Genomic DNA, 56578 nt, shown 5'->3' with positions numbered 1-56578 from the left:
TCAGCGCGGAGTAGCCGAGCGTGATCTGGAAGTAGAAACTCAGGAACAGGAACATCGCGAACATCGCGATCGGGATGAGCAGCGCGGCGAGGAAGGCGCCGCCGCGGTTGATCTCACCCGGGATGTGCAGTGGCAGCAGCGGGTTCGAGGAGCGCCGTTCGATCGCCACGAAGGCGATGAGCAGAGCCAGTCCGGCGACGAGCAGCCCCAGGGTGCTGCCTGCCAGCCAGCCGTCGTCCGCGGCGCGGCTGAAGCCGTAGACGATGGCGATCAGGCCGAGCGTCACCGTGACGGCACCGGGCACGTCATATCCCCCGCTGCGCGGCGCAGGCACGTCCTTCGCCACCCATGCCAGCGCCCCGACCAGCGCGAGCAGCGCGATCGGCGTGTTGACCAGCAGGCACCAGCGCCACGACGCGTACTCGGTGAGCGCGCCGCCCGCGATCAGGCCGAGCGCCGCGCCGCCCGCGGAGATGCCCGCGAACACGCCGAACGCGGTGGCCCGCTCTCCGGGCTCGGTGAAGGTCACCGACAGCAGCGAGAGCGCGGCCGGGGCCAGCAGCGCGGCGAACGCGCCCTGCAACGCGCGCCCGGCGAACAGTTCCGCGCCGGTTTGAGCGAGTCCGGCCAGCGCCGAGGCGCCCGCGAAGCCGATCAGGCCGACGATGAAGATCCGGCGGCGGCCGAGGTAGTCGGCCAGCCTGCCGCCCAGCAGCAGCAAGCCGCCGAAGATCAGCGTGTAGGCGGTGAGCATCCATTGCCGGTTGCCGTCGCTGATGTCGAGATCACGCTGCGCGAACGGCAGCGAGATGGTCACGATGGTGGCGTCCAGCACCACCATGAGCTGGGCCAATGCGATCACTGTCAGCGCGAGCCAGCGCGCTGAAGCAGCCGATTTCCGCGGCGCGTGCGCCGCTGTCCCGGATTCCGTCACGGTCGTCTCCTCGTCCCTCGATGTCGGAAGCCATCCTGTCATCGAGCGACATTTGTCGTCAAGAGAAAAGTGTCGTACTACGACATTTGACCGTTAAGGACAGGAAAACAACAGGTTGCGTTACCATGGGGTCATGCTCGAGTCATCGACGCCGATGGGCGCGAGCGCTGCGGCCGACCGCGCCGCGAGCGCCCCCGCGACCCCAGGGCTGCGCGAACGCAAGAAGCAGCAGACGCGGTTGCGCATCATCGCGGCCGCCCTGGATCTGTGCGACACGCAGGGCTTCGACGCGACCACGATCGAGCAGATCGCCAACGTGGCGGACGTCTCGCCGCGCACGATCAACCGCTATTTCGAGAGCAAAGAGGACATCGTCCTCGGGCCGGTCCAGGATTTCGGGCGCACGATCGCCGAGACGCTGCGCGAGCAGCCACGCACGGGCAACGAACTACAGGCGCTGCTCGCGGCCTTCCTGCACGTGGTCGATCAAGCCGCCGAGGGTGGCGAGGCCGACCCGTTGTCGTTCCGGCAGTTCCAGAAGATGCAACGGATCCTGCGCAGCAGCCCTTCGGTCAGCGCGCGCAGCATGGAACTCGCCGACGACAAGAACACGGCGATCGCCGCGGTGGTCGCCGAGCGCCTCGGCACCGAACCGGACGCGCGCGCGGTGCGGCTCCTCGTCGGTACCTGGCAACTGATCGGCCACATCGGCATGGAGTGCTCCGACGACGCGTTCCTGGACGAGGACCTCGCGACCGCGACCAGGGCGGGGCGCACCGCGTTCACCGAGGCGTACGACGAATTCGTACGCACCTGCTGCGGGGCGGCGACCGTCGCGGACCAGTGAGTTCGGCGGAGGATTTCGGACGCCGACCGCCCGCCGGTTATGATGCCGGGCAGGTTATGAGTACCAGCGCCAAGCCCCGGCTCGCTGGTCGGCAACCCTCCAACCGCGGTGGGGTGCTCCGGGTGATGACCTGGCTCCCGAGAGTCGGGAGCAAGCGCGTAACAGGAGGTCGCCGGCATGTGTTGTTGTTCGTTACCCACACACCGCTAACCCTTGCTGTACCGGCGAACACCTTTTGGGAGCAAACCATGAGTGAATTCACCGCGCCCGGGACCGAGCAGGACCCGGCAGCGCCGTACAGCCGCGTGGCCGCCACCGTGGACATTCCGGGCGATCTACGCGCCGGCTTCGCGACGGCGGCGACGTGACCGTGAGCACCGAACCGAGCACGCGGACCTCCGGCAACGTCCTGCCGCCCCCGGATGGACAGCTCGGCACCATCGCCATCGGGGACGTGCGACTGGAGAACGGCGCGGTCATCCCGGACGTCCACCTCGCGGTACAGCGCTGGGGTGAACTCTCCCCCGGACTGGACAACATCGTGCTGGTCGAACACGCGCTGACCGGCGACTCGCACGTCGTCGGCAAGCCCGACGACGTGCACGAGATGCCCGGCTGGTGGGACGGCATGGTCGGCCCGGGTGCTCCGCTGGACACCGACGAATGGTGTGTGATCGCGACGAACGTGCTCGGCGGCTGCAAGGGCAGCACCGGGCCGTCGAGTCCCGCGCCGGACGGGAAGCCTTGGGGCGCAAGGTTTCCCGAGATCTCCATTCGCGATCAGGTGACCGCCGAGGCCGCTCTGCTCGACCTGCTCGGTGTCGAGCGGCTCGCCGCCGTGGTCGGCGGGTCGATGGGCGGCATGCGGGTGCTGGAGTGGATGGTCGGCGCACCGGAGCGGGTCGCGGCGGCGCTGGTGCTCGCGGTCGGAGCCCGCGCCACCGCCGACCAGATCGGTACCCAGACCACCCAGATCGCGGCGATCAAGGCCGATCCGGACTGGCAGGGCGGCGACTATCACGGCACCGGCCGCGCCCCGCTGACGGGCATGGCCCTGGCCCGGCGGATCGCACACCTGACCTACCGCACCGAATTCGAGCTCGACCACCGGTTCGAGAACAAGCCCCAGGGCGACGAGGACCCGTGGCAGGGCGGCCGTTACGCGGTGCAGAGCTACCTGGACCACCAGGCCGAAAAGCTGTGCAAGCGCTTCGATCCCGCCACCTATGTGCTGCTGACCGAGGCGATGAACCGGCACGACGTCGGCCGCGGCCGGGGCGGCATCGAGGCGGCGCTCGCGGCGACGCCGGTGCCGTGCGTGGTCGGCGGCGTCGACTCCGACCGGCTGTACCCGCTGCGGACCCAGCAGGAACTCGCCGATCTGCTGCCCGGTTGCGACGGATTGGAAGTCGTGCACTCCCGCGACGGGCACGACGGATTCCTCACCGAGGCGGCGGCGGTCTCGAAGCTGCTGACCGAGACGATGCGACTAGCCCGGGCGGGTGTGCGACCGGAGCGCTGAAGGTCCGCCGCGCCGAAGCGTCCGCGCGCGACGTAACGAGCACTGTTTGCCCCGCGCTCAGAGCGCCGCGCCTCGTCGCGCCGCCTCGATCCGGTTGATGTTGCTTTCGATCCAGTCCCGCAACGCCGCGATCGGCGTGCGCAGGCTGTGGCCGAGATCGGTGAGGGTGTAGTCGACGCGGGGCGGGACCGTCGGATGCACTGTGCGCGTGACGAATCCGTCCGCCTCCAATTGCCGCAGAGTTTGCGTCAGCATCTTCTGGGAGATGCCCTCGATGCGGTTGCGCAGATCGGTGTAGCGCATGGTGCCGTCCGCGAGCGCGTCGATGATCAGCACCGTCCATTTGCCCGCGATGTGGTCGAGAACCTCCCGCGTAGGGCACTTCGCGGAGTACACGTCCGCAGGGAGACCGGAGCCTTCGAGGTATGTGGGCACCTTTCGGAGTGTAGCGCACTATTTAGTGCCTTCTTCCTATTCGAGTGTCACTCTCCGATAGTAAGAATTATGAAAACGCAGACACTTTCGGTTGCCGACGTCATTCGAACCCGCCGCACCGTCCGGCATTACCGGCCCGATCCGGTAGCGCCGGAGCTGCTCGAAGAACTCCTCGACCTGACCATGCAGGCCCCGAGTGCCTGGAACATGCAGGACCGGTCGGTCGTCGTGGTGACCGGCGAAGCCGGCCGCCGCGCCCTGCACGAAGCCGCGTTCGGTCAGCCCCAACCGCTCGAGGCGCCGGTGGTGCTGGTCTTCCTCGCCGATGTCGACGCCTGGCGAGCGGGCAATGCCGATATCGCCGAACTCGCCGGCCGCAGCGGCGCGTGGAACGCCGACTTCACCGCCATGTTCGACACCCGCGCGGAGTATCACGCGCTCGAACGGCACGGCCTGCTGCGGGAGAACGCGGTGAAGAACGCGATGATCGCGGCCACCTACGCGATGCTGGCGGCCACCGGTCTCGGCCTGGCCTCGGCCCCGATGAACGGGTGGGACGCCGAACTGGTGAAGCAGGCCGTCGGTGTCGGCGATCGTGTCGATCTGGCCGTCGCGGTCCTGGTCACAGTCGGTTACAGCGACACCGTTCCACCCCATCCCGGCCGCCGGCCGCGCGAGCGGACGGTTTTCGCCGAGCGATACGCCCTCTGATCGATGGGCGACTCAGCCGGGGCGCCCTTCCGGAGCGGTCAGCCGACGCCGAGCGTGTTGATCGTGGCCGCCAGGAACAGGATGCTCGAACCGAGCAGCGTCAGCGCGCCCACATCGAAGGGCTTGCTGCGCACCGCGAGCAGCCCGACCCGCGCGGTCGGCAGGCACAGCCGGAACGCCGCCGCCAGCAGCGTCGCCCCACCGAAGAAGAACGCCCCGCGCCGCCACCGATCGGACGCGACGAACACCACCGCCACCACGATGACCAGCGTCACAACCACCATCGGCAGATGGGAGCGCAGAAACTGCGCCCCCGCACTGCGGCGCCCGGACACAGGCGCGTCGGCATCGGTCACCCCCCGATTCTTGCAGACCACCCCCGTCGGTCCGCCGGAGGTCACCGAGCCCGATCGGAACCAGCCCGATTCCTGGCGGCGAGTGGCACACGGCTGCGGCGTCTTCTCCCGGAGTGTCCGGCGGCAGGCACGGGTAGTGCGTAGTCAACGCTATAGCGTGCAGTCCTCACTACAATCGAACCCATGACCGCAGCGTTCGAGTACGAAGATCTACATCGTCTGGTCGATCGGCTCACCCCGGACCAGGCGCATGCGCTGCGGGCTGTCGCGTTGCAGTTGGTCGTCACCGATACCGCTGAGCGAAGCTCCGCCATCGAGCCGCCAGGTGAGCGGCGTCGACGCCTCTCGTTTGCCGGCGTGATGCAGCCAGAGCCAGATCTGGCGGCAAGGTCGGAAGACCTGCTCCGCGAGGAACGTGGTAGGCAAGCCGAGTGATCGTCTGCGACACAGGTCCGCTCGTCGCTGTGCTCAACAAGAACGACGCGGATCATCGCCGCTGCCTCGATCTCCTCGAGACACACCCGGGGCCGCTACTGGTTCCAAGTCCAGTTCTGGCAGAAGTTTGCTATTTCTTGGAAACGCGAGTGGGACCTTCTACCGAGGCGACGTTTCTGGAATCCATCGCCAACGACGAAATCGAGCTCATCGATCTCACCCGGACAGATCTGTTGCGGATGGCCGAGCTGGTGCGAAAGTATGCCGACTTCCCGCTCGGTGCTGTAGATGCCGCCGTCCTGGCCGTCGCCGAACGACTTGACGTGAAGCAAGTGGCAACCCTGGATCGGTGACACTTCAGCGCGGTCCGGACCCGTCACCCGGTGCCGCTCCGACTGCTGCCCGACTGATCGTCGGTCGCTCTTGCCCACCTGATTGACTGGCACCCGTGTTCCATCTGATGTTCCACGAGCCGTGCATTCCGCCGAATACCGGCAACGCGATCCGGTTGGTCGCGGGGACCGGGTGCCATCTGCATCTGATCGAGCCGTTGGGGTTCGATCTGTCGGAGCCGAAGTTGCGCCGGGCCGGGTTGGATTACCACGATCTGGCGTCGGTGACGGTGCATGCGAATCTGGCGGCGGCGTGGGAGGCGTTGCGGCCGGAGCGAGTCTTCGCGTTCACGACGCAGGCCACCACTCGGTTCACGGAGGTGGCCTACCGCGAGAACGACGTGCTGCTGTTCGGCACCGAGCCCACCGGCCTGCCCGCGGAGGTGCTGGCGGACCCGCACGTCACCGACCGGCTGCGCATCCCGATGGTGCCCGGCCGTCGCTCCATGAACCTCTCCAATGCTGCCGCCGTGACCGTCTACGAAGCCTGGCGTCAACTCGGATTCCCCGGCGGTGTCTGATCCGCTCCGTCCATCTTCTGTGCGGAACCCACAGCGAGACAGCGTGTCAGGGTAGGTCGATCTCGAATCGTTTGAAGCGCGATGTCGCGCCCGCCGCCAGCCGGACGGCGGACTTGGCGACTCCGAAGTGTTCGGCGAGCAACTCGATGGCCGCCTTGTTGGCTTTGCCCTCGACGGCCGGAGCCCGCACGTACAGTTGCAGGCTGCCGTCGTCGAGGGTTTCCACCAGCGGGCCCTTACGGCTGTTCGGTTTGATCGTCGCCCTGACCACCGTCGGCACGCTTGCCTCCTGCGCTGGTTTCCGCGCCATCGGCGGCGCTGCTCGCGGACTTCGCGGGCGCTGATTCTCCCGCACCCGAGGCGGGCTTGCGACGGCGGCGCACCAGGCGCACGATGCCCCACAGCACGGCGGCCGCCACCGCCAGGAAGCCGAGCCACGGGATGGCCTTGCCGCTGAACACGACCGCGTCCCGCAGCCAGTCCACCAGGGAGTTCCAGCCGGAGACGATGCCGTCCCAGAAGCTGTCGGGGTCGTCGCCGGGCTTCTTCTGATCGGTGGTGATCTCGATGGTCAGCGTGGACAGGGCGACCTGGTCGTCGAGCCGCCGCTTCTGCGCGGTGAGGCTGTCCAGTTCGCCCTGGCGGCTGGACAGCGCCTGTTCGGCGGCGAGCAGGTCGGAGGTGCTGGTGGCGCCCGCGATGAGTGCGCGCAGCCGCTCGACCGAGGCTTGCAGCGCCTTGATCCGCGCGTCCAGGTCCTCCCACTGCATGGTGACGTCGTCGCGGTTGGTGGTGACCCGGGTGACCTGCCCGACCCCGCCGAGGCCCGCGATGAACGCGTCGGTCTTGTCCGCGGGCAGCCGGACGACGAGCGTGGCGCTGGGCTCGGTGTCGTCGGTTCCGGGTTGCTCGGTGCGGCTGTCGACCCGGCCACCGGCGGCGCGCACCTGGTCGATGATCGTGCCCGCGGCGGCGACGGGCGCGCCCGCGGTGATCTCGACGCTGCCGGTGACCACTTCCTTGCGCAGGGACACGGGCTCGCCGCCGGAGTTGTTGTCCCGCTTCGGGGGCGCCAGTTCGTGTGCTCCCGGCGGCACGAGCGCGGGGGCGGCGGGCCCGGTGATCGCCGTCGACGTCCGGTCTCGAGCGGGCTGGGGGTTATCGGCACCGCAGCCGGCGAGCAGACTCAACCCCAGCACGCCGACACACAGCACAGCAAGCTTCCTCATGCCTGGCACAGTAGCCTTTTGCGCTGCGCGAACAGCCCCGCATAACCGTTTCCTAGAACGCTTCTAATACTTCTTTAATGCACCGGCTCAACGGAAGTCGCGCGACTTGGACGCCATCCGCAGATCCATGCGCTGTAGATGTTCGGCGACCACGCTCACCACGCCCTCGGCATTCTGCACCCGGCCGCGGATGAGCAGTGCGGCAGCGCCCTGGGCGAGACGCCGGTACCGCCGCCACAGCCCCAGCGAGCAGACGATGTTCACCATGCCGGTTTCGTCTTCCAGATTGAGGAAGGTGACGCCCTCGGCGGTGGCGGGACGCTGCCGGTGCGTCACCGCGCCGCCCACCAGCACCCGCGAGCCGTCGGGCACGGCGAGCAGGCCGGAAGCCGGTATCACGCCGAGCGTGTCGAGGTGCGGGCGCAGGAACTCCGTCGGATAACTGCCCGGCGAGACGCCCGTGGCCCACACGTCGGCGGCGGCCAGTTCCACATCGCTCATCCCGGGCAGGGCGGGCGCGGTGGTGGCCGCGCCGGTACCGGGCAACCGGTCCGGGCGCTCGCCCGCCGCGGCGCCCGCCGCCCAGAGCGCTTCGCGGCGGGTGCTGCCGAGGCTGCCGAGCGCGCCCGCCGTGGCGAGCGATTCCGCCTGGGCGACAGTGAGTTCCACCCGCCCGGTCAGGTCGAGGAAGGAGGTGTAGGGCCGCTCGCCCCTGGCGGTGACGATGCGTTCGGCGAGGTCGTCGCCGATCTGGCGGATCGCGGCGAGACCGAGGCGCACCTCGGTGCCCTTCGCCTCGAGGGTCGGCTCGGCCCTGCTGGCGTTGACGTCGGGGCCGTGCACCGCGACCGCGTGCCTGCGCGCATCGGCGACCAGCGACTGCGGCGAGTAGAACCCCATCGGCTGGGCGCGCAGCAGACCCGCGCAGAAGGCGGCGGGATGATGCAGTTTGAACCAGGCCGAGTAGTACACGATCGCGGCGAAACTCTGCGAATGACTCTCGGGGAAACCGAAATTCGCGAAGGCGTAGAGCTTCTCGTAGATGCGGTCGGCGACTTCGCCGGTGATGCCGTGACGCTCGCGCATGCCCTGGTAGAGCCGCGCCTCGAGACGCTTCATGCGTTCCGGTGACCGCTTGGAGCCCATGGCGCGGCGCAGTTGATCGGCTTCGACGGCGGTGAATCCGGCGACGTCGACGGCCATCTGCATGAGCTGCTCCTGGAACAGCGGCACACCGAGCGTGCGTTCCAGCGCGTTCTTCAGCGCCGGATGGTCATAGACGACGTCCTCCACACCGTTGCGCCTGCGGATGTAGGGATGCACCGAACCGCCCTGGATCGGGCCGGGACGGATCAGCGCCACCTCCACCACCAGGTCGTAGAAGCTGCGCGGCCGCAGCCGGGGCAGGGTGGCCATCTGCGCACGCGACTCGACCTGGAAGACGCCGACCGAGTCAGCGCGCGAGAGCATCTCGTAGACCTCGGGTTCGGCCAGGTCGAGCGAGTGCAGCTCGACGGTCTCGCCTTTGTGCTCGCGCACCAGGTCGATCATGTAGTGCAGCGCGGAGAGCATGCCGAGGCCGAGCATGTCGAACTTCACCAGATCGATGCCCGCGCAATCGTCCTTGTCCCACTGCAAGACGCTGCGGCCGGGCATGCGCGCCCACTCCACCGGGCAGACGTCGGCGATCGGCCGATCGCAGATCACCATGCCGCCGGAGTGGATGCCGAGATGCCGCGGCAACCCCTCGATATCGGCGGCCAGTTCCAGGACCTCGGCGGGGATGTCGGTGTTCGTCTCGGCGCCGACCCCTGTCCATCGGCTCACCTGCTTGCTCCACGCGTCCTGCTGACCGGGCGAAAAACCCAGCGCCCGTGCGGCATCGCGCACCGCGGACTTGCCGCGATAGGTGATCACGTTGGCCACCTGAGCGGCGTACTCGCGGCCGTACTTGCGGTAGACGTGCTGGATCGCCTCTTCGCGGCGGTCGGATTCGATGTCGACATCGATATCCGGCGGACCGTCGCGCTCCGGGGAGAGAAAGCGCTCGAACAGCAATTGGTTGCGCACCGGGTCGACATTGGTGATGCCGATCGCGTAGCAGACCGCGGAGTTGGCCGCCGAGCCACGACCCTGACAGAGGATGTCGTTGTTCTTGCAGAAACTGACGATGTCGTGCACCACCAGGAAGTAGCCGGGGAATTCCAGCTTGCCGATCACCGCGAGTTCGTGCTCGATCTGCCGGTACGCCTCCGGGTTCCCCTCCGGCGGCCCGTAGCGCGCAGCGGCGCCCGCCATGGTGAGTTCGCGCAACCAGGACTGCTCGTCGTGTCCGGCGGGCACGTCGAAGGGCGGCAGGTGCGGGGCGATCAGCTTCAGGTCGAAGGCGCATTCGCGAGCCAGTGCCGCCGCGTTCGCCACCGCCTGCGGGCAGTCGGCGAACAACCGCGCCATCTCCGCCCCGGACCGCAGGTGCGCGCCGCCCACCGGGGCCAGCCAGCCCGCGATCTCGTCCAGGCTCTGCCTGGCCCGGATCGCCGCCAGCGCCATGGCTCGGCGACGCTGGCCGGGCGCGGCGAAATGCGCCCCGGTGGTGGCGAGCACGGGCAGGCCGAGACGATCGGCCAAGGCGATGAGGTGAGCGTTGCGCTCGTCGTCCTCCGGGACGCCGTGATGGGTGAGTTCCACGCTCACCCGGTCGGTTCCGAAGCGGTCGGTCAGGTCACGCAGCGCCGCTTCCGCGCGCTCGAGCCGGGTGCCGCCGCCGCGCAAGTCGAGCTCGAGCGCCTGGCGCAGGTGGCCCTTCCGGCACCCGGTCAGGATGTGCCAGTGCCCATCGGCCGCCGCGGTGAGCGTGTCGAGGTCGTAGCGCAGGATGCCTTTCTCTCCGGCGGCCATGTGCGCGGCGGCGATCTCGCGGGAGAGCCTGCGGTAGCCCTCCTGGCCGCGAGCCAGCACCAGCAGGTGCGGCCCGGCCGGGTCCGCCGCGCCGGTGCGCGGCGCCGAGTCGGGCGCGGCGGCGTGCCCGCGCGCGGTGCCGGGAACGTGGGGTTCGGATGCCGTGCCGAGCGACAGTTCGGCTCCGAAGACAGTGGGCATCCCCCACTCCTTGGCCGCCTCGGCGAAGCGGACGGTGCCGTAGAAGCCGTCGTGATCGGTGAGCGCGATCGCCGCCAAGCCGAGCCGCACCGCCTCCTCCACCAGTTCCTCCGGATGGCTGGCGCCGTCCAGGAAGCTGTAGGCCGAATGCGCGTGCAGCTCCGCGTACGGGACCGGCGGTTCCGCGGCGCGCAGTACCGGCCCGGGCCGGTACTCGCCGCGCTTGCGCGACCACGCCGGGCTGTCGCCGCCGTCGCCCCGGACCACCCCGTCGGGATTCGTCCGTCCGGAGCGCCCGGACAGCACCCGCTCCATCTCCGCCCAGCTGGGCGGACCGTTTCCCCAGCCCACAACCCACCTCCTCGCCTCGAACATACATTCGAACAAGATCGATGTACAGGCTGGTCAGGCCACCGAAAGACGTTCGACGGAACCGGCGGCGATGGCGGCTTCGACCCCGCTCAGGCGAGTCCTGATGAGCGCGCCGTAGGCATCGGAGGCCAGGACGTCGAGATGCCCGCGCGCGATGGCCAATTGCATCCTGGCCACTTCGAACTCGCCGACCCGGCGGTGACTGTCGGCCAGGTTCAGATAGAGCGACGGCAAGAAACCGCGCAGACCTTCGTCCAGCGGCACGCCGGGAGCGAACACCGCGGCCAACGCCCGCTGATCCCAGCGCAGCGCCTCGTCGGCCTCCTCCTGGAGGTCGGCGAGATGGTGGGCGACCACGCAGCGTTGCAGCGCTCCACCGTGATCGCCGAGTTCACCCCAGAGCTTTTCCAACGCCCGCCGCCCCGCCGCCGGGTCGACGCCACCGAGCCGCACCGCGGCAAACACCTCCGCCATCCGATCGTCCGACATGCGCAGAGTATCGCACATATGTTCGAACGTTTCGACCGTTGTTCGAACGTTTCGCACGCCCGGAAAAACCCCGCACCCGTGGGGTTCTCGAAGACGCCGAGCCGCGCCGGGCGACACGCCGCCGCCACCGGGCCCGGCGCTCGCGAGTGTGACCAGGGCCACTTGGCAGTGAACTTACTTCAGAGTAAGTTTCATTTCGACCACACCTGCAAAGGAGCAGCGATGACCGACGCATCCGCCGAACCCGCCCGGCGCGGGCGCCGCAACCGCGACCTCACCGGACGGCACGTTCTCATCACGGGGGCGTCCTCCGGAATCGGCCGGGCGGCGGCGCTGGCGGTCGCGGGCAAGGGCGCCACGGTGTTCCTGCTCGCGCGCCGGGGCGAGGAACTCACCGCCGTCGTCGACGAGATCAGGGCGGCGGGCGGCTCGGCCTACGGATACTCCTGCGACGTCACCGATTCCGACTCCGTGGACCAGGTGCTCGAGACCATCCTGTCCGAGCACGGCCACGTGGACATGCTGGTGAACAACGCGGGCCGCTCGATCCGCCGTGCCATCCACCGCTCCACCGACCGGCTGCACGACTTCGAACGCACCATGGCCGTCAACTACTTCGGCGCGCTGCGGCTTACGCTGGCCCTGCTGCCGCAGATGCGGGAACGCAAGTTCGGGCACATCGTCAATATCAGCAGCGCGGGCGTGCAGGTGGCCACGCCTCGGTTCTCCGCGTATCTGGCCAGCAAGGCGGCGTTGGACAAGTTCACCGAGGTGGCGGCCGTCGAGACCATGGCCGACGGCGTCACGTTCACCACCATCCACATGCCGCTGGTGCGTACGCCGATGATCACCCCGAGCGGCGACCAAGGCCCCGCCGAGTCGCCCGAGTGGGCGGCCGCGACCATCGTGCGGGCGCTGACCGAACGCCCCAAGCGCATCGACGTGCCGCTGGGCACCATCGCCGAATACGGCGCGCTGCTCACCCCGAAGATCCGCGACCGTGTCCTGCACCGCTACTACCGCGCGCTGCCCGACTCCCCCGCGGCCAAGGGCGAGCCGACCGAGCCCGACGACGAACAGGCCGAACCCGTGGACCAGCTTCCCGTGCGACGGTCCAGGTCGGCCGCGCGGCGCGTCACGGGCACCGCCTTGCGCCGGGCCGCCCGATGGGTGCCCGGTACGCATTGGTGAACCTCAGCCGGCCAGGAACGGCCGGACGGTCGCGGCGAACTCCTGGTAGCGGTCGCGATGGATGCTGTGGCCGCAGGTGAAGGTGGTCACGGTGCAGTCGGCGAGGCCGGCTCGCAGGTCGGCGAGTTTGTCCGGATCCACCATGCCGCCCGGTCCGCCGCACAACACCAGGGTGGGCGCGGTGATGTCGGAGAGCCGGTCCCACCATTCCGGGTTCGGCTTACGGAACTGCTCCAGCGCCGTCTTCGTCATGGCACGGTCGAACGCCACCACCGCGCGCGGGTGGCGCACCAGGCTGGATGTGGCGTGCCACAACTCGGGCACGGTGGGAAACCGGCGGGTCAGGCGCATTTCCTCGATGCCGGAGCGCAGCGGAAGCGGGCATTCCTCCATGACCAGCCTGCGCGCCAGCTCCGGTCGCTCCTGCGCGACGCGCGACACCGCGTAACCGCCGAGCGAATGCCCGACCAGATCCACCGCGGGCAGCTCCAGATGTTCGCAGAGGCGCAGCAGATCGTCGCCGAACTCGTCGAAGAGGTAGGAATCGGTATGTGAGCTACGACCGTGTCCGCGCAGATCGGGGATGATCACCCGGCGCCCGGATTGCACCAGCACACGAGCGAACCGGTCCCATGTGTGCCCGTCGCCGCCCATACCGTGCACCAGCAGCACGGGGATGTCGCTGACGGCGCCCACCCCCGAATCCCGATAGGCGATCCGCACGTTTCCGGATGTCACCTGGTCCAGCGTCAGATCCACGACCAACGACGATACCGGCAGTCATGCACTCCCCTGCGTCATGTAGCGCGAATCACTGCCGGAAGAGGTGTGGTGCGGGACCCGGGCTTCCTGAGGCGCGCGGCGAAGACTCATGCGAACCAAGGTGTTTCGACTCGCTCGATAAATGGCTGGTGCGAGAGCGAGCCCGGAACAATACTCACCGTATGCCCTCCTTCGCCGACTTCGACCGCCGCGACTACCGCACCGTCGATGTCGCCACGGGATACGACGGGTGGGCGCCCACCTACGAGCAGACGGTCCTGGACGAGATGGATCTCGCTCTGCTCGGGCGATTGCGGTTGGACCTCGGCCGAGTGCGGCGCGCGGCGGATCTGGGCTGCGGCACCGGGCGCACCGGAACGTGGCTGCGCGACAACGGGTCGACGCACATCGACGGGGTCGACCTGAGCGAGGGAATGCTGGCGCTGGCCGCCGAACGCGGCGCCCACACCACGCTGACGCGCGCGGATGTGCGGAACACGGGTCTGCCGGGCGGCGCCTACGACCTGGTGATCGCGTCGCTGATCGACGAGCACCTACCGGAGCTCGCGCCGTTCTACGCGGAGGCGTGGCGCCTGGCCGCACCGGGCGCCCGGTGCGTATTGGTCAGCTACCACCCGCAGTTCATCATGGTGTCGGGAATGCCGACGCACTACACCGACCCTTCCGGCGAACCGGTGGCGATCAGCACCCATCTGCATTTGATCAGCGAGCACCTGTCGGCCGGTCTGGCCGCCGGATGGGTCCTCACCGAGGTCGCCGAGGCGCTGGTGGACGACGCGTTCCTGGCCCGCAAGCCGAAATGGGCTGCCCTGCGCGGACATCCGTTCACGTTGGCGACGGTGTGGTCGCGGCCGGAGTGAACCAGCCGCCGAGCCCGGGTTCGGTGACGGTGGCAGCACCTGGTCTCCGACGCCGATTCCGTTCCGGGCCCAGCCGGTACCCGCCGAGAGCAACCCGAGGTCGGCGGGCGTAACGGTTGTGGCCCTCAGTCGTAAAGTCCCTCGGCGCGCCAGGTTTCGGCGCGGTAGACAAGCAGCAGCACTCGGCTGGATGCGGGCGCGTCGTCGAGTTGGACCTGGGCGCGGGCGGTGAGTTCCGCGTCGTCCGCATCGGGCGCCCACCAGCGTTCGTCCACCGGCCACGGGCCCGCCCAGCCGGTCAACCGCCACTGTTTGCTCCCCCAGCGCAGCAGGGCCGGCTCGGCGTCGAACATGGCGCGGTCGGTGACCTTGACGGGCGCGCCGTCGGCGGTTTCGAGCCGCACCAGCGGACGGTTCAGCAGGAGTACGGCGGGGGCGGGCTCGGGCAGCCGGCCCGGCCATGGTTGCGCTGGGTCGGCCGCGGGGACGAGTTCGTCACCCAGCGTGACCATGGTGATTCGTTCGGCGGGCCCGCGTCCGCCGCTCAGCACGCCGACCCGCACCGCTTCCCCGCCCAGCAGCCCTTGCACCCGGATGAGCGCGCGGCGGGCTCGCTCGTCCTCTTCCCCGGCCCCGCCCCACAGCCCGAGTTGCAGCGCGCCCGCCGTGACCACCTCGACAGGTTCCAGCCGTAGCACGGTGATCGGCGCGGTGGGCCGCGCGCCGTCGCGCCGGGTGAGCCAGCCGTCCAGCTGCCAGCGCACCCGGTCCGCCGTGTCCTCCGGGGTGAGCGGCTCGGCGCAGCGCCAGATCCGCGCGAGATCCTCCCCCGCCGCGGTTTCCGCGTGCACCGAGAGCCTGGTGCAGGCCAGTCCGGCATCCGCGAGCGCACCGTGCAGCCGGGTGGCGAGCAGGCGACCGGCGAAGGCGGCCGCGTCGACCCGCTCGATCGGCGGATCGCAGCGATACTCCACCACCAGATCCGGCGGCGGCTGCCGGGCGGACGGCGGACGCTCCGGCCGGGCCCTGGCGCAGCGGTGCGCGAGCACGGCGTCGGTCCCGAACCGGGAGGCGACCTCCGCCGCGGAGAGCGCGGCGAAATCACCGATCCGGCGCAGACCCAAGCGGTGCAGCAGATCGACCAGATCGGCGCGTTCCGGGGCGGCCAGGCTGGGCTCCACCGCGAGTTCCCCGATCGGCAACGGCGCGAGAAACCGCGCACCCGCCCCCACCGGCACGATCGCGGCGCGCCGGGCGGCGATCACCGCCGTGGACAACTCGTCGGCGATCCCGATCTGCGCTTCGGCCCCGGCCGCGGCCACCGCGTCGACCAGGCGCTCGGCCGCCGCCTCCTCGGACCCGAAGAACCGCGCCGCCCCGCGCGCGGCGAGCACGAGCAGTCCGGGGCGCAGTACCTCCACACCGGGCACCGTCGCGGCCACCGCCGCGACCAGCGGTTCGAACAGCCGCGCGTCCCGGTCCTGATCCTGCTGCGCGAGGAACAGGTCGGGGCACCGTGCCTGCGCTTCTCGGCGCTTCAGGCCGCGGCGCACCCCTTCGGCTCGGGCGATCGCCGAACAGGCCACCACCCGGTTGGCGAACAGCACCGCCACCGGCCGCGTCGCGGGCAGGCCCGCCGACGCCGCCGCGGCGACCGCGGGCCAGTCCGGGCACCACAGGGCGAGCACCCGCTTCGACCCCGGCCGGATCACGGCGACGAACGACCTTCGTCCCCCACGGGCGCACTCACGAGACCGCCTCCTGCGCGTCGGCGACTTCGGCTGTCCGGGCGGACTTCTCGCGCAGCACCCATTCCACGCGCCCCGCATTCGGGCACAGATCCAGCCGTCCGCGCCGTGGCGGTCCCGCCTTGCCACGCACCTCGACCGTCACGCCGAGCGAACGCAAGCGTCCGCGCCCGCGGCCGAGACCGGCATAACCCGCGATTCGGGCGTCGAGCTGGAGGGACGCGCCGGGCCAGCGACCGTCGGCAACCACGAGGGTGGCGCCCTTGTTACGGGCGCGGGCCGCGATCACCCGGCTGCGCGCGGGCGCGACGGCGCCGCCGCCGAGTCCGAGCACGACCAGATCGAGCCCGTCCAGCAGCACCGCGGCCACCTCCACCGGATCGGGGCCGGGGTCGGCGATCACGGCCAGCCGCCGCAGCTGTGCCCCCATCTCCACCGCGGCGAGCAGACCGAGCCGGGGCATGCCGACCACCGCGGCATGCCCACCGCCCTCGGTCACCGCGGCGAGCAGACCGGCCAGCAACGAGCTCGCCCCCGTGTACGCCACCACGGAACCCTTGGGCAGGCCACCATCGGGCAACAGGGGCGCGAGCGCCGCAGGCACCGGCAATGCCGCGCGGCGCGATTCGGTGCCGAGCGGGACCCGCTGCGCCGCGGATTCACCGCGCCCCGGCACCGCGGCCATGCGTCTGCGCAGTTCAGCTAGGGAAGGAGCATCCTCCCGCCCACCATCGCGCCGCAGCGCTCCCCGATTCACCCCTCCCTGCGATATCGCATCCGAACCCATCTCAACCACCCACTTCCCACGATGGACCCGAGGCGAAGCATGGCGGAGCTGCCCTCGTTTCAAGCACAGCACCGATTCAGCTATCGATTGATATCGAATATACGTTCGATACCGACTCAGTAGAAACCGACCCCTGGGTTTCGTCAAGAGCGGAGGGCTTCGTGTCGCGCGTCCCCGCCGTGGTGACGGTGCCCGGCTCGGCAAACCGGCTACGCAGCCACCGCCATGGGCCGGGAGCGAACCCGGCGCATGCCCGGCTACGACACAACGGCACCCAATCATCGGTATGGTGTGTGACACGCATCCCGACCGAGCGCCGGCGAGCGGGCGCGGCACATGGCCGTGCCCCGTGTCTCGCCCTATGCGCGAACACGAATCAGGCCAGCTAGCCTCATTTTCCGCTACCCTGCACCCGTGACCGAACGCGCTCGTCCCACTGTCGGCCCCCAATATCTCGTCGCAGGCCGCTATCGCCTCCAGTCGAAGCTGGGCGGCGGCGGCATGGGCGCGGTCTGGCTGGCGCACGATCGCCTGCTCGACCGGGACGTCGCGATCAAGCAGGTGCTCACCACGGCCGGGCTCGGTGAGGCAGAAGCGGAGGCGGTCCGCAGCCAGATCCTGCACGAGGGCCGGGTCGCCGCGAAACTCTCGCACGACCACGCGATCGCCGTGTACGACGTGGTGCTCGAGGCCGGTGAGCCCTGGTTGGTGATGGAGCACCTACCCTCCCGCAGCGTCGCGAAGGCGCTCGCGCTGGTCGACACGCTGCCGCCGATCGAGGTCGCGCAGATCGGCGCTCAGGTCGCCGACGCGCTCGCCGCCGCGCACGCGGTCGGCATCGTGCACCGGGATATCAAGCCGGGCAACATCCTCGTCGCCGACCGCGGCCCCGGCGTCGGTATGGCGAAACTCAGCGACTTCGGTATCTCCCGGGGTGCGGGCGATCTGTCCGACGAACCGGACGGCGTGATCACCGGCACCCCCTCCTATCTGCCCCCCGAGGTGGCGCGCGGAGCCCAGCCGACCAAGGCCAGCGACGTGTTCTCCCTGGGCGCCACGCTCTACACCGCGATCGAAGGGCAGCCGCCGTTCGGCTTCGACGAGGACAGCGATGTCATCGTGCACCGCGCCGCCATGGCGCAGATCATCCCGCCGACCCGCAGCGGTGTGCTCACCCAGGCCCTGCTGCACATGATGGAGCCCGCGCCGCAGCGCCGCCCGACCATGGCCGAGGCACGAGACGAGATCCTCACCGCCGCTTTCGGTCCCGGCACCGGCCCGCACATCCTCGGCGCGCCCGTCCGCACCGAGGACGGAACCATCCCCTCCTGGGCCGCGCGCAATTCGGCGTCCGGGATCCGCAGCCCGCACTCCGCCCCGCTGCCCCGCCCGCACCGCAACCACGCGGGCGCGACCGCGGCCGCTACCCCGCAGCGCGCCAGGAATCCCCAGCCGAACAATGCCCCTCTGGCCATCGCCGTGGGACTGCTGATCGGCCTGATCATCATCATCGGGATCATCGTCGCCGTCCTCTGACGTCGGCGCACCGCACCGGCAGCAGGCGCGCGGCCGTCAGTCGATGCGGCGGCGGTGAGCCCAGCGGGTCAGGGCGTTGCGGTTGGACTGCTGAGTCTTACGCAGCACGTTGGAGGCGTGCGTCTCCACGGTTTTGACGGAGATGAACAGGGATTCGGCGATCTCACGGTAGGTGTAGCCGCGCGCGAGCAGGCGCAGCACCTCCAACTCGCGCGGGGTCAGCGAGTCGAGTTCGGGATCCAGGGGTGGTTCGGGTACCGGGGACCTTCCGGTGAACGAGTCCAGCACGAAGCCGGCCAGGCGCGGGCTGAAGACCGCATCGCCGCCCGCCACCCGGCGGATGCCGTCGGCCAGCTCGGATCCCGAAATCGTCTTCGTCACATACCCTCTCGCCCCGGCCCGGATCACCGCGATCACGTCCTCCGCCGCATCGGACACGCTCAACGCCAGGCACACCGGCCCCGGCTCGATGCCGGCCAGCACCGCCACCCCGCCGCCGTCGGGCATGTGCACGTCGAGCAGGACGACGTCCGGGCGCTCGGCGTTGATCCCGGCCACCGCCTCCGCCACCCCGCCGGCCTCCCCGACCACCTCCATATCCGCCTCCCGGCTCAACTCCGCACGCACACCCGACCGGAAAACGGCGTGATCATCGACGAGAAAGACCCGCACGGCCACCTACTTCTCCTAACCGACCCATGACCCCCAACCGGTACCACACTCATCCCCCGCGCGCTGCTCGCGCGCTCCACGGCAGCTGTGCGGACCCTGCGGATCCGCGAGAAACGGACGACTAGCGGACGACGCCCGCGGCGGGGGCGGGCTCCTCGTCGTGGGCGGGGCAGCCGGAATCGGTGCGCGGCATGATGATCCGTACCTCGGTGCCACGGCCCGGTCTCGACAGGATGTCCACCTGACCGCCGCGGCGCTCGATCCGGCCGCGAATGGATTTGGCCAGGCCCCGGCGATCCTCCGGCACGGACGCGAGGTCGAAGCCGGAGCCGCGGTCACGCACGAAGACGCTCACCTGATGCGGCTCGACCTCGGCGAACAGATCGATCTCCGGGACGCCCGCGTGCTTCGCGGCATTGACCAGCGCTTCCCTGCTCGCGCCGAGCAGCGCGGTGAAGTGCTCCTTCGGCAGACCGGATCCGGAACCGTCGATGTCCATCGACACATCGCCGACGGTCACCGGCGCCACCTTCACGCCGTGCTGGTCCTCCACCTCGCCCGCGATGGTCCGCAGGGCCGCGGCCAGGCTCGACTGCGCGGGGCCGGAATCCTCGAACAACCATTTCCGCAGTTCCCGCTCCTGGCTGCGGGCCAGCCGCAGCACCTCCTGCGGGTCGTCGGCCTGGCGCTGGATGAGCGCGAGCGTCTGGAGTACGGAATCGTGCAGATGCGAGGCGATCTCCTCGCGTTCCTCGTTGCGGATGCGGGCGGCGCGCTCGGCGTTCAGCGCGCGCATCATGCGCAGCCACAGCGGAACCGTCAGCAGTCCGGCGCCGACCAGGGTGACCGCCACCGCGAGCAGCGCCGAGCCGAGTGAGCTGAGATCGATCCGCGCCAGCACCACCACCCCGAGGCCCACCACGATCAACGTCGCACCGGCGACGATCCGGGACCAGGTGATGACCGAGGGCCGTGCGGGCAGCCCGAGCAGCGAACGCGGCCCGTCGACGTCGTACTCCCGCCACACCAGCGCCGCGCCGACCGCCACCACGATGATCGGCGCGATCACCTTCGCCGCCGTCCCGCTGAACACCCACGACACGGCGACCGCGAGCCCCAGCCCGAGCATGGCCAGCCCGATCGCCTGCCGCCGCTCGGAACCGGAAGGTTTCGCCTGGTCCGACCCACCGGGCGTGAAGATCCACAGCAGCCCGTAGGCGGCGATGCCCGCCCCGGCCAGCGCGCACAGCAGCACGAACGCCATCCGCACCTTGAACACGTCGACGCCCAGATGGTCGGCCAGACCGCCCGCCACACCGCCGACGACCCGGCCACCCGAGCGGCGGAACATCCGCGCCTGCGGCGGCCCGGGGACCGGCGCGGGCGCGGGGCCCGGTCCGCGCGCAGCGTCGAACCCCCGAGTGTCGAACGCGGGAACAGACGGGTACATGTCTTCGATACTGCCCGACAACGCAGCTGCCAGCCATCCGGATTCACCCTGATCTCGACCAGCGGCACCCGCGCCGACCAGCGCAGAAGCTGCCGGATCAGCGAAACTCGGCATTGCTGGACAATCGCTACATCAGTGGATCGGTCCAAAGTGTTCAGGCCGTTTTTCAGGGTTCCCCCCGATGCGCCGATTCCGCGGGTCGGCACACCATGGGAGACATGACGAAAACGAGCTTCGGCGACCAGGTCCAGCAGATATGGCAGACCCGGCCGGTCCGATTGCCGCGACAGGGGCCTATCGCGGGCGTCGCGGCGGGGTTCGCGCGGCGCTACGAGATCGATCCGGTGCTGGTTCGCGTCGCGTTCGTCGTCTCGACGATCTTCGGCGGCGCGGGCCTGGTGCTCTACCTGCTGGCCTGGCTGCTGCTGAGCGCGGCGGGCGACCCGGCGTCCGCGGCCGAATCACTGGTCGGCAAGGGTCACAGCTCGCAGTCGCAGACCAAGACCATCGTGCTGATCGTGGCGCTGGCCATCGCGGTCAGCACGATGGGCCCGGTCGGTGTCGGTCTCGGCGGATCCGGCCTGATCAGCCTCGCGCTGATGCTGGCCGGCTGGTGGATGCTGCATCTGCGCACACCCAACCCGCCACCCGGAACCACCGAGGCGTTCGGCGGATTCGCCCCGGACGGCGGGATCACCGCCACCGGCTACCCCGGCGCGGTCTTCCCGCAGGGAGCGACCCGGACCGTCGGTGACCTGTACGTGCCGCCGACCTCGGTGTACACGCCGTACACCAAGCTGCCGGAGACATATCTCCCCGAGACGCCCGTGCCCGCCGCGAATGGCGATGCGGCAACTGTCCCACTGCACAAGCCCGCCGCCGAGGAGCAAGCCGACGACCCCGCGACCGTGGTGCTGGACAAGCCGGCGGCGCCACCCACCGGAGGGGCCACCGATGCCGGACCGGGGTCGTCCACCGGCATGCGAACCGAATCGAACGCGGCCGTCGGTCACCGAGCCGAATCGGATCCGGCTGCCATCGGCCATGTCGGTCCTATGCCCTCGGCCGGCGACAAGACCGAGCTTCCTAGCCAGCGCCGCCCCGCCGCCGCTCACCCCGCGATCATCGCCGGCCCGACCCCGCCGTCCTGGGACCCGCTCGGCGTCGCCCCACTCGCCTGGGACCTCCCCGACCCCGCACCGGCCCGTACCGTCGTCGCTCCGCCGCAGCAGCGTCCGCGCTCGCGCCTGACGCCGGTGGTGCTCGGCCTGGCCATCCTGGCGGCGGCGGGCGCGGGTGCGGCGGCCGCCTCGGGCGCGGAATGGATGACGCCGGGCCGGATCGCCGCCGCGGCGCTGGCCGTGATCGGCCTGGGCCTGGTGCTCGGCGCGTTCCTGCGGCGTGGCTACGGGTTGCTCGTGCTCACCGCGCCGCTCGCGGGATTCGTGCTGCTCGCCTCCGCCGTCGGTCCGGTCGAGTTCGATCAGGCCGCGATGGGCAACCACACCTGGGCGCCCGCTTCCGTGGCGGAACTGGCGTCGAACTACCAGGTGACCATGGGCTCGGGCACGCTTGACCTGCGGTCGGTGAAACTGACCGAGAACCGCACCGTGGACGTCGACGTGCGGATGGGCGAAGCCCGCGTCCTGCTTCCGGCGGACATGACCGTCCGCACCCACTGCACAGCGACCATGGCCGACGCCCTCTGCACCGACGGCATCAGCGGTCCGAATACTCTCGGCGCGCCGGTGCTCGAACTGAACGTCGACGTCCGCGCCGGAAACGTGGAGGTGCGACGTGGCTGAGCCCGAGCGCGAAAAGACGACCGATTCCCGCCGCGGCCCCGCCGCCTCGCTGCTCATCGCGGGTTTGCTGTCCATCGCGATCAGCGTCTGGGCTTTCGTCGGTCCGGCGTCCTGGCCCGCGGCCAGCATGATCCCGATCGGTTGGATCGTCGTGATCGCCGCGATCGTCATCGGCATACTGCTGGTGATCTCTCCCCGTAAATGACCGCACGGCCCGTCCAACCGGACGGGCCGTGCCACGTTCATCCCCAGCGATCATCCGGGCCGGACCCCTGGTCGTCGTACGACAGGAGAATCGAATGAACACCGACGAACCCACCGATCCGGCGCGCCCCACCGCGCGGACCACACCGCCGGATCCCCGCCCAGGCAGCGCCAACGGTGCGCTGCTGGGGCACCTGATTCTGCACAGCGCCTTCCACCGCCCCCGCTGACCTCCTCGGTGACGAGGAGCGGCTACCGGCCGGAGATCACTCCCACTCGATGGTGCCCGGCGGCTTGCTGGTCACGTCCAAGACCACGCGGTTGACCTCCGGCACCTCGTTGGTGATCCGGGTGGAGATGCGTTCGAGCACCTCGTAGGGCAGCCGGGTCCAGTCGGCGGTCATGGCGTCCTCGCTGGAGACCGGGCGCAGCACGATCGGGTGACCGTAGGTGCGGCCGTCACCCTGGACGCCGACGCTGCGGACATCCGCGAGCAGCACGACCGGGCACTGCCAGATCTGTCCGTCCAGACCGGCCGCGGTCAATTCCTCGCGGGCGATGGCATCGGCCTGGCGCAGCGTCTCCAGCCGATCCGCGGTCACCTCACCGACGATCCGGATGGCGAGACCGGGCCCGGGGAAGGGTTGGCGGGCGACGATTTCCTCCGGCAGCCCGAGTTCGCGGCCGACCGCGCGCACCTCGTCCTTGAACAGCAGCCGCAGCGGTTCGACGAGTTCGAACTCCAGGTCGTCGGGCAGGCCGCCGACATTGTGATGGCTTTTGATGTTCGCGGTGCCGGTGCCGCCGCCGGACTCCACGACGTCCGGGTAGAGCGTGCCCTGCACCAGGAACTCGACCTTCGGCGCCGCGCCGTCGGCCTCGCCGTGCTCGAGCACCACCTCGCCCACCGCGTCCTCGAAGGACCGGATGAACTCCCGGCCGATGGTCTTGCGCTTCTCCTCGGGATCGGTCACGCCCTTCAACTCGCCGAGGAATTTGTCCACCGCGTCGACGGTCACCAGCTTGGCGCCGGTCGCGGCGACGAAATCCTGCTGCACCTGCTCGCGCTCCCCGGCCCGCAGAAGACCATGGTCGACGAACACGCAGGTCAGCCGGTCGCCGATGGCGCGCTGCACCAGGGCGGCGGCGACGGCGCTGTCCACCCCGCCGGACAACCCGCAGATCGCGTGCCGGTCACCGATCTGCTCACGCACCGAGGCGACCAGCGAGTCGGCGATGTTCGCCGGAGTCCAGGTGGAGGGGATGCCCGCGAGTTCGTGCAGGAACCTGCTCAGCACCTGCTGGCCGTGCGGCGAATGCAGCACCTCCGGGTGGTACTGCACACCGGCCAGGCGGCGCGCCCGGTCCTCGAACGCGGCGACCGGAGCGCCCGCGGTGGTGCCGGTGACCTCGAAGCCCTCCGGCGCGTCGGTGACCGCGTCGCCGTGGCTCATCCACACCGGCTGAATGGTGGGCAGGCCGCCGTGCAGCAAACCGCCATCGATGTTGAGTTCGGTGCGCCCGTATTCGCGAGTGCCGGTGTGCGCGACCGTGCCACCGAGTGCCTGCGCCATCGCCTGGAAGCCGTAGCAGATGCCGAAGACCGGCAGTCCCAGCTCGAACAACCGCGGGTCCAGCTGCGGCGCGCCCTCGGCGTACACGCTGGCCGGGCCGCCGGAGAGGATCACCGCGAGCGGCTGCTTGTCGGCGATCTCCTCCACCGTCGCGGTGTGCGGAACCACCTCCGAGAACACGCTCGACTCGCGAACCCGCCGCGCGATCAGCTGGGCGTACTGTGCTCCGAAGTCGACGACGAGGACCGGTCTCTGGGTTTGTGCCACCCACCCAGTTTAGTGAGCGGCGAAACGAGCGAATCATCGGCACAGCGCCCCTCGCGCGGGAGGCGAGCCGACCGCCCGAATCGTCACCCGTGGCCGGGCCGGCTGGTTATCCTTCTGCTCGTGCCCTTCGCCCGCGCGATCGATGCCGACATCCATTACGAGGACAGCGGCGGGGACGGCCCGGTGGTACTGCTGGCGCACGAGTTCTTCATGGACCGCACCATGTTCGCCGCCCAAATGGCCGCGCTCGCACCGGAGTTCCGGATCGTCTCCTGGGATGCCCGCGGCCACGGCCGCACCAGGGACGAGGGCCTACCCTTCACCTACTGGACCGCGGCCCGCGACGCGCTGACCATCCTCGATCATCTCGGCGCCGAACAGGCCGTCATCGGCGGCACCGCCCAGGGCGGCTTCACTGCGCTGCGCACCGCCTTGATCGCACCGGAACGCGTCTCCGCGCTGATCCTGATCAGCACCGAAGCGCACGGGCCCACCCCGCAGCAGTCCACCGCCACCCAGAAATTCCTCGAAGAGTGGTACGACGACGGCTCCCGCGAACGGGCCGTGCACCAGCTGGCTTCCTGGCTGATCGGCGACGACGAGTGGTACCGCCAGATCTGGACCCAGCGCTGGCTGGTGCGCGACCGCCGCGGCATCGAGGTCGCGGCAGGCTGCCTGCTCAGCCGGGATTCGGTGCTGGATCGCCTGCGCGAAATCGCTTGTCCCGCTCTGGTGATCCATCCCACCCACAGCGGTATGGACCGCGCACGCGCTCAGGAACTGGCCCACGGCCTGTCCGGCGCCACGTTCATCGAGATCGCGGACGCCCGACTGGCGGTGACGATGACCCACCCCGAGCCGGTGAATCACGCGATCCAGCAATTCCTGCGCGCACGAACGAAACCGACCCGCGTGCGCTGAACCCGGCCCGCGCGAGCACCGCGTAAATGTTTGCGGCACAAAGCCGCATGCCTCATGGTGCGCGAAATACGTCGGTACCTCGGCGGTGGGCGAGCCGAGCAACGGCCTGCCGTTGTACACGGCCCGCACGCCTCCGAGCCACCCGGCGCTCACCGGAGAAACGAGTCTTATGAACGCCGTTCGCGGCCCGGCACGCGTTCCAGCGGTCGAAGCGCATGCACCGCAGGCGCGAGTCTCGACCGCTGGAACGCGAGCCATAAGGGGCCGCGAACACGCAGCGCCGCAGGCGCTGCAAATCGAACAGAGCTCAGGCGCGCACGCTGAGGCCGACCTTCTGGAATTCCTTCAGATCCGAGTAACCGGCCTTGGCCATCGAACGACGCAGTCCACCAACCAGGTTCAGCGAGCCGAACGGATCGTCGGACGGCCCGAACAGCACCCGCTCCAGGCTCGGGCGCACCGTGTCACCGACCGGCTCACCACCGAGATCCCACGGATCGTCGACGTGCAGCAGCGACCCGCGCGGAACCGAAGGGTGCGCGGCCGCCGACGGCCAGTACCAGCCGCGGCCCGGCGCCTCCGCCGCCACGGCGAGCGGAACTCCGAGCATGGCGGCGTCCGCGCCGCACGCGATCGCCTTGGCCAGCTGCCCCGAGGTGGCGACGTCGCCGTCCGCGATGACGTGCACGTAGCGGCCGCCGGTCTCGTCCAGGTAGTCGCGGCGCGCGGCGGCGGCATCCGCGATCGCGGTGGCCATCGGCACGCCGATGCCCAGCACCTCGCCGGTGGTCGTCGCGCCGGGGTAGGAGCCGTAGCCGACGATGACACCCGCCGCCCCGGTGCGCATCAGGTGCAGCGCGGTGCGGTGATCGCTCACGCCGCCCGCGACCACGGGCACGTCCAGCTCGGCGATGAAGGTCTTCAGATTCAACGGCTCACCGTCGCCGACATGCTCGGCGGAGATGATCGTGCCGTGCACCACGAGCAGGTCGATGCCCGCCTGCAGCAGCGCCGGGGTGAGCGTGCGCGCGTTCTGCGGGCTCACCCGCACCGCCACGGTGACACCGGCGGCGCGGACCTGCGCGACCGCGGCGGCGAGCAGGTCCGGCTGCATCGGCGCGGCGTGCAGTTCCTGCAGCAACGCCACGGCGCGTTCGTAGCCGCCCTTGCCGACCAGCTCGAGCAGCTGGTCGATCTTCGCACCGACATCGGCGTGCCGCGCCCACAGACCCTCGCCGTTGATCACGCCGAGCCCGCCGAGGCGGCCGAGCTCGATGGCGAACTCCGGCGATACCAGCGCGTCGGTGGGATGCGCGAGAAACGGGATCTCGAAACGGTAGGCGTCCAGCTGCCAGGACAGCGAGACCTGCTTCGACGAGCGGGTCCGGCGCGAGGGGACGATGTCGACGTCGTCCAGCTCATAGGTACGCCGGGCGGTCCGGCCCATGCCGATCTCCACCATGTCGCGCACGCGAAATCTCCTTGTCTAATTTGCAGCGCCTGCGGCGCTGCGTGTTCGCGGCCCCCTCATGGCTCGTGTCCGAGCGGGCGAGACTCGCGACTTCGTCGCATGCGCTTCGCCCACTCGGACACGAGCCGGGCCGCGAACGGCGCTCGTAAGACGCGCGCCTCCAGTGGTCATTTGCGGGGGCAGGCGGGCAGCATGAAACGCGCCGCCGGCCACCGCCCAGCCTGCTCACCGCCACAGCCGGTCAGCCGGCTCTAATCATGCACGGACCGGTTGGTCCTGTACATGAACCTAGTGGGCTAACCGCGTCCCGTGTAGTTAGGGGCCTCGACGGTCATGGTGATGTCGTGCGGATGGCTCTCTTTGAGGCCCGCCGCGGTGATCTGCACGAACTGGGCCTCCTGCAGATGCGCGATCGACTGGGAGCCGGTGTAGCCCATGGCAGCGCGCAGACCGCCGACCAGCTGATGGATCACCTGGTTGACCGGGCCGCGGAACGGCACCCTGCCCTCGATGCCCTCGGGGACCAGCTTGTCCTCGGCCAGTACGTCGTCCTGGAAGTAGCGGTCCTTGGAGAACGACTTGGCCTGGCCGCGACCCTGCATGGCGCCCAGCGAGCCCATGCCGCGATAGCTCTTGAACTGCTTGCCGCCGACCAGGATCAGCTCGCCCGGCGACTCGGCGGTGCCCGCGAGCAGCGAGCCCAGCATCACGGTGGACGCGCCGGCGGCGATGGCCTTGGCGATGTCGCCGGAGAACTGGATGCCGCCGTCGGCGATCACCGGGACGCCCGCGGGCTTGCACGCGGCGACCGCCTCCAGGATCGCGGTGATCTGCGGCGCGCCGACGCCCGCGACGACGCGGGTGGTGCAGATGGAGCCGGGGCCGACGCCCACCTTGACCGCGTCCGCGCCCGCTTCGACCAGGGCCGCCGCGCCCGCACGGGTGGCCACGTTGCCGCCGACCACCTGGATTCGATCGCCGACCTCGGTCTTGACCTTGGTCACCATCTGCAGCACCTGCGCCTGATGACCGTGCGCGGTGTCCACCACCAGCACGTCCACGCCCGCGTCGGCCAGCGTCATGGCACGCGACCACGCGTCCTCACCGACACCGACCGCGGCGCCGACCAGCAGGCGGCCGTCACGGTCCTTGGTGGCGTCGGGGTACTGATCGGTCTTGACGAAGTCCTTGACGGTGATCAGGCCGCGCAGGCGTCCGTTGCCGTCGACGATCGGCAGCTTCTCCACCTTGTGCCTGCGCAGCAGCCCCAGCGCGGCCTCGGCGGTCACGCCCTCCTGCGCGGTGATCAGCGGAGCCTTCGTCATCACGTCGGCGACGCGGCGGTTCTGGTCCACCTCGAACCGCATGTCGCGGTTGGTGATGATGCCCACAAGCGCACCGGTCTCGTCCACCACCGGAAGGCCGGAGATGCGGAACCTGGCGCACATGGCGTCGACCTCGGCGAGAGTGTCGTTCGGGCGGCAGGTCACCGGGTCGGTGACCATGCCCGCCTCCGACCGCTTGACCGTCTCCACCTGGGCGGCCTGGTCGGCTGCCGAGAGGTTGCGGTGCAACACGCCCATGCCGCCCGCGCGGGCCATGGCGATCGCCATCCGCGCCTCGGTCACCGTGTCCATGGCCGAACTCACCAGCGGGGTCCGCAAACGGATCTCCCTGGTGAGCCGGCTGGAGGTCTCCACAGAACTGGGGATGAGATCCGAGGCGGCAGGCAGCAACAGCACATCATCGAATGTGAGGCCGAGCATGGCGATCTTGTTCGGATCGTCGCCACCCGTATGAGGGCGGACTGCGAGTCGTTCGCCCGGTACGGGATTACTCATTCGGATCGACCCCTCCTGGACGTCGATAGCGACCGGCAGCAGGCATAACCTGCGCCGTGACGGCTGATGGGATGGACGTGGTTCGGCGGCGGTGCGGTCGGGACCCGCCGTAGCCTGTGCTCCATGGTATCTGTCCGGTGAACTCGCCGACGAAGTGAGCCCACCACCGAAACTGGCGGGCCGCATCGCTGGCGCAGACCACCCTGTTCTGCGTACCGTGGGGATGTGCGTGACCATCTACCACCTGGCTTGCCGCCGGATCCGTTCGCCGGAGACCCCTCCGACCCGTCCGCCGCGCTCGACGCCATCGAGCCCGGCGAACCGCTGGATCCCCACGAGCGCCTTGCGGTCGAGGAGGATCTCGCCGACCTCGCGGTGTACGAGGCGCTGCTGGCCCACCGCGGCATCCGCGGTCTCGTGGTCAGCTGCGAAGACTGCAGGCAGGACCATTACCACGACTGGGACATGTTGCGCGCCAACTTGCTCCAGTTGCTGGTCGACGGCACGGTCCGCCCGCACGAGCCCGCCTACGACCCGACGCCGGAAGCGTACGTCACCTGGGACTACTGCCGGGGCTACGCGGACGCCTCGATGAACGAGGCCTTTCACGGCGACGGGTTCGACGGATTCGACGGCTGAGACCGCCCTCACCGATACGCACGTGGGCCTCTCGAGGCTCGCGTACTTCGCCCTTGCCGATGTGATTCTCGACGCACACACTCACCTTCGGTAAGCGGATATCGAGGCCCCGTCGCGGGCCGACACGCCGATGACTCATGGCCCGATGGGCCTCGCCCCGCAGACCTGCGCCGCAAAGACAACAAAAAACCGACCGCCTGCCCGGCGATCGGTTCTTGCCTTACGCGGTACTTCGTCTGTCAGCGACCGGGCGGCACGAACGACCCCGGGTTGGGGATGACGGGCACACTGAAGGTCGGCGGCTGATTGTTGCCGTTCGTACCGGTGTTGCCCTGTGTGGGAGCGGTGGGCGGCTGCTGTGGCTGCGGCGCCGACGGATTACCGGTGTCCGCCGTGGGCCCACCCGTAGGCGGCGGCTTGACCTCCGTGACCGGCGGCTCCTGCGGAACCGTCGGTTCCACGGTCGCCGGCGGCTGGGTGGTCACCGGCGGCACCGTGGTCACCGGCGGCACCGTGGTCGGCGCGCCGCCGCCGTTCGAAGTTCCACCGCCGCTCGATGTCCCGCCCCCGTTCGGAGCGGTGGCATCGACCGTGGTCGAAGGCTTCGTCGAATCGCCCGGCTGCTGCACGATCGTGGACGTCCCGCCGGTCGACTGGCTGGGCTTCGTGGTCGCGCTGGTGCCGGGGGTAGCGCGCGGATCGGTGGTCTTGGGCACCGTCGACTCGAGCTGGTCGGCCAGTCCCGGTTCCACCTCGCGCAGTGCCGCGAGCAACCGCTCCCACTGAGCCATCAGGTCGGCGCGCTTATCCGGATCGCTGACCTGCGCGGCGTTCTCCTTGGCCCGCTCCAAGCGCACCTTCGCCTCTGCGGGATTCTGGGTGACCAGCGTCGACGCCTCGTTCAGATCGTTGCCCGCACGCTGCACCACGGTGGTCTGGGCCTGTTCGCTGAACACGACCTCCTTGACCCGCCACAGCGGATCACCCGGCTCCGCGTTGTACGAGAACGCCGTCATGCCGCCGAAGACCAAGGCCAGCGCGGCCGCGGCACCCATGATCGGGCGCAGAAGCCTCAGTCGCCCGCCAGTGGGCGCCCCGATGCGAACCTGCCGCGCGCCGATCTCCTGGTTCACCGCGGCCACGATCGCATCCAGGTCCGGTTCGGCCGGCATCGGAGGTGCGATCAGTTCCGCTCGCCAATCCGCGAGCAACGTCGCGAGCTGATACTCCTCGGCGCTGTCGGTGTGCACCGGACCATCGCTGGCGATGGCGTCGATCAGAGCATCGTCGCGGCGTACCGCTGCGATGTCGACCGGGCCGGTGTCCCCGGACGCCTCGGCGTAGGGACCGCTGTTTCGCGATCCAAGCCGCGCCTTCCAGTCACCCCGACCGCGCTCGCCATCCCTAGCCATACATTTCACCTGCCCTCGCCACTTGTGACTTGAGTTTCGCGAGTGCCCTGTGTTGGGCCACCCGGATCGCACCCGCCGTACTGCCCACGGCGACTGCGGTTTCTTCCGCTGACAAACCCATGACCAAGCGCAGGATCAAGATCTCTCGGTGCTTCTCGGGAAGCGTCGCGAGCAAACGGTTCATCTGTCTGCTCGTCTCTGATTCGAGAGCTCGTTGTTCCGGTCCCTGGTCGGTGGATATGACATCTGGTACTTCGGCCATCGCCTCCGCCTTGTTACGGGCGGCATTGCGATGAGCGTCGGCGACCTTGTGCGAAGCGATCCCGTAAACAAAGGCCATGAAGGGCCTGCCCTGGTCTTGATACCTGGGCAAGGCTGTCATCACAGCCAGGCAAACCTCCTGCGCAACGTCGTCCGCGGAGAGCTGCCCACGCTCCGCGGCTCCGATCCGCGCGCGGCAGTAGCGCACCACCAGCGGGCGGATCATCTCCAGTACCTGAGCTAAAGCGGATCTGTCGCCCTGCGCAGCGGCAGTGACGGCGAGGTCCAACTCTTCGCCCGTGTGCGTCATCGTCAGAGATATTCCTGGCGTTACAAGTGGCACGGTCCGGTGACGACCAGTGCTTCCACCGAAGGGGCGGAACGGATCTAACAATAGCGACCCGATGGCCGGAACTTGGCAACACGGTGGACTCCGTGATCACCTAGCCGCCACCCAGCGGGCGCAACACTCCGCCGGCACGGGCGATGACCGCGGCGCACTCGGCCGCCTCGGCCGCCGCATCCGGTGCGCCGGAACCGGCGCGGAGCATGGCACAAGCCCAGCGCAACGGCAGCAGTCCGTGTGCGCGGCACTGCTCGGCGACGTCCTCGGCGGAAACACCGGATCGTCCGCGTGCGTCGCGGGCCGCGTCGGCCGCGGCGACCAGCAGGCGTGACTTGACCTGGTGCCGCACCGACGGGGATCGGTCGGCCAGCTCGAGCGCGGTCGCCGCGTGCGCCGCGGCCGTCTCGAAATCACCTGCTGCCAGGGCGGTTTCGGCGGACACCCAGCCCAGGCGGATCGCCGGACGCCAACCGGCCCCGTACTGCCGTGCCGCCGCCGCGCTACGCCGCAGCAGCCGATCGGCCAGCGCGAGCCGCCCGGTGCCGAGCGCGTCGGCGGCGAGCCCGGTGAGCGCGTCACAGATCGCGTCGGCGCGGCTGGGACGGTAACCGCCCGCCTCCTCCGAAGAACCCCCGGAGCCGGCTTCCGCCCGAGCGCCGGTGGTGAGGATCAGCGCGGCGGCCCGCCCGTCGAACGCCGCCGCGCGCTCGTGCCTGCCGAGCTGGCGCAGAAAAGAGCCCTCGGTACTTCCCGCCAGTGAGAGGAGGACGGGGTCGGTGCTGTGGTTGCATACCCTTCGCAATTCGGCACGCGCCGCGGCATAGCGTCCCTGGCCGCCGAGGACCACCGCGCGATACCACCCGCCGAGTGCGTCCGAGGCGGGCGGCAACTCGGCGGCAGCGCGCCCCGGATCGGCGCCGAAGGCGGCCTCGGCGAGGACCGCGACGTGAGGATCTCCGAGCGGAGCGGGCGCGAACACGGGCGCACTCTATCCTGCGCGGCACGCGGGCCGGGACGACGAAAGGTGAGCGACCACGAACCGGCCGGCACCCGGCATTTCCGCCGCCGAGCCGATGTTTCCATTAGGTAAATCTAGCCCTGGCAATCGCCGAGCGGCCGCGCCGGGAATTCATGCGCGTTTCGCGTAATTAACCTGCCCGCCCCGTTTCCGCCATCTTCGGATCCGCGGGTCCGAACCCCCTCGGCCGCCGGAGCGGCCGCCGTCATGCGCGCACCATCCGCTCCGAAGCGGCTCATCACCGCAAAAAGCGGTCCTACCTGCGCAAATCTGATCGCCCACGACACATGCGGATACCACGAGCCTCCGGCCAACCGAACAGTATCGCCGGAACCAACGCAAAAAGTAAACAGTTCGGAGGTTAAATTTCACAGCGCGAGATTTGGAAAAGTGCTGCGCCGAACTATTGACGGAATTTCGCGGCTGGACCTAACGTAGCTCATCGCCACAGACGGCGCCGCGCGAAATTGCAGCGACCGCGAAGGGCGAGCCCGGGCACCTTCGCCGACACGGCGTCGTGGCCCACAACTGTTGCAGGACAACTGCTCGACAACGCTGACGAGCTCGCACCACGAGGAGTTCACCATGCCCATGCCGACCCACCTCCCGGGACCCAACGCCGATGTCTGGGATTGGCAGATGCGAGGATCGTGCCGCGGGCAGGATTCCGCGGTGTTCTTCCATCCCGATGGCGAGCGTGGCCGAGCCCGCACCGCGCGCGAGATGCGCGCCAAGGAGATCTGCCGTACCTGCCCGGTGCTCATGCAATGCCGCACCCACGCGCTGAAAGTCAGCGAGCCCTATGGCATCTGGGGTGGCATGTCGGAGACCGAGCGCGAGATGCACGCCCGGCGCAACCGCCGCCGCATGGCCGTCTGACTCAATCCCCTCCCATCCACACGCCACCGGGCGTCGAATTCCTAGCAAACAACGGGCCACTGCAACATGCTCCGGTCGAGCCGCTCACGCGACACGGTGATCGGCTCAGCGCCGGAGGTCGGCGCGTGGGTTCCGATCGTCACCATCGATCGGCCGGCCGCCGAGTGAAGGCCGGGAACCGTGGCTCGGCCGTTTCCGGCACGGTGCGACAGTGCTCGGCGTGTCACGGCGTGTCTCCTCCCGAGATATCCGGCGTGTCGGCGCTTTTCGCAACGCGGCGCCGGTTCCGCGCCGGGCTTGTGGGCACCCCACCGGAAGGGAGGTCATAGCGGCACGCTACGGTAGTGACCGATGACACAGAATGGAGCGTTGTGACAACGCGGCCGCCAGCCGCAGAGGGCGACTCGTTCCGAAGAGAAGCCTTCCCACCCACGGTGGATTCTGCGGTTACGGCACGCGCAGCCGAAAGTATCGAGCTCGCCGCGCTTCTGCATCGGTGCGGCCGAGCCGACCAGGAAGCATTCGCCGAACTGTACGACCGGACGTGCGCGCGCGTCTTCGGTCTGGTGTTGCGCGTTCTGCACGATCCTGGATACGCGGAGGAGACCACACAGGAGGTCTATCTGCAGATCTGGCGGATGGCATCGAGCTTCGACCCGGCGAAGGGTTCCGCGGTGACGTGGTTGATGACGCTCGCCCACCGGCGCGCCGTCGACCGTGTCCGCGCCGAACAGGCCCACACCCAGCGCGAGGTCGCCTACGGGATACGGGTGCTCGGCAACGAATTCGACGAGGTCACCGAAGAGGTCGAGCGCAGGCTCGACCAACAGGCCGTCCTGGCCGGTCTCGCCACACTCACCGAAACCCAGCGGGAAGCGATCTCGCTCGCCTACTACGGTGGGCGCACCTATGCGGAGGTAGCCACCTACCTCGACGTAGGGTTACCTACGGTTAAGTCCCGGATTCGGGACGGATTGACACGACTGAAGAAAAGTTTGGGGGTGACGTGAGATGAACGAACGCCAGATCGATCTCGCGCACACCGTCGCGCTCGGATCGATCGACGACGAAGACCATCAAGAGGTGCAGGAACTGTTCGACAGCGAGGACCCCGTGCTACGCGCGGAGTTCATCCGGGAAGTCAGAGACACCAAAGAAGCGCTCTCCGCTCTCGCCACCGCCACGGCGGCCGCTCCGCCGCCCGCCCTGCGTGCTCGCCTACTCGCGGCCATCGCCGCAGAACAGCCGCCGGTCGCCAGCTGAACCCGGCGTCGCGCCAGGCATTCCCGCTCCACGCGTACGGGCCTGACGGTCCGGACCATCCGCCGACCTTTCCGGTCCCGCGGCAGACAGCGTGTCGAGCTTCGGAACCTCCTCGGTATCACCGGTAGTCGCGTCCCGTGCCGCAAGAACCGGCAAGGCCCCCGAACCGCGCGGTTCGGGGGCCTTGCCGGTTGTCCTGCCCGACGGCCGGTTCAGTGCGAGTGGCCGTGGTGGCCGTGCTCGTTCTGCTCCTCGGCGGGCTTGTCGACCACGGCGCTCTCGGTGGTGAGCACCATGCGCGCGACCGACGCCGCGTTCACGACGGCCGACCGGGTCACTTTCACCGGGTCGACGACGCCGTCGGTGAGCAGGTCGCCGTAGGTGAGCGTGGCGGCGTTGAAGCCCTCCTTGCCCTCGGCCACCTTGCTGACCACCACCGCGCCGTCCACGCCCGCGTTGGTGGCGATCCAGTACAGCGGCGCCCGCAGCGCGGTGCGGACCACCTCGACGCCGACGGCTTCGTCACCGGACAGCGAGTCGCGCAGCTCGACGAGCTTGCTCGCGGCCTGCACCAGCGCGGTGCCGCCACCGGGCACGATGCCCTCCTCCACGGCGGCCTTGGCGGCGCTCACCGCGTCCTCGACGCGGTACTTGCGCTCCTTGAGCGCGGTCTCGGTGGCCGCACCGACCTTGATCACCGCGACGCCACCGGCCAGCTTGGCCAGCCGCTCCTCGAGCTTCTCACGGTCCCAGTCGGAATCGGTGGACTCGATCTCGCGGCGCAGCTGCGCGACACGCGCCTCCACGTCCGCCGCGGAACCGGCGCCGTCGATGATCGTGGTGTCGTCCTTGGTCACCACGACGCGACGCACTTTGCCGAGCACGTCAAGGCCCGCCTCGCGCAGCGTGATGCCCAGATCCGGGTTCACCACGGTGCCACCGGTGACCACGGCCAGGTCGTCGAGGAACGCCTTGCGGCGGTCGCCGAAGAACGGCGCCTTCACCGCGACGGCCTTGATCGTCTTGCGAATGGCGTTGACCACCAGGGTCGACAGCGCCTCGCCCTCCACGTCCTCGGCGATGATCAGGACGGGCTTGGCGCTCTCCGCGATCTTCTCCAGCAGCGGCAGGAAGTCCGGCAGCGAGCTGATCTTCTCGCGGTGCAGCAGGACGAACACGTCCTCCAGGACGGCCTGCTGGCTGTCGGGATCGGTGATGAAGTACGGCGACAGGTAACCCTTGTCGAACTGCACGCCCTCGGTGACGACCAGTTCGGTCTGCAGCGTCGAGGACTCCTCGACGGTGACGACGCCGTCCTTGCCGACGGTGGTCAGCGCCTTGCCGACCATCTCGCCGATCTCCTCGTCGCGCGAGGACACCGTCGCGACCTGCGCGATGGCCTGCTCACCGGAGACCGGGGTGGCCAGCGCGAGCAGCGCCTCGGAGACCGCGTCGGCGGCCTTGGCGATGCCGGAGCCGACCGCGATCGGGTTCGCGCCCGCAGCAACATTCTTCAGCCCGGCGCGAACCAGCGCCTGGGCCAGCACGGTGGCGGTGGTGGTGCCGTCGCCCGCGACATCGTTGGTCTTGGTGGCGACGCTCTTGACCAGCTGCGCGCCGAGGTTCTCGAACGGGTCCTCGAGCTCGATTTCGCGCGCGATGGTGACGCCGTCGTTGGTGACGGTCGGGCCGCCGAAGGACTTCGCGAGCACGACGTGCCGTCCGCGCGGGCCCAGGGTGACCTTGACCGCGTCGGCGAGCTTGTCGACGCCGCGTTCCAGAGCCCGGCGAGCCTTCTCGTCGAACTCGATCTGCTTTGCCATGGGAATTCGCTCCTGTAGTGGATTGCGGCGCTCCGGAGCCCATCGCTCGCACCGCGTGTCCGATGGGCGGTGCTCCCGGGGCCCTCCGTGGTTACGCAGGCTGCCGCCTACGGGCCCGTCGCTCGCACCGCTGTGTCCGATGGGCGGTGCTCCCGGGGCCCTCCGTGGTTACGCAGGCTGCCGCCTACGGGCCCGTCGCTCGCACCGCGTGTTTCAAGTGCCGGGGTGTCGGCGCCGAACGCGTTCCGCCCCGGGTCAAGAGACACCGGGGCGGAACGCATACGTGCCCGATCGGCTACTTGGTGACGACGGCCAGCACGTCGCGCGCCGACAGGATGAGGTACTCCTCGCCCTGGTACTTGATCTCGGTGCCGCCGTACTTGCTGTAGATGACGGTGTCACCCTCCTGGACATCCAGCGGGATGCGCTTCTCGCCCTCGTCGTCCCACCGGCCGGGACCGACGGCGACAACGGTGCCCTCTTGCGGCTTTTCCTTCGCCGTGTCGGGGATGACCAGGCCGGAGGCCGTCGTCGTCTCGGCCTCGTTGGCCTGGACGAGGATCTTGTCCTCGAGCGGCTTGATGTTCACGCTCGCCACGTTGAGCCCTCCACTTTCAGGGGATTCGGTCGTCCGGAACCGTTGTTCCGGACGCGTCGGTTGGTCACGATGCTGACCCTGCGCATAGCCCCGTCGTCGCGGGTGCCGGGACCCCTGCCCAGTGGTCAAGCTGCTGGCACAAGCACTACACACAGTGCCGACTAGCACTCTATACATGAGAGTGCCAGCGCTCAAGGCTGGGCGGTGCCAACTTTGCCGCGGCGCGCCCGAGACGCTGCGGGCTTGGCGATAAGTTCGGGAAAACAGTAACGTTCGGATAACGGATTGTGACACTATTGACGACGGCTGCGGTCCGGCCGCCGGTTCGTCGCCGAACAGGCGGCGGCGCGGCGACCCAGGGGTACCACAGCGTCGCCGAGACTCGCAGCGCCGCAGCACGATCGTTGCACCACCAGCTTCACCAGAGAGCAAGACACACGTGATCCATGGCCGGTCCCCGCGACCCACCCGGACGAGGGGCCGGTTCGTTTCCCGGTCCGGGTCGCGCGTCATCCATACCGCGGTCCGGCAGTTGATTCGAGATGGTCGGCGACACCATGACCATCCGCTCGAAGGGAGGTGAACATGCGAACATCCCTCGGCATCTCGGCCGGGGCCGAGGTCGTGTGCTCGGCGTTGGTCTCCACCGCGCCGAACGGCATGCAGAGCTTCGATTACCGCGTCGTCTCCGCCGACGCGGCCCATTCCGATCTCGGCGACCTGGTGGCGTCCTCGATCGAGTTGATGACCACGCAGCTGCCGACCACGCAGCCGCCGCGCGAGATCATCCGCCCGGTCGGCCGGTTCGCGGGTGGCCCACGCGATTTCGAGCCGATGACCGGTCAGCCGCCCACCAGCGTCGCGGTCGCCTACCGCACCAAGGAGCAGGCGCAGATCATCCGCTCGGCCACCGGCAAACAGCGTGAGCTGCGGCTGATCCCGGAGGGCACCGCCGCGCTGACCTACCTGCGGCACACCGGCCTGCTGGACCGTTACGACACCGTCGCCATCATCGATCTCGGCGCCTCGGGGCTCAGCGTCACCGTCGCCGACCGGGCCGAGGGTTCCCTGCTCCGTTCCGATCGCACCGCGACCGTCAGCGGCAAGGCGATCGATGACCTCATCTACCAGCATCTGGTGGACATGCACTTCGCCAGGCGCGGTACCCGCCCGAACCGCGGCATGCTCACCAACCGGGGCCGCGCCGCGAAGGAGCACCTGTCCATCGCGCCCGCGGTCACCATCGACCACGTCGCCGGGCGTCCGCTGAAGCTGACCAGGGCCGACTTCGAAGAGTTGATCGCCGACCTGCTGCGCGATCTCACCCGCTTCGTCACGACGGCGTTCGCCCGGTCGCCCCGGCAACCGCAGGCGGTCGCGGTCATCGGCGGCGGCGCCAACATCCCCGCCGTGCTCGACACCCTCACCGCCGCGCTGGACGTCCCGGTGTTCACCGTGCCGGACCCGGAGGCGGTGACCGCGAAAGGCGCGGCCCTGGTCGCCGATTCGGTGCAGCCCTCGGTGTTCCCCGTCGGCGCGCTCGGCGGCGACGCGCCCGCGGGCACGGTCACCAAGGTGTTCGGCACCCTGGCCGGTGCGATCGTGGTCGTCGGGCTGATCGTCGGATACGGGGTCAAGACGTTCTCCCCCACCGCGGACGACGAGGTCTCCCCCGCCGGCACCACGAGCAGCGCTTCCCAGCTGCCGAACCCGACATCCGCACCGCTCCCGACCGCGGCGGCCGGTACGCACGACCGCACGCCGGACAGCACCGGCGCCGCGCCGACCACCACGGAACACGGGCCGCGGAGCAGCACCGGCGGTGCGACGGCCACGCAGGTGATTCCGCCCACGCAGCCCACGCTGCGCCCGGATCCGAACCTTCCGCCGATTCCGTTCCCCGAACTGCTCGGTCCGCTGTTCGGCAATCCGAATGCCGCGCCGGGCAGTTCGCCGCAGGCGAGCCGGACCTTCGGGCCCGTGGCGCCCAGCGCGACGACGCCCGGCACGAGTCCGGCCCAGGCGCCCGCGTGGTCGAGCCTGCCGTTGCCGCCCCGGGGCGATTCGGGGTCCTCGTCCGATCCGGGACTGCTGACACCGAACTGAGCTCCACCGTGGTCAGCCCGGCCGCTCGTCTCCGGTCGTCCGTCGACCGACATCATCGAGGCACTGTCCATCGAGCCCGTGGACGGCATCCGTGTGCCGGTATCGGCCCCGCCGAGCTGTCCCGGGGATCGCAGCGGAACCCGTCGGCCACGATCCGGCCGGCCACCGAGTACGAGCAGGTCAGCGAACCATACTGACCGACACCGGCAGGCCGGGGTCGGTGGCCACCGTCAGCGGCGAAGGGGCCGCGCCACCCGCGATGACATGTGCGCCGAGCGCGGCGATCATCACGCCGTTGTCCGTGCACAGCCGGGGCTTGGGCACCCGCAGCGTCAAACTTGCCGCAGTACAGCGCTCTTCGGCCATCGAACGGATGCGCGAGTTGGCCGTGGCTCCGCCGCCGAGCACCAGCGTGCCGACCCCGACATCCTGAGCCGCCCGAATCGCTTTCATGGTGAGCACATCCGCGACCGACTCCTGGAACGACGCCGCGATATCAGGGATCGGCAGATCGTCCGCGGCCACGCCGTCGCGCTGCGCCGCCTCCACGTACCGGGCCACCGCGGTCTTGAGGCCCGAGAAGGAGAAGTCGTAGCGCGGGTCGCGCGGCCCGGTCATGCCACGGGGAAACGCGATGGCGCGCGGATCACCGGTCGCCGCGGCGGCGTCCAGCGCGGGACCGCCGGGGAAACCGAGCCCGAGCAGGCGCGCCACCTTGTCGAACGCCTCGCCCGCCGCGTCGTCGACGGTGCTGCCCAGCTCCACGATCGGCTCGGACAGATCCGTGACGTGCAGCAGGTGGGTGTGCCCGCCCGACACCAGCAGCGCGACGCACGGCGGCATCGGCCCGTGTTCCAGGGTGTCCACCGCGACGTGCCCGCCGAGATGGTTCAGCGCGTAGAAGGGCACATCCCACGCCGCCGCATACGCTTTCGCGGCGGCGACGCCGACCAGCAGCGCACCGGCCAAGCCCGGGCCGATGGTCACCGCCAGCGCGTCCGGTTTCGCGATACCCGCCGCCGACAGCGCGCGCCGCATGGCGGGCACGATCGCCTCGAGATGTGCGCGCGAGGCGATCTCCGGGACGACGCCGCCGAAGCGCGCGTGCTGGTCGACGCTGGAGGCGACCTCGTCGGCGAGCAATTCGCAGGTCCCGTCGGGGTTTCTGCGGACGATGCCGACTCCGGTTTCGTCGCAGGAGCTTTCGATGCCCATGATGATCACGACAGCACCTCGTCCGGTGTCCGCCAGCGATCCTCGCTGGTCAGCGCGGGTCTACGCATCGTGTACGCGTCCGCGCCACTGGGATGGTAGTAGTTCTTGCGCAATCCGATGATGTGGAAGCCGTGCTTGGCGTACAGCGCGATCGCGGGCGCGTTGTCGGTGCGGACCTCAAGGAACACCGGTCCACCACGCCTGCCCGCCTCGGCGAGCAGCGCCTCCAGCAGGAGTGTGCCGACCCCGGCGCGATGGCAGCGGGGATCGACACCGATGGTGTGCACCTCGGCCTCGGGGTGTTCGGCGTCACCCAGCAGGGCGATACCCGCGTAGCCGACCATTCGCCCGTCCTCGTCGCGCGCGGTGATGTAGCGGTTGTGCCGACCGGCCAGCTCGGACTGGAACGCCACGGCGGCCCACGGGTCGTCCTCCGGGAACAGCAACTGCTCCAGTTCCACGCAGCGTGTGATGTCGGCGGCCACCATCGGCTCGATCCGGAACGCCATCAGCCTCACGCTCCCGTCCGGTCGAGTCGGCGGTAGGCGTTCTCGACCGCGTCCGGCCTGCGCAGGTACAGCGGAACCAGCGGCTCCGGCACGCCGCGCGACAGCAGCTCGGGGGCGGCCACGCGCACCAAACCAGCGGGCGAGGGCGTTTCGGCGGGGAGCACAGGAAGATCGAAGAAGTCGACGTGCGAGGCGGATCCGGCGATTGCCGTGGCCTGACCCTCGTCCAATTCCGAGGGCTTGCACACCTCGGGTCCGGCCACGCGCGCGCCCTCCCGGTACCGCGCCCAGTACACCTCGCGCCGCCGCGCGTCGGTCACCACGAGCAGTTCGGCCTCGGGCGGAAGCTCGACCGGGGGTGGCACGGCGGGGTCGACGGCCGCGTCGGCGGCGATCGCGTCGAGGCTGCACACGCCGTACACCGGGATGCCGAGCGCGTCACCGAACGCGGCCGCGGTGGCCATGCCGACGCGCAGGCCGGTGAACGGACCCGGCCCGACGCCGACGACGATCGCGTCGATGTCGGTCCTGGAACGACCTGCCTCGGTGAGGCATTCGAGGATCTGCGGGGTGAGCACCTCGGCGTGGGCGCGGGGGTCGACCCGCACCCGGTAGGCGATGGTGCGCGCCCGGACGGGGTCCGCCGCGCCGGCGCCCCGCTCCAGGTCCACCAGTCCCGCTGTGACGGCGGGTGTCGCGGTGTCGACGGCTAGTACAAGCATGATTGGGCCAACGATACCGGGTGGTAGGAGGCACCGACGCAGAGCTACCTGAGAGCTAACCCACCCATTCCCAGATGGCGGTGCGCACATCCGAATCCGGCTCGCGCGACAGCAGCACGCGCAGGTGCCGCTCCGCGAGGTGCTCCACCACGCCGCGGCCCCACTCCACCACCACCACCGCCTGATGCAGATCGGTGTCCAGGTCCAGGGCGTCCAACTCGTCGAGGTCGCCGCCGAGCCGGTAGGCGTCCACATGCACCAGGGGCACCGCCGGTCCGTCCTCGCGCTGCCCGGCGCGGTGCTGGCGGGCGATGATGAACGTCGGCGAGCTGACCCGGCCCTGCACGCCGAGCCCCGCGGCGATGCCACGGGTGAGCGCGGTCTTGCCCGCGCCGAGCGGACCGTCGAGCACCACCAGATCACCGGCGCGCAGATCCGCGGCCAGTTCCCGGCCGAGCGCCTCGGTGTCGGCGACGGTGGGCAGGATTCGCTGCCGTGGTTCAGCCACCGGCCACCTCCGAGCCCGACGGATCGACCGCGCCCGCGCGCACCAGCAATCGATCCAGCGCGGCGTTGACGATGTCGGGGTACTGCATATGCGGCATGTGCGCCGCGCCTTCCAGCCGGATGAGCTCGCTGCCAGGCAGCGCGGCGGCCAGGGCACGCGAATTGCGGAACGGGATCACCAGGTCGCGCCCGCCGCCGAGCACCAGGGCCGGTGTGCCCGCCAGCGCGGGTAGCGCCGCCGACTCGTCGTGCACCTCGATCGCCTGGAGGAACTTCACGATGGTCTCCATCGGCGTCTGGTCGATCATCAGCGTCGTGAAGCGCGACAGCGTGGGGCTGACCGGGCCGTGGAACGAGCTGACGTGCAGGATCGGGGTGATCACGTGCCGCGCGGTGACGCGGCCCGCCTGCACCAGGGCGGGCGCGGTGTGCACGGCCAGCCGGAAGCCGTCGATCGCGGGATTGCGCAACAGCTGCCCGACACCCGCCGCGGTCACACCGGCGGCAGTGGTCGACAGCAGTGCGATCCCGATCACCCTGGCCGCGAACAGGTCCGGGAATCGCGCGGCCGCGGCCAGGATCGCCATCCCACCCAGCGAATGGCCGACCAGTACCACCGGACCGGCCGGAGCGGTCGCGCGCAGGACGGCGGCGAGATCACAGCCGAGCTGGGCGACGGTACAGCTCGCGGCGCTCGGCACGCCGGAACGACCGTGCCCGCGCAGGTCGAACAGCACCATGCGAATGCGTGCGCCCCACCGCTTTTCCAGGTCACGCCGCTGAAAGTGGAAAGACGCCATGCTGTTGCAGAAGCCGTGCACGAAGATCACCGTCACCGGCGCGTCGTCGGGACCGCAGGTCCGCGTGGCCAGGGGCACACCGTCGTCGGCGAGCACCGTTCCGGCGCGGTCGGCATCGATCAGCCCGAAATTCTCGTCGCGGTAGTCGTCGCCCCGGGCGGGCCACAGCACCCGCGCACCGGCGCGCCGAAGGGCATGGGCGCCGGCCAGCGCACCGACGACACCCACCGTGGCCAGCCCGCCGCGCAGCGGGGTCATCCGGAAGCGGCTCACCGCACGGCACCGGTGTAGCGGCGGGTGACCCTGCCGCGCGGCGAGCACACCACTTCGTAGTGGATGGTGCCGAGCAGATCCGCCCAGTCCTGGGCATGCGGTCGCGCACCGAAGAGGATCGCGGTATCGCCTTCCTGGACGCCCGCCGCGTTGTCGCCGAGGTCGACGACGAACTGGTCCATGCACACCCGCCCCACGTTCCTGCGCGGTGCCCCGCCCAGCCAGACGTCGAATCGTCCGCTCAGCGGGCGGAACACGCCGTCGGCGTAACCGGCGGGTATCAGCGCGACGGTGGTGTCGTGCGGCGCGATCCACTGGTGCCCGTAGGAGACGCCTTCGCCTGCGGGCACCCGCTTGACCAGGACCACCCGGGCCTGGAACGTCATCGCGGGCCGCAAGCCGAAATCGTCGTCCGGGATCGGGGAAAGGCCGTACATGGCGATGCCGGGCCGGACCAGGTCGAAGGCCAGGTCCGGTCGGGTGAGGGTGGCCGCGGAGTTGGCGATGTGCACCAGCTCCGGCTCCAGGCCGTGCTCCTTGGCGGTGGCGATCGCGTCCAGGAACCGGGCGCGTTGCACGTCGTTGTTGGGGTGCCCGGGTTCGTCGGCGTGCGCGAGATGGGAGAAGATCGCGCGGAAGCGCACCGCCTGCTCGTCGACCAGCGCGCGCAGCGCGGTCAGGACCTCCGCGTATTCGGCCGGCGACACACCGTTGCGGTTCAGGCCGGTGTCCACCTTCAGCGTCACCGTCGCCGGACGGCCGGTGCCGCGGACCGCGGCCTCGACCGCCCGCAGATGGGCCTGCGAGGACACTCCGATCTCGACGTCGGCGGCCACCGCGGCCGCGAAGTCGGTGTCCGCGCTGTGCAGCCAGCACAGGATGGGCGCGGTGATACCGGCCGCACGCAACTGCACCGCCTCGGCCACCGTCGTCACACCCAGTTCCGCCGCGCCCGCGGCCAGCGCGGCCCGGCCGACCTCGACCGCGCCGTGGTTGTAGCCGTCGGCCTTCACCACTGCCATCACCGCCGCGTCGCCCGCGTGTTCGCGCAGGATTCGCACGTTGTGGGCGATGGCGTCCAGGTCGATGACCGTTTCGACTTGCGCATTCACGGCAGTCCGTTCCGCCTCTCCGGGGATTCAGGCCGTACCGGCCGGGTGGTACAGGATTCGCGTTCAGGTCCCGCGTCCGGTGCCACCTGGGTTCTGGGCGTACCCGGCGAGTTACCCATGTGCTCTCGAGATCAGTCGTTGCGTTGGTTCCGGTCGAGTCTATGGGCGCGCTCGGTTCCTGTTCCACTCGGTTGACGCGCCGGTCGTCTCCTGTGATCGGCGCCATGAATGACACCGATCACCGACGACGGCGCGGCTCAGAGGGGGCGGGCGAGGCCGCGCAGGACGCCGATCGCGGGCCGGACGTGCGCGGCCAGGACGCTTGCCGAGATGGGGGTTGCGGCGGGCGCGTGCTCGTGGGCGGCCAGGTTGGCGGCCAACGCGTGTACCCGGGCTGCCGCGGCGGCCGACCAGGCGGGGTCTCGGCCTGCCGCCAACAGCGTCCCGATGATGCCCGAGAGCACGTCGCCCGCGCCCGCGGTGGCCGCCCACGAGCCGCCCGCTTCGTTGACCAGCACGGGACGGCCCGGGGCGGCGACCAGCGTGGCGCGGCCCTTCAACAGCACCGTGACCTGCCAGGAATCGGCGAGGCCGCGCACCGCGCCGACCCGGTCCGGGCCGACCTCGTTCCCGGTGAGGCGGGCGAACTCGCCCGCGTGCGGGGTCAGGACGGTGGGGGCCGCGCGATCGCGCACCAGTTCCGGCGCGGCGGCCAGCAGGGTCAGTCCGTCGGCGTCGATCACCACCGGAAGATCGGTGGCCAGGATCTCGCGAAGGCGTTGCCCGGCGTCGTCGTCGGTGCCCGCGCCGGGACCGAAGACCCAGGACTGGACGCGACCGGTGGCGGCGAACTGCTGGGTGGCGATCACTTCGGGAAAGTGGTGCAACACCTCGGCCGCCGCGGTTCCCGCATACCGCACCATGCCCGACGTCGCGGCGACGGCAGCACCCGCGCACAGCACCGCGGCGCCCGGATACGTCGCGCTGCCCGCGCAGACACCGGTCACGCCTTGCGTGTACTTGTCGTCGGCCGGGCCGGGCACCGGCCACGCGGCGCCGATCGACGCGGGTTCCAGTGCGACGAGACCCGCTTCCGGAAGACGTAAGCCGATAGGAATCAATTCGATTCGGCCACACTGCGGCGCGGCGAGGGCGTGCACCGGTTTGTACGCGCCGAAGGCGACCGTGACGGCGGCGCGGACGGCGGGGCCGTCGATCGCCCCGGTATCCGGGGCGACGCCGCTGGGCAGGTCGGCCGCGACGATCGGAGCCTTCAGCGCCGCAACGATTTCCGCGGCACGCGGCCGCAACGGGCCGCGACCGGATATGCCGACGATGCCGTCGATCACCAGGTCCGGGTCGCCGGTGTCGTCGGCCACTCGACCACCGGCTTTGCGCAGCGCCGCAAGCCCTTCGCGGTGCGCCCGCTCCGGGTCGAGCAGGACCGCGGTGACGGCGACACCGCGACGGCGCAACTGCGCTCCGGCCCAGAGCGCGTCGCCGCCGTTGTCGCCGGATCCGATCAGCAGGGTCACCGCCCTTCCCGCGACACCGCCGGTACGCTCCCGCAGTTCCCCCGCCACCACCGTGGCCAGGCCGTGCGCCGCGCGCCGCATGGGCACGCCGTCCGGCACCCGGGTGAACAGCTCGGCCTCCGCCGCGCGCACCTCGTCTACGGTGAAATAGCCCCGCTGCGTGGACATCGCCGCTCCCTCCGTCGGTGTGGCCTACTACGCTTGGCCATCATGCCAAGCGTTCGCCGCCGCAACGGGACCGTCCGCGTCGTCACGGGAGTCGCCCTGGCCGGCGCGCTGCTGCTGTCCGGCTGCGGCGGTGACGAATCCGGTTCGGCCGCCACCACCACGAGGAAACCGGCTCGGCCGGCCACCACCACCGCTCAGCAGACCGGTGAGCGCAAGCCCGCCGCCGCCACCGTCGCGGTGGACGACATGAAATTCTCCCCCGCCGAGGTCACCGTCAAGGTCGGCGACACGGTCACCTGGAAATTCGGCGACAAGCTGCCGCACACCGTGCAGGGCATCGGTGACAAGGCGATGGGCATCAACAGCCCGATCATCGACAAAGGCGAGTGGAGCTACACCTTCACCGCGCCCGGCGCCTACCGCTACCTCTGCTCGCTGCACCCGGAGATGCGCGGGACCGTCACCGTCGAATAACCCGCGGGCGCGCAGCGCACCGGATTCGGGCACCGGCGGGCTGAACTCGGTACGTGAATGGCCTCCGGCTCACACCGGGCGGTAGTCCCGGGGCCGGGCCCCACGCGCGGAACTGGTGTTCAGCGCCTCGACCGCGGCCACCAGCGGCGCGAGTTCGGGGTTGGCGGCCGCTTGACCGAGAGCGCCGGCGAGGGCGGTGTCGTGCGTGGGCCGGGCCTGTTCGAGCAGGTCCAAGCCCGCCGCGGTCACGTCGGTGTAGATGCCGCGGCGGTCGTCCGGGCAGAGGTATCGCTGGAGTAGGCCGCGATCCTCGAGCCGGGAAACCAGCCGGGTGGTGGCGCTCTGGCTCAGCACCACGGCTTCGGCGACCTGGTTCATCCGCAGGTGCCCGCCCGGCCCGTCGTGCTGACGGCTCAGGACGACCAGCAGTGAGTATTCGCGAACGCTCAGGTCATGGCCGGATTGCAGGGCTCGCTCGATGTGCGCCTCGATCCGGTCGTGCAGCAGCGAGAGTGCGTACCAACCATCGGCGAGGCCGGTCAGAGCGGCTTCCGCGGTCATCGGCGTTTCCTTCGGCGTCAGGGGATCAGGCTTCCAGGATAGCCAGACTTCACAATAGCCCGCGCTTGCAATTAAAGCGCGCCTGCAATTATTGTCGACGCCTGTAAGGATCTGACGCAACATCATGTGGAGGCTCCCCCATGCCCCTCGCCCTTCTCGCCCTGACCCTCGGGGCATTCGGCATCGGAACGACGGAATTCGTCGTCGTCGGCCTGCTGCCCGACATCGCCGACAGCTACGCGGTGTCCATCCCCACCGCCGGTCTGCTGGTCACCGGATACGCGCTCGGTGTCGTGGCGGGTGCGCCGCTGATGACCGGCCTCGGCACCCGGGTTTCGCGCAAACGCATGCTGCTCGGAATGCTCGCGCTGCTCGTCCTCGGCAACATCGTGTCCGCCGCCGCACCGACTTTCGCGCTGATGCTCACCGGGCGGATCGTTGCCTCGCTCGCCCACGGCGCGTTCTTCGGAATCGGCGCGGTGGTCGCCGGAACCCTGGTCAGCGCCGACCGGCGCGCCGGCGCCATCGCGATCATGTTCACCGGGCTCACCGTCGCCACCGTGGTCGGTGTGCCGCTGGGCACGCTGCTCGGACAGCATTTCGGTTGGCGGCTGACCTTCTTGTTCGTCGCGCTGATCGGGCTGATCGGCTTGCTCGGCGTCGCGGCGCTGGTGCCGCAGCAGCCCGCCGCCGCGAACGCCCGGCTACGCACCGAACTGGCGGTGTTCCGCAATCCCCAGGTGCTGCTGGCGATGGCGATGACGGTGCTCGGCTTCGGCGGAGTGTTCGCCGCGATCACCTACCTGGCGCCCATGATGACCGATGTGACCGGTTACGCGGAGAGCTCGGTCACCTGGCTGCTCGTGCTGTTCGGCCTCGGCTTCTTCGCGGGCAATCTGATCGGCGGCAAGTTCGCCGACCGCCACCTGATGCCGATGCTGTACATCACCCTCGGCGGCCTCGCGATCGTTCTCGCGCTGTTCACCGTCACCGCCCACGACAAGGTCGCCGCCGCCGTCACGGTCGTACTGATCGGCGCCCTCGGATTCGCGACCGTCCCACCGCTGCAGAAACGCGTCCTCGATCAGGCGGCGGGCGCGCCGACCCTGGCCTCCGCGGTCAACATCGGCGCGTTCAATCTCGGCAACGCGGTGTCGGCCTGGCTCGGTGGCGTGGTGATCGCCGCCGGTTTCGGCTACACCGCCCCCAACTGGGTCGGCGTCGGATTGGTCCTGGTCGCGCTGGTTCTCGCCGTCGTGTCCGGATACCTCGAGCGCCGCACTGCGCCCACCGTCCCGGAGGAACCCTTGGTCGCCGTGCGGGCATAGCCGACACGGCGAGCAGTGGCCGCGCACTCGACAGTGCGCGGCCACCGAGCTATTCCACAGTGACGGACTTTGCCAAGTTACGTGGCTTGTCGACGTCGTAGCCGCGCGCCTGCGCCACCTCGGCGGCGAAGATCTGCAGCGGGACCGTCGACAACAGCGGCTGGAACAGCGTCGGCGCGCTGGGGATCTCGATGAGGTCGTCGGCGAACGGGCGCACCGTGTCGTCGCCTTCCTCCGCGATCACGATGGTGCGCGCGCCACGCGCCTGGATCTCCCGGATGTTGCTCAGCAGCTTCGAGTGCAGCACCGCGCGCCCCTTCGGCGACGGCATCACCACGATCACCGGGAGGCCGTCCTCGATCAGCGCGATCGGGCCGTGCTTGAGCTCACCCGCCGCGAATCCCTCGGCGTGCATGTAGGCCAGCTCTTTGAGCTTGAGCGCGCCCTCCAATGCCACCGGGTAGCCGACGTGACGTCCAAGGAACAGCACGGTCGGCACCTGGGCCAGTTCCCGCGCGATGGTCCGCACCTGCGGCGCCGTCTCCAGCACGCGTTCCACCAACTTCGGCATCGCCTCGAGTTCGGCGAACTCGCGGGCCACCTCGTCCGGGTACTTGGTGCCGCGCGCCTGCGCCAAGGCCAGCCCGACCAGGTAGTTCGCGGTCACCTGGGCCAGGAACGCCTTGGTGGAGGCGACGCCGATCTCCGGCCCGGCCCTGGTGTAGAGGACCGCGTCGGACTCGCGGGGAATCTGCGCGCCGTTCGTATTGCAGATCGCGAGGACGCGGGCCTTCTGCTCTTTCGCGTGACGCACCGCCTCCAGCGTGTCGGCGGTCTCGCCGGACTGGGAGATCGCCACCACCAGCGTCGAGCGGTCCAGCACCGGATCGCGGTAGCGGAACTCGCTGGCCAGCTCGACTTCGACGGGCAGGCGAGTCCAATGCTCGATGGCGTACTTCGCCAGCAGGCCGGAGTGATATGCGCTGCCGCAGGCGACGACGAACACCTTGTCGAAATCGCGGAGCTCCTGGTCGGCGAGGCGCTGCTCGTCCAGCACGATGCGGCCCCCGCCGTCGCGATCGGTGCTGAAATGCCCCATCAGGGTGTCCGCGACCGCGGCGGGCTGCTCCTCGATCTCCTTGAGCATGAAGTAGTCGTGGCCGCCCTTCTCGGCGGCCGCCAGGTCCCAGTCGATCGTGAACGGGCGGGTGCGCGCACGCGCGTCCTCGCCCGCGAAATCGGTGACCCGGTAGCTGTCCGCGGTGATCACGACGGCTTGGTCCTGGCCGAGCTCGACCGCCTCGCGGGTGTGCTCGATGAACGCCGTGACGTCGGAGGCGATGAACATCTCACCCTTGCCGACGCCCACCACCAGCGGCGTGGAGCGACGCGCGGCCACGATCGTGTCCGGGTGGTCGGCGTGCGTGAAGACCAGGGTGAACGCACCCTCCAGCCGGCGCAGCACCGACAGCGCGCTGGCCGCGAAATCACCGGCGGTCGGGCCGTCGGCGTACGCGCGGGCCACCAGGTGCACGGCGACCTCGGTGTCGGTGTCGCTGCGCAGCTCGACCCCGGCGTCCTCCAGCTCGCGCCGCAGCGGAGCGAAGTTCTCGATGATGCCGTTGTGCACCACGGCGACCTTGCCGCTGTCGTCCCGGTGCGGGTGCGCGTTGCGGTCGGTCGGCGCACCGTGCGTGGCCCAGCGGGTGTGCCCGATGCCCGTGGTGCCCACGAAACGATCGATGCCGGTTTCGGAGAGCTGGGCCTCCAGATTCGCCAGGCGACCGGCCTTGCGCTCCACCGCCAGCGCGCCCGCGCCGTCCAGGATCGCCACACCCGAAGAGTCGTAACCGCGATATTCCATGCGGCGCAACGCGTCAACGACGACGCCGAGCGCGTCTCGGTACCCGACGTACCCCACGATTCCGCACATGGCTCACCACACTACTTATCGGATAACGTTCACGTCGTGTCGGCGTCTGTGAAATCGCTAATGAGCACCCTGACCAGCCGCGGCCCGCACCGCGTGTTGCGTGGCAACCTGGCCGTCGCCGGCCAGCCGGGGGTGGTGTTCACCCCCGAGGCAGGGCGGAATCTACCTGCCGTCGCGTTCGGGCACGGCTGGCTGACCGGGGTCGCCCACTACCGCACCCTGCTCGAACACCTCGCTTCCTGGGGCATCGTGGCGGCCGCTCCCGACACCGAGCGCGGGCCGATTCCGTCACATCTGGGGCTGGCCGCCGATTTGCTCACCACGCTCGACATCTGCACCGGCGTGCGACTCGGTGACGGCGAGATCAGCGTGCATCCGGAGCGCCTCGCCCTGGCCGGGCACGGCATGGGCGCGGGCGCGGCCGTCATCGCCGCGGGGCGGCGCGACGTCGCCACCGTCGTGGCGCTGTTCCCCGCGCCGACGGCGCCCGCTGCCGAAGCCGTCGCGCTCGAACTGGACATTCCGGCGTTGATCCTGGCCGGCGCGACCGACATCACCTCGGTGAGTTCCAACGCCATCCCGCTGGCCACCGCGTGGGGCGGCCCCACGATCCTGCGCGCCATCGACAAGGCCTCGCACAACGGCATCATCGAGGGCAGGCGCATGCTCGCCGCCGTGGGCGCGGGCAAGCACGAAGCGAAGACCGCCCGCACCACCCGCGCCCTGCTGGCCGGTTACCTGCTGGCCACGCTCGCAGGCGACAAGACCTATCGCGCCTTCGCGGACCTCGAAGAGGTCATCCCGCACACCACAGTCGTCGACCCCGATGCGCCGCAAGAGGAAGAGGCGGCGCCGAAGCTCAAGGTCGGCCAGCTCGCCGCCCTGCTGCGCCGGTAGCAGGGCCCACGGTCGCCGGAGTACCCGGTCAGATCAGCCAGCTCTTGCGTCTGTAGAACGCGGCTTCCTCGTCCTCCTCGTCCTCCTCGTCGACCGGAGTCACCATCTGACCGGCTCGGCGCGCGGCCATCGATCGTGCGATGGCCGCACGCTGCTCCCGTGCCTCGTCTTGCCGCCGTTGCTGCGCCTCCGCCTCGGCGGCGGCCTCGCTCAGCTCGTCGGCGTGCGTCGTCCAGAACTCGTCCATGTCGGCGGTCAGGCGATCGGCGAGCTCTCGGCCGGTCGCCTGTGTCTGTTCGTTGATCGCCTGGATCTCGTCGAGCAGCAGCGACATGCGGCGCTGGTTCTCGGCGGCGAGTTGCCTCGCTTCCTCGGCGTAGTTCACCATGCTGCGCCTCCTCGCTCATCGGGTGTGCGGATTCGCCCCGGCCGGGCTCACAACGGGCCCGCCTCGGCGAAATCCGCGTCCAGCGGCCCGGCTTCGGCGAGTTCCGCGCCGGTGTCCACCGGCGCGTCCGGTTCCGGCATCGGCTTCGGATAGTGTTCGCCGTCCTCCTCGCGCCGGGTGCCCGGTGCGGTTCCGCTCGGCACACCTAGCCGACCGTCGTCGGTTTCCGGCGCCGGTGCCGAGTCGGGCGCATTCTCTTTCTCCTGGGCCTCCGGCGCGGGAGCCTCCTCTTGCTTCTGGTTCTCCGGCGTCGCGGCATCCGCGTCCTGCTCGGCCTCGGGCGTCGGAGCATCCGGTGCCGAGGGCTCCGCGTTCTCCGCCTCCGGCTCGGTTGTGGAGATGACCGGTATGCCTTGCTCGTTCAGCTCGACGGTGAACTCCCGTTCCTTGCCGGTGGCATCGGAGAGGAGAAGCCGCAACTGGCCGTCCGGGCCCATCTCGAACTTCACATGCTTTCCACCGATATCGAACTCCGCCTCGGGCCCGGAATTCTCGTTTCCCTCTTCGTCTTTCTCGCCGTCGGCTTCGGTGGTCTGCGGATCGACGCTCTGCATGAGTTTTTCGATCGTGTCGTCCACTCCGCTTTCGATGAGGCCACTCAGGGCTGACAGTCCCTGGTTCACGGCCTGGCCGAGACCGGTTGCCAATGGGGACAATTCCTGGGCCACCTGGCTGAGTGCGGCAAGTCCGTCCAGCGACGGCAATCCGGGCGCGGGCGAAACCGATGTGCTGGGCGTAACCGGGGCGCTCGGCGTAGCGGGGGTGCTCGGTGTACCGGGGGTGCTCGGTGTACCGGAGGTGCTCGGCGTGGCCGGTGTGGCCAACGCGGGGACATCACTCGGTGTGGTGCTCGCCGGGACCGTGGCAGCGGGTGTGCCGGGAGCATTCGTTTCCTGGGGCTTGTCCTGGTTGACCGGTGTTTCCGGCTGCGGATTCGTCGCACCTTCCGGCCGCGGGTAGGCCCGTTCGGTGACCTGCGCCAACGCGTCGGTCAGGTTCTTGTACTGGTCCTTGAACAGGTGATCGACCTCGGCGCAGACGTCGACGTAGGACGCCAATTTCCGATCGAAGTCCGGTTTGAAGGTCTTGGTCAGCCACTCGTCGGTGACGCTGCGCACCCGATCGCCGTACGCGCCCGTGAGCAGATTCCTGCTGTCGGAGTTGATGAAACCGAGCACGCTTTCGTTGATCTTGTCCTCCGGCACGGCGAGTGCCGGGAAGATGCGGCCGAGGTCGCGCACCTGCTCGGCGTCGATCCATTCCCGCGCATTGTGCACCGCGACGATGACTTTCACGTCGTCCGGAGTCTTACCGTCGATCTTCACCACTTTGCCGCCGCCCACCGGGCCCTCCAGCAGCTCCCGGGTGGCGAACGCCTTCGCGGCCACCGCCGAGCGCAGCGAACTCGCCATATCGGCGATCACCGTCATGGCCGCCCGGGCATGCTGCCGGTCCTCGTCGGCCAGGACCGACTGTTTGCCGAGCATGTCGAGCGCGGCGGCGGCAGCGGTTCCCTCCCACAATTCGGGCAGTCGACGGGTGTGTCCCTGCTGCACGTCCCATTGCCGATCGACCTCCGCCAGAGCGACTTTCAGCGCCTCGCCCGCCTGCTCCAGCTTCTCCAACCGCGTGCCGCGCTGCTCGTCGTACATCGCCAGCAGCTTGCCCAGGTCGCCGCGCCCCCCGTTGCCGCCGAACGCCGCCTCGTACAGCGGCATGAACTCGATCCAGTACCGCAGCCCCGCGCTTCCCTCGTCCAAGAGGGCGTCGATCGCCTTGCCCTGCCAGGAGACCGTCATGATCCCGACTCCTCGAATGTGTGGTGTCGCCGGTGCGAGCACGCATCATTCGGCGGTCTCATGTGTTGTTCGTCTCGGAGGCACGCTGCCGATCGGTCTCGGCGTAGGCCACCACGGCGGCCCCGAGCGCGTCAGCGGTGGCGGTGGTGGCGTCGCTCCAGTTCCGCAGCCACGCGCTGATCCGCTCCAGTCCTTGCTGCACCGCGATGCCCTGCGGCGCATAGTTCCGGCCCGCCTCGTCACCGGCGCCGAACCGGTGATCGGCGACTCGCTTCGCCTGATCGCGGACCGCGTCCGCCGATCTCCGATAGTCACTGCCCAGCGCACCGAGTTCCCCCGTGCGGACGCCGACCATTTCCGACCCGCCCACGAATCCCCTCCGTCCTCGTAGTGTCATTGCGCCGGTGCGAATCTCGTTCGCACCGAGTCCCGCCGTACTTCCTTCGACGCAACACGCAGACACTCGGTTCCCCCGAATTCCGCTTTCGCGGCGATGGTCAGCTGCCGATTCTGCCCCGGTCGGTACGAACCCACTCGGAGGTGCCGTCCGGGTGGCGGTGGAATTCCCATGCGGCGTAGTCGCCGTCCTTCTCCACCACGGTGACGTGGTCGGCGAAGCCGTCGTGGTCGTAGTCGGTCCAGACCTGCATCGCCTCGTCACCGGTCGTGGTGATGGTGTCGAGACTGCCGTCGCCATCGATGTCCTGGGTCGGATGCTGTAATTCGATGGCGCCCAGTCCGCCGAGCGACGAGGACGCGTCGATGCCGGGTATATCCAGACCGGGGAATTCGCTCGAGGTGATCATGATTCCTCCTCAGCAGGACTCGTTCGGTGGCGCGTGCCGCACAAGCGGCATCGTTCCATCCTGACAGCCTCGCGCGCTCGACGCAGCCCCCTGGGTCACTTCTTCGGCATCAGCAGCCACAGCACCAGGTAGAGGATGAACTGCGGGCCGGGCAGCAGGCACGACACCACGAACAGCAGCCGGACGACGTTGGCGTTCCAGCCGAGGTACTCGGCGATGCCACCGCAGACGCCTGCGATCCACTTGTCGTGGGCGGAGCGGGTGAAACGGCGGGTGGGGGCGGTCATTGGTCTTCCCTCTCGTGCGGTGATCGCTACGACCTCCACTGTGCCCGCCACCGCGGGCCCCGCCATCGGCCCCGCGGCCGATTCCCACCCTGATTTCTCCCGGGGCCGACCTCAGGGTGCGACCCCGAGCACGGCAGACTCGTGCTGGTGAGCACCACTCTGCATGCCCGCGGCCTGTCGGCCGGTCACGGCGAGCGCACGCTGTTCGCCGACCTCGATCTGACCCTCGCGCCGGGCGACGTGATCGGGCTGGTCGGCGTGAACGGCGCGGGCAAGTCGACGCTGCTGCGCATGCTCGCCGACCGGCGCGCGCCGACCGGCAGCATCACGCTCAGTCCCCCGGACGCGACGGTCGGTTACCTGGCCCAGGAGGCGCAGCGGATCCCCGGCGAGACCGTTCTGGAATTCCTCGCCCGCCGAACCGGAGTCGGCGAGGCACAGCGGGTGATGGACGCCGCGGCCGAGCGCCTCGCCGACGGCGGGCCGGACGAGTACTCCCCCGCGCTGGAACGCTGGCTTGCCCTCGGCGGAGCCGACCTGGACCAGCGCGCCCACGAGGTCGCCGCCGATCTCGGCCTCACCGAAAGCCTGCCCGGCGGCCTCGACACGCCGATGACCGGGCTGTCCGGTGGCCAGGCGGCCCGCGCCGGCCTGGCCTCGGTGCTGCTGTCGCGCTTCGACATCCTGCTGCTGGACGAGCCGACCAACGACTTGGACCTGGACGGCCTGGCCCGGCTGGAGCAGTTCGTCGGGGGCGTGCGCGTCCCGCTGATGGTGATCAGTCACGACCGCGAGTTCCTGGCGCGCACCGTGAATCGCGTCGTCGAGCTGGATCTCGCCCAGCAGCAGGTCGGGTTGTACGACGGCGGTTACGAGTCGTATCTGATGGAGCGCGAGATCGCCCGGCAGCACGCGCGCGAGGCCTACGAGGAGTACGCCGATACCAAAGCGGGCTTGGAGTCCCGCGCGCAGATGCAGCGCAACTGGCTCGAGCACGGCGTCCGCAACGCACGCCGCAAGGCGCGCGACCCCAGGAAGATGGACTCGGACAAGGCGGGCCGCAAGATGCGTGCCGAATCCACCGAGAAACAGGCCGCCAAAGCCAGGCAGACCCAGCGCCGCATCGAACGACTCGAGGTGGTGGAGGAACCACGCAAGGAGTGGGACCTGCGCATGAGCATCGCCGCCGCCCCGCGCAGCGGCTCGGTGGTCGCGACGCTGTCCGGGGCGAAGGTCACCCGCGGCGACTTCACCCTGGGCCCGATCACCACCCAGGTCGACTGGGCGGATCGCATCGTTCTCACCGGGGCGAACGGCTCCGGGAAGTCCACCTTGCTGGCGCTGTTGCTGGGAAAGCTCCGGCCGGACAGCGGTACCGCGAGCCTGGGCTCCGGCGTGGAGATCGGCGAGGTGGACCAAGCGCGCGGGCTGTTTCGCGGAACCACCGCGCTGGCCGACACATTCGGCACCGAGCTGCCGGATCTGCCTGAGGCGGAGGCACGCACGCTGCTGGCGAAATTCGGCCTGCGCGGCCCGCACGTGCTGCGCCCGTGCGACACCCTCTCTCCCGGCGAACGCACCCGCGCCGCCCTCGCCCTGCTCCAAGCCCGCGGGGTGAACCTGCTCGTGCTGGACGAGCCGACCAACCACCTGGACCTCCCCGCCATCGAACAGCTGGAGCAGGCCGTCGAATCCTTCACCGGCACACTGATACTCGTCACCCACGACCGCCGCATGCTGGACACCATCCGCGCGACCCGCCGCTGGCACATGACCGCGGGCACGCTCACCGAGAAAGTCTGACCCCGAGCGCGCCTCGGCGCGACGCAGCACCCACCGAACCGCGCCGGTCGCGTCCCGGCTCACATTCACGCGGCCGCCACGTCCCCGCCTGGTCACCGGTCCACAGGACGACCGCCGACCACAACGAACCGCGTGCACGACGTCCAAAACTCACGCCCCCACGCGCCCAGCACACCCCAACTCCCGGTTTCCAGCGAAGCCAGACCGAGCATCCGCCGTCCGCGAACCGGCTCACGTCCGCCACGTCCACGACTGATCACCGGCCGACGGCCGCCCACCACAACGAACCGCGTGCACGACGTCCAAAACTCACGCCCCCACGCGCCCAGCACACCCCAACTCCCGGTTCCGAGCGAAGCCAGACCGAGCATCCGCCGTCCGCGAACCGGCTCACGTCCGCCGCGTCCACCACTGATCACCGGTCACAGGACGACCGCCGACCACAACGAACCGCCTGCACGATGCCCAAACCTCGCGCCCCGACGCGCCCAGCGCACCCCAACTCCCGGTTTCGAGCGAAGCGAGACCGAGCATGCGCCGTTCGCGGCCCGGCTCGCGTTTGCGCGGCCGCCGCGTCCGCGACGAAGTCGCCAGCGGCGGTCGC

The 56578-nt window shown here is 69.8% G+C and carries 56 protein-coding genes and 1 riboswitch (1 of these 57 cut by a window edge); of the genes, 22 read left to right on the top strand and 34 right to left on the bottom strand.

The features are described 5' to 3' along the window. Positions 1-934 carry the 5' portion of an MFS transporter gene (locus ABZ803_RS31455; protein ID WP_357044901.1) on the bottom strand. It extends 560 nt beyond the left edge of the window, so the window shows 934 of its 1494 coding nt (coding positions 1-934); the start codon lies at positions 932-934; its stop codon lies off the left edge, out of view. Between the two features lie 133 nt (positions 935-1067). On the opposite strand from ABZ803_RS31455, the gene ABZ803_RS31450 reads away from it, so the two are divergent. Both ABZ803_RS31450 and ABZ803_RS31445 read left to right on the top strand, forming a co-directional pair. Then, positions 1068-1781 (top strand): TetR family transcriptional regulator, encoded by a 714-nt coding sequence (locus tag ABZ803_RS31450; RefSeq protein ID WP_357044899.1) that lies wholly within the window; start codon positions 1068-1070, stop codon positions 1779-1781. Positions 1782-1833: 52 nt separating this feature from the next. After that, positions 1834-1944, top strand: a riboswitch (SAM riboswitch). 201 nt (positions 1945-2145) lie between these two features. Continuing rightward, entirely contained in the window at positions 2146-3303 is a 1158-nt protein-coding gene (locus ABZ803_RS31445) for a homoserine O-acetyltransferase (protein ID WP_357044897.1), read from the top strand. 57 nt (positions 3304-3360) lie between these two features. On the opposite strand, the gene ABZ803_RS31440 is transcribed toward ABZ803_RS31445, so the two are convergent. Further along, positions 3361-3738 (bottom strand): helix-turn-helix domain-containing protein, encoded by a 378-nt coding sequence (locus ABZ803_RS31440; RefSeq protein ID WP_040864986.1) that lies wholly within the window; start codon positions 3736-3738, stop codon positions 3361-3363. 69 nt (positions 3739-3807) lie between these two features. On the opposite strand from ABZ803_RS31440, the gene ABZ803_RS31435 reads away from it, so the two are divergent. Continuing rightward, on the top strand, positions 3808-4449 hold the full coding sequence (locus tag ABZ803_RS31435; protein ID WP_357044896.1) for a nitroreductase family protein: 642 nt from the start codon (positions 3808-3810) through the stop codon (positions 4447-4449). A gap of 38 nt (positions 4450-4487) precedes the next feature. On the opposite strand, the gene ABZ803_RS31430 is transcribed toward ABZ803_RS31435, so the two are convergent. After that, entirely contained in the window at positions 4488-4733 is a 246-nt protein-coding gene (locus ABZ803_RS31430; protein ID WP_051174893.1) for a DUF3017 domain-containing protein, read from the bottom strand. Positions 4734-4988: 255 nt separating this feature from the next. Here ABZ803_RS31430 and ABZ803_RS31425 point away from each other — a divergent pair, with 255 nt between their 5' ends. From ABZ803_RS31425 to ABZ803_RS31415, 3 genes are all read left to right on the top strand, one after another. Next, positions 4989-5240: a hypothetical protein gene (locus ABZ803_RS31425; RefSeq protein ID WP_357044894.1), complete on the top strand. Its 252-nt coding sequence runs from the start codon at positions 4989-4991 to the stop codon at positions 5238-5240. Continuing rightward, the gene (locus tag ABZ803_RS31420; protein ID WP_357044892.1) at positions 5237-5593 is read left to right on the top strand and encodes a PIN domain-containing protein; all 357 of its coding nucleotides are present in this window, start codon (positions 5237-5239) and stop codon (positions 5591-5593) included. Before ABZ803_RS31425 ends, ABZ803_RS31420 begins: the two co-directional genes overlap by 4 nt. A 95-nt stretch (positions 5594-5688) precedes the next feature. Further along, positions 5689-6153 (top strand): tRNA (cytidine(34)-2'-O)-methyltransferase, encoded by a 465-nt coding sequence (locus ABZ803_RS31415; protein WP_062973267.1) that lies wholly within the window; start codon positions 5689-5691, stop codon positions 6151-6153. 46 nt (positions 6154-6199) lie between these two features. Here ABZ803_RS31415 and ABZ803_RS31410 read toward each other — a convergent pair whose 3' ends face one another. The 4 genes from ABZ803_RS31410 to ABZ803_RS31395 all read right to left on the bottom strand — a co-directional run bounded on the left by ABZ803_RS31410 (position 6200) and on the right by ABZ803_RS31395 (position 11342). After that, positions 6200-6433, bottom strand: a complete 234-nt coding sequence (locus tag ABZ803_RS31410; protein WP_357044890.1) for a DUF167 domain-containing protein — start codon at positions 6431-6433, stop codon at positions 6200-6202. Next, a complete protein-coding gene (locus tag ABZ803_RS31405) occupies positions 6390-7382 on the bottom strand; it encodes a DUF4349 domain-containing protein (RefSeq protein ID WP_357044888.1) in 993 nt (330 codons plus the stop codon). Before ABZ803_RS31405 ends, ABZ803_RS31410 begins: the two co-directional genes overlap by 44 nt. Positions 7383-7469: 87 nt before the next feature. Then, entirely contained in the window at positions 7470-10832 is a 3363-nt protein-coding gene (locus tag ABZ803_RS31400; RefSeq protein WP_357044886.1) for an error-prone DNA polymerase, read from the bottom strand. Between the two features lie 54 nt (positions 10833-10886). Next, the gene (locus ABZ803_RS31395; RefSeq protein ID WP_357044884.1) at positions 10887-11342 is read right to left on the bottom strand and encodes a hypothetical protein; all 456 of its coding nucleotides are present in this window, start codon (positions 11340-11342) and stop codon (positions 10887-10889) included. 222 nt (positions 11343-11564) lie between these two features. On the opposite strand from ABZ803_RS31395, the gene ABZ803_RS31390 reads away from it, so the two are divergent. Beyond that, positions 11565-12533: an SDR family NAD(P)-dependent oxidoreductase gene (locus ABZ803_RS31390; RefSeq protein WP_357044882.1), complete on the top strand. Its 969-nt coding sequence runs from the start codon at positions 11565-11567 to the stop codon at positions 12531-12533. 3 nt (positions 12534-12536) lie between these two features. On the opposite strand, the gene ABZ803_RS31385 is transcribed toward ABZ803_RS31390, so the two are convergent. Next, entirely contained in the window at positions 12537-13292 is a 756-nt protein-coding gene (locus ABZ803_RS31385) for an alpha/beta hydrolase (protein WP_357044880.1), read from the bottom strand. Between the two features lie 185 nt (positions 13293-13477). Here ABZ803_RS31385 and ABZ803_RS31380 point away from each other — a divergent pair, with 185 nt between their 5' ends. Further along, positions 13478-14176, top strand: coding sequence for a class I SAM-dependent methyltransferase (locus tag ABZ803_RS31380; RefSeq protein ID WP_357044878.1), 699 nt, complete (start codon positions 13478-13480; stop codon positions 14174-14176). A gap of 125 nt (positions 14177-14301) precedes the next feature. Here ABZ803_RS31380 and ABZ803_RS31375 read toward each other — a convergent pair whose 3' ends face one another. Both ABZ803_RS31375 and ABZ803_RS31370 read right to left on the bottom strand, forming a co-directional pair. Further along, positions 14302-15888, bottom strand: coding sequence for a DNA polymerase Y family protein (locus tag ABZ803_RS31375; RefSeq protein WP_357044877.1), 1587 nt, complete (start codon positions 15886-15888; stop codon positions 14302-14304). 34 nt (positions 15889-15922) lie between these two features. Then, complete coding sequence (locus ABZ803_RS31370; protein ID WP_357044875.1) at positions 15923-16609, bottom strand: hypothetical protein; 687 nt, start codon at positions 16607-16609, stop codon at positions 15923-15925. 516 nt (positions 16610-17125) lie between these two features. Between ABZ803_RS31370 and ABZ803_RS31365 the strand changes: the two genes are divergently transcribed. Next, positions 17126-18247, top strand: coding sequence for a protein kinase (locus tag ABZ803_RS31365; protein ID WP_357044872.1), 1122 nt, complete (start codon positions 17126-17128; stop codon positions 18245-18247). A 36-nt stretch (positions 18248-18283) separates the two neighbouring features. On the opposite strand, the gene ABZ803_RS31360 is transcribed toward ABZ803_RS31365, so the two are convergent. Together ABZ803_RS31360 and ABZ803_RS31355 are read right to left on the bottom strand one after the other, a co-directional pair. Further along, positions 18284-18919, bottom strand: a complete 636-nt coding sequence (locus tag ABZ803_RS31360) for a response regulator transcription factor (protein ID WP_040865043.1) — start codon at positions 18917-18919, stop codon at positions 18284-18286. A gap of 121 nt (positions 18920-19040) precedes the next feature. Continuing rightward, positions 19041-20270, bottom strand: a complete 1230-nt coding sequence (locus tag ABZ803_RS31355) for a PspC domain-containing protein (RefSeq protein WP_357044988.1) — start codon at positions 20268-20270, stop codon at positions 19041-19043. A 308-nt stretch (positions 20271-20578) separates the two neighbouring features. Between ABZ803_RS31355 and ABZ803_RS31350 the strand changes: the two genes are divergently transcribed. The 3 genes from ABZ803_RS31350 to ABZ803_RS31340 all read left to right on the top strand — a co-directional run bounded on the left by ABZ803_RS31350 (position 20579) and on the right by ABZ803_RS31340 (position 22608). Then, complete coding sequence (locus tag ABZ803_RS31350) at positions 20579-22174, top strand: PspC domain-containing protein (RefSeq protein ID WP_357044870.1); 1596 nt, start codon at positions 20579-20581, stop codon at positions 22172-22174. After that, positions 22167-22379, top strand: a complete 213-nt coding sequence (locus ABZ803_RS31345) for a hypothetical protein (protein ID WP_357044868.1) — start codon at positions 22167-22169, stop codon at positions 22377-22379. The genes ABZ803_RS31350 and ABZ803_RS31345 overlap by 8 nt, the downstream gene beginning before the upstream one ends. A gap of 94 nt (positions 22380-22473) precedes the next feature. After that, entirely contained in the window at positions 22474-22608 is a 135-nt protein-coding gene (locus ABZ803_RS31340; protein WP_357044866.1) for a hypothetical protein, read from the top strand. Positions 22609-22644: 36 nt separating this feature from the next. On the opposite strand, the gene guaA is transcribed toward ABZ803_RS31340, so the two are convergent. After that, a complete protein-coding gene (gene guaA, locus ABZ803_RS31335) occupies positions 22645-24219 on the bottom strand; it encodes a glutamine-hydrolyzing GMP synthase (RefSeq protein ID WP_062973246.1) in 1575 nt (524 codons plus the stop codon). 120 nt (positions 24220-24339) lie between these two features. Between guaA and ABZ803_RS31330 the strand changes: the two genes are divergently transcribed. Then, complete coding sequence (locus tag ABZ803_RS31330) at positions 24340-25140, top strand: alpha/beta fold hydrolase (RefSeq protein WP_357044863.1); 801 nt, start codon at positions 24340-24342, stop codon at positions 25138-25140. A 307-nt stretch (positions 25141-25447) separates the two neighbouring features. Here ABZ803_RS31330 and ABZ803_RS31325 read toward each other — a convergent pair whose 3' ends face one another. Together ABZ803_RS31325 and guaB are read right to left on the bottom strand one after the other, a co-directional pair. Further along, positions 25448-26611 (bottom strand): GuaB3 family IMP dehydrogenase-related protein, encoded by a 1164-nt coding sequence (locus ABZ803_RS31325; protein ID WP_357044861.1) that lies wholly within the window; start codon positions 26609-26611, stop codon positions 25448-25450. Between the two features lie 296 nt (positions 26612-26907). Further along, complete coding sequence (gene guaB / locus ABZ803_RS31320) at positions 26908-28479, bottom strand: IMP dehydrogenase (RefSeq protein WP_357044986.1); 1572 nt, start codon at positions 28477-28479, stop codon at positions 26908-26910. Between the two features lie 198 nt (positions 28480-28677). Here guaB and ABZ803_RS31315 point away from each other — a divergent pair, with 198 nt between their 5' ends. Beyond that, entirely contained in the window at positions 28678-29091 is a 414-nt protein-coding gene (locus tag ABZ803_RS31315; protein WP_039795739.1) for a DUF5319 domain-containing protein, read from the top strand. A gap of 239 nt (positions 29092-29330) precedes the next feature. Here the strand turns inward: ABZ803_RS31315 and ABZ803_RS31310 are convergent, their stop codons facing one another. The 3 genes from ABZ803_RS31310 to ABZ803_RS31300 all read right to left on the bottom strand — a co-directional run bounded on the left by ABZ803_RS31310 (position 29331) and on the right by ABZ803_RS31300 (position 32089). Then, positions 29331-30503 carry an anti-sigma-D factor RsdA gene (locus ABZ803_RS31310; protein WP_357044859.1) on the bottom strand — a complete coding sequence of 391 codons (1173 nt, stop codon included), beginning with the start codon at positions 30501-30503 and terminating at the stop codon, positions 29331-29333. Continuing rightward, positions 30496-31074: a sigma-70 family RNA polymerase sigma factor gene (locus tag ABZ803_RS31305; protein ID WP_357044857.1), complete on the bottom strand. Its 579-nt coding sequence runs from the start codon at positions 31072-31074 to the stop codon at positions 30496-30498. Before ABZ803_RS31305 ends, ABZ803_RS31310 begins: the two co-directional genes overlap by 8 nt. 133 nt (positions 31075-31207) lie before the next feature. Then, positions 31208-32089, bottom strand: coding sequence for a hypothetical protein (locus ABZ803_RS31300; RefSeq protein ID WP_357044855.1), 882 nt, complete (start codon positions 32087-32089; stop codon positions 31208-31210). A 624-nt stretch (positions 32090-32713) separates the two neighbouring features. Between ABZ803_RS31300 and ABZ803_RS31295 the strand changes: the two genes are divergently transcribed. The 3 genes from ABZ803_RS31295 (at position 32714) to ABZ803_RS31285 (ending at position 34270) form a co-directional block, all read left to right on the top strand. Further along, positions 32714-33007: a WhiB family transcriptional regulator gene (locus tag ABZ803_RS31295; protein WP_040865039.1), complete on the top strand. Its 294-nt coding sequence runs from the start codon at positions 32714-32716 to the stop codon at positions 33005-33007. Positions 33008-33441: 434 nt separating this feature from the next. Beyond that, complete coding sequence (locus ABZ803_RS31290; RefSeq protein WP_040864969.1) at positions 33442-34017, top strand: sigma-70 family RNA polymerase sigma factor; 576 nt, start codon at positions 33442-33444, stop codon at positions 34015-34017. Position 34018: 1 nt separating this feature from the next. Next, on the top strand, positions 34019-34270 hold the full coding sequence (locus ABZ803_RS31285; RefSeq protein ID WP_040864968.1) for a hypothetical protein: 252 nt from the start codon (positions 34019-34021) through the stop codon (positions 34268-34270). A 212-nt stretch (positions 34271-34482) separates the two neighbouring features. Here ABZ803_RS31285 and groL read toward each other — a convergent pair whose 3' ends face one another. Next, a complete protein-coding gene (gene groL, locus ABZ803_RS31280) occupies positions 34483-36093 on the bottom strand; it encodes a chaperonin GroEL (RefSeq protein WP_357044853.1) in 1611 nt (536 codons plus the stop codon). 295 nt (positions 36094-36388) lie between these two features. After that, positions 36389-36691 (bottom strand): co-chaperone GroES, encoded by a 303-nt coding sequence (groES, locus tag ABZ803_RS31275; RefSeq protein ID WP_028479292.1) that lies wholly within the window; start codon positions 36689-36691, stop codon positions 36389-36391. A 585-nt stretch (positions 36692-37276) separates the two neighbouring features. Between groES and ABZ803_RS31270 the strand changes: the two genes are divergently transcribed. Then, positions 37277-38797 carry an Hsp70 family protein gene (locus tag ABZ803_RS31270; RefSeq protein WP_357044851.1) on the top strand — a complete coding sequence of 507 codons (1521 nt, stop codon included), beginning with the start codon at positions 37277-37279 and terminating at the stop codon, positions 38795-38797. A 180-nt stretch (positions 38798-38977) separates the two neighbouring features. On the opposite strand, the gene tsaD is transcribed toward ABZ803_RS31270, so the two are convergent. The 7 genes from tsaD to ABZ803_RS31235 all read right to left on the bottom strand — a co-directional run bounded on the left by tsaD (position 38978) and on the right by ABZ803_RS31235 (position 45638). Next, positions 38978-40021 (bottom strand): tRNA (adenosine(37)-N6)-threonylcarbamoyltransferase complex transferase subunit TsaD, encoded by a 1044-nt coding sequence (gene tsaD / locus ABZ803_RS31265; RefSeq protein WP_357044849.1) that lies wholly within the window; start codon positions 40019-40021, stop codon positions 38978-38980. After that, positions 40018-40521, bottom strand: coding sequence for a ribosomal protein S18-alanine N-acetyltransferase (gene rimI / locus ABZ803_RS31260; protein WP_357044847.1), 504 nt, complete (start codon positions 40519-40521; stop codon positions 40018-40020). The genes tsaD and rimI overlap by 4 nt, the downstream gene beginning before the upstream one ends. Positions 40522-40526: 5 nt before the next feature. Next, positions 40527-41243, bottom strand: a complete 717-nt coding sequence (gene tsaB / locus ABZ803_RS31255; protein ID WP_357044846.1) for a tRNA (adenosine(37)-N6)-threonylcarbamoyltransferase complex dimerization subunit type 1 TsaB — start codon at positions 41241-41243, stop codon at positions 40527-40529. Between the two features lie 55 nt (positions 41244-41298). Continuing rightward, positions 41299-41751, bottom strand: coding sequence for a tRNA (adenosine(37)-N6)-threonylcarbamoyltransferase complex ATPase subunit type 1 TsaE (gene tsaE / locus ABZ803_RS31250; RefSeq protein ID WP_357044844.1), 453 nt, complete (start codon positions 41749-41751; stop codon positions 41299-41301). After that, a complete protein-coding gene (locus ABZ803_RS31245; RefSeq protein WP_357044984.1) occupies positions 41744-42808 on the bottom strand; it encodes an alpha/beta hydrolase in 1065 nt (354 codons plus the stop codon). The genes tsaE and ABZ803_RS31245 overlap by 8 nt, the downstream gene beginning before the upstream one ends. 11 nt (positions 42809-42819) lie before the next feature. Continuing rightward, positions 42820-43935, bottom strand: a complete 1116-nt coding sequence (gene alr / locus ABZ803_RS31240) for an alanine racemase (RefSeq protein ID WP_357044842.1) — start codon at positions 43933-43935, stop codon at positions 42820-42822. 257 nt (positions 43936-44192) lie between these two features. Further along, on the bottom strand, positions 44193-45638 hold the full coding sequence (locus ABZ803_RS31235; protein ID WP_357044840.1) for an NAD(P)H-hydrate dehydratase: 1446 nt from the start codon (positions 45636-45638) through the stop codon (positions 44193-44195). 42 nt (positions 45639-45680) lie between these two features. On the opposite strand from ABZ803_RS31235, the gene ABZ803_RS31230 reads away from it, so the two are divergent. Next, positions 45681-46112, top strand: coding sequence for a cupredoxin family copper-binding protein (locus tag ABZ803_RS31230; protein WP_357044838.1), 432 nt, complete (start codon positions 45681-45683; stop codon positions 46110-46112). Positions 46113-46181: 69 nt separating this feature from the next. Here ABZ803_RS31230 and ABZ803_RS31225 read toward each other — a convergent pair whose 3' ends face one another. Continuing rightward, the gene (locus tag ABZ803_RS31225) at positions 46182-46673 is read right to left on the bottom strand and encodes a MarR family transcriptional regulator (protein ID WP_357044836.1); all 492 of its coding nucleotides are present in this window, start codon (positions 46671-46673) and stop codon (positions 46182-46184) included. Positions 46674-46813: 140 nt separating this feature from the next. Here ABZ803_RS31225 and ABZ803_RS31220 point away from each other — a divergent pair, with 140 nt between their 5' ends. After that, positions 46814-48001, top strand: coding sequence for an MFS transporter (locus tag ABZ803_RS31220; protein WP_357044834.1), 1188 nt, complete (start codon positions 46814-46816; stop codon positions 47999-48001). 49 nt (positions 48002-48050) lie between these two features. On the opposite strand, the gene glmS is transcribed toward ABZ803_RS31220, so the two are convergent. Then, positions 48051-49934 carry a glutamine--fructose-6-phosphate transaminase (isomerizing) gene (gene glmS / locus ABZ803_RS31215; RefSeq protein ID WP_357044832.1) on the bottom strand — a complete coding sequence of 628 codons (1884 nt, stop codon included), beginning with the start codon at positions 49932-49934 and terminating at the stop codon, positions 48051-48053. Between the two features lie 36 nt (positions 49935-49970). On the opposite strand from glmS, the gene ABZ803_RS31210 reads away from it, so the two are divergent. Beyond that, positions 49971-50831 carry a hypothetical protein gene (locus tag ABZ803_RS31210; RefSeq protein ID WP_357044831.1) on the top strand — a complete coding sequence of 287 codons (861 nt, stop codon included), beginning with the start codon at positions 49971-49973 and terminating at the stop codon, positions 50829-50831. A gap of 28 nt (positions 50832-50859) precedes the next feature. Here ABZ803_RS31210 and ABZ803_RS31205 read toward each other — a convergent pair whose 3' ends face one another. The 5 genes from ABZ803_RS31205 to ABZ803_RS31185 form a co-directional block, all read right to left on the bottom strand. Next, positions 50860-51219, bottom strand: coding sequence for a hypothetical protein (locus ABZ803_RS31205; RefSeq protein WP_357044829.1), 360 nt, complete (start codon positions 51217-51219; stop codon positions 50860-50862). A gap of 47 nt (positions 51220-51266) precedes the next feature. Beyond that, positions 51267-53078 (bottom strand): hypothetical protein, encoded by a 1812-nt coding sequence (locus ABZ803_RS31200; RefSeq protein WP_357044827.1) that lies wholly within the window; start codon positions 53076-53078, stop codon positions 51267-51269. A gap of 58 nt (positions 53079-53136) precedes the next feature. Next, positions 53137-53448 carry a hypothetical protein gene (locus ABZ803_RS31195; RefSeq protein WP_357044825.1) on the bottom strand — a complete coding sequence of 104 codons (312 nt, stop codon included), beginning with the start codon at positions 53446-53448 and terminating at the stop codon, positions 53137-53139. Between the two features lie 127 nt (positions 53449-53575). Then, positions 53576-53884: a DUF6802 family protein gene (locus ABZ803_RS31190; protein WP_063051496.1), complete on the bottom strand. Its 309-nt coding sequence runs from the start codon at positions 53882-53884 to the stop codon at positions 53576-53578. 95 nt (positions 53885-53979) lie between these two features. Then, the gene (locus tag ABZ803_RS31185; RefSeq protein WP_040864950.1) at positions 53980-54171 is read right to left on the bottom strand and encodes a PspC domain-containing protein; all 192 of its coding nucleotides are present in this window, start codon (positions 54169-54171) and stop codon (positions 53980-53982) included. Between the two features lie 147 nt (positions 54172-54318). On the opposite strand from ABZ803_RS31185, the gene ABZ803_RS31180 reads away from it, so the two are divergent. Next, positions 54319-55974: an ABC-F family ATP-binding cassette domain-containing protein gene (locus ABZ803_RS31180; RefSeq protein WP_357044822.1), complete on the top strand. Its 1656-nt coding sequence runs from the start codon at positions 54319-54321 to the stop codon at positions 55972-55974. Positions 55975-56578 lie beyond the last annotated feature (604 nt).

Source organism: Nocardia sp. NPDC047648, from assembly GCF_040642815.1.
Taxonomy (GTDB): Bacteria; Actinomycetota; Actinomycetes; order Mycobacteriales; family Mycobacteriaceae; genus Nocardia; species Nocardia gamkensis.
Note: the sequence above shows the minus strand (reverse complement) of the source record. Positions and strands in the feature narration are given on the sequence as shown.

What these genes read in the sequence shown, in the direction of transcription:
- ABZ803_RS31430 (WP_051174893.1), bottom strand. Translation starts at nt 4,733, where the DNA reads ATGGTGGTTGTGACGCTGGTCATCGTGGTGGCGGTGGTGTTCGTCGCG.
- ABZ803_RS31285 (WP_040864968.1), top strand. Translation starts at nt 34,019, where the DNA reads ATGAACGAACGCCAGATCGATCTCGCGCACACCGTCGCGCTCGGATCG.
- ABZ803_RS31305 (WP_357044857.1), bottom strand. Translation starts at nt 31,074, where the DNA reads ATGACGCACACGGGCGAAGAGTTGGACCTCGCCGTCACTGCCGCTGCG.
- groL (WP_357044853.1), bottom strand. Translation starts at nt 36,093, where the DNA reads ATGGCAAAGCAGATCGAGTTCGACGAGAAGGCTCGCCGGGCTCTGGAA.
- ABZ803_RS31450 (WP_357044899.1), top strand. Translation starts at nt 1,068, where the DNA reads ATGCTCGAGTCATCGACGCCGATGGGCGCGAGCGCTGCGGCCGACCGC.
- tsaB (WP_357044846.1), bottom strand. Translation starts at nt 41,243, where the DNA reads ATGCTTGTACTAGCCGTCGACACCGCGACACCCGCCGTCACAGCGGGA.
- ABZ803_RS31380 (WP_357044878.1), top strand. Translation starts at nt 13,478, where the DNA reads ATGCCCTCCTTCGCCGACTTCGACCGCCGCGACTACCGCACCGTCGAT.
- ABZ803_RS31310 (WP_357044859.1), bottom strand. Translation starts at nt 30,503, where the DNA reads ATGGCTAGGGATGGCGAGCGCGGTCGGGGTGACTGGAAGGCGCGGCTT.
- rimI (WP_357044847.1), bottom strand. Translation starts at nt 40,521, where the DNA reads ATGGCGTTCCGGATCGAGCCGATGGTGGCCGCCGACATCACACGCTGC.
- ABZ803_RS31220 (WP_357044834.1), top strand. Translation starts at nt 46,814, where the DNA reads ATGCCCCTCGCCCTTCTCGCCCTGACCCTCGGGGCATTCGGCATCGGA.
- ABZ803_RS31435 (WP_357044896.1), top strand. Translation starts at nt 3,808, where the DNA reads ATGAAAACGCAGACACTTTCGGTTGCCGACGTCATTCGAACCCGCCGC.
- ABZ803_RS31230 (WP_357044838.1), top strand. Translation starts at nt 45,681, where the DNA reads ATGCCAAGCGTTCGCCGCCGCAACGGGACCGTCCGCGTCGTCACGGGA.
- ABZ803_RS31270 (WP_357044851.1), top strand. Translation starts at nt 37,277, where the DNA reads ATGCGAACATCCCTCGGCATCTCGGCCGGGGCCGAGGTCGTGTGCTCG.
- ABZ803_RS31245 (WP_357044984.1), bottom strand. Translation starts at nt 42,808, where the DNA reads ATGACCCCGCTGCGCGGCGGGCTGGCCACGGTGGGTGTCGTCGGTGCG.
- ABZ803_RS31405 (WP_357044888.1), bottom strand. Translation starts at nt 7,382, where the DNA reads ATGAGGAAGCTTGCTGTGCTGTGTGTCGGCGTGCTGGGGTTGAGTCTG.
- ABZ803_RS31185 (WP_040864950.1), bottom strand. Translation starts at nt 54,171, where the DNA reads ATGACCGCCCCCACCCGCCGTTTCACCCGCTCCGCCCACGACAAGTGG.
- ABZ803_RS31390 (WP_357044882.1), top strand. Translation starts at nt 11,565, where the DNA reads ATGACCGACGCATCCGCCGAACCCGCCCGGCGCGGGCGCCGCAACCGC.
- ABZ803_RS31200 (WP_357044827.1), bottom strand. Translation starts at nt 53,078, where the DNA reads ATGACGGTCTCCTGGCAGGGCAAGGCGATCGACGCCCTCTTGGACGAG.
- ABZ803_RS31395 (WP_357044884.1), bottom strand. Translation starts at nt 11,342, where the DNA reads ATGTCGGACGATCGGATGGCGGAGGTGTTTGCCGCGGTGCGGCTCGGT.
- ABZ803_RS31350 (WP_357044870.1), top strand. Translation starts at nt 20,579, where the DNA reads ATGGGAGACATGACGAAAACGAGCTTCGGCGACCAGGTCCAGCAGATA.
- glmS (WP_357044832.1), bottom strand. Translation starts at nt 49,934, where the DNA reads ATGTGCGGAATCGTGGGGTACGTCGGGTACCGAGACGCGCTCGGCGTC.
- ABZ803_RS31225 (WP_357044836.1), bottom strand. Translation starts at nt 46,673, where the DNA reads ATGACCGCGGAAGCCGCTCTGACCGGCCTCGCCGATGGTTGGTACGCA.
- ABZ803_RS31205 (WP_357044829.1), bottom strand. Translation starts at nt 51,219, where the DNA reads ATGGTGAACTACGCCGAGGAAGCGAGGCAACTCGCCGCCGAGAACCAG.
- ABZ803_RS31340 (WP_357044866.1), top strand. Translation starts at nt 22,474, where the DNA reads ATGAACACCGACGAACCCACCGATCCGGCGCGCCCCACCGCGCGGACC.
- ABZ803_RS31190 (WP_063051496.1), bottom strand. Translation starts at nt 53,884, where the DNA reads ATGATCACCTCGAGCGAATTCCCCGGTCTGGATATACCCGGCATCGAC.
- ABZ803_RS31295 (WP_040865039.1), top strand. Translation starts at nt 32,714, where the DNA reads ATGCCCATGCCGACCCACCTCCCGGGACCCAACGCCGATGTCTGGGAT.
- ABZ803_RS31355 (WP_357044988.1), bottom strand. Translation starts at nt 20,270, where the DNA reads ATGTTCCGCCGCTCGGGTGGCCGGGTCGTCGGCGGTGTGGCGGGCGGT.
- ABZ803_RS31425 (WP_357044894.1), top strand. Translation starts at nt 4,989, where the DNA reads ATGACCGCAGCGTTCGAGTACGAAGATCTACATCGTCTGGTCGATCGG.
- ABZ803_RS31235 (WP_357044840.1), bottom strand. Translation starts at nt 45,638, where the DNA reads ATGTCCACGCAGCGGGGCTATTTCACCGTAGACGAGGTGCGCGCGGCG.
- ABZ803_RS31370 (WP_357044875.1), bottom strand. Translation starts at nt 16,609, where the DNA reads ATGGCCGCGGTGCCGGGGCGCGGTGAATCCGCGGCGCAGCGGGTCCCG.